General features: G+C 70.6%; 48 protein-coding genes, 2 tRNA genes and 1 pseudogene (1 of these 51 cut by a window edge). 27 read left to right on the top strand and 24 right to left on the bottom strand.

Features of this window, described 5'->3' with window-relative positions; genetic code table 11:
• Positions 1-111 precede the first annotated feature (111 nt).
• A tRNA-Pro gene (locus tag R0146_RS15050) sits at positions 112-184 on the top strand.
• Between the two features lie 93 nt (positions 185-277).
• Here the strand turns inward: R0146_RS15050 and R0146_RS15055 are convergent.
• From R0146_RS15055 to R0146_RS15065, 3 genes are all read right to left on the bottom strand, one after another.
• Positions 278-655, bottom strand: a complete 378-nt coding sequence (locus tag R0146_RS15055; protein WP_317690668.1) for a hypothetical protein — start codon at positions 653-655, stop codon at positions 278-280.
• A 118-nt stretch (positions 656-773) separates the two neighbouring features.
• On the bottom strand, positions 774-1532 hold the full coding sequence (locus R0146_RS15060; RefSeq protein WP_317690669.1) for an MOSC domain-containing protein: 759 nt from the start codon (positions 1530-1532) through the stop codon (positions 774-776).
• A gap of 44 nt (positions 1533-1576) precedes the next feature.
• Positions 1577-2437, bottom strand: a complete 861-nt coding sequence (locus tag R0146_RS15065) for a MurR/RpiR family transcriptional regulator (RefSeq protein WP_317690670.1) — start codon at positions 2435-2437, stop codon at positions 1577-1579.
• Positions 2438-2600: 163 nt separating this feature from the next.
• Between R0146_RS15065 and murQ the strand changes: the two genes are divergently transcribed.
• The 7 genes from murQ (at position 2601) to R0146_RS15100 (ending at position 10599) form a co-directional block, all read left to right on the top strand.
• Entirely contained in the window at positions 2601-3524 is a 924-nt protein-coding gene (murQ, locus tag R0146_RS15070; protein ID WP_317692433.1) for an N-acetylmuramic acid 6-phosphate etherase, read from the top strand.
• Positions 3517-5115 carry a PTS transporter subunit EIIC gene (locus R0146_RS15075; RefSeq protein WP_317690671.1) on the top strand — a complete coding sequence of 533 codons (1599 nt, stop codon included), beginning with the start codon at positions 3517-3519 and terminating at the stop codon, positions 5113-5115. The genes murQ and R0146_RS15075 overlap by 8 nt, the downstream gene beginning before the upstream one ends.
• 361 nt (positions 5116-5476) lie before the next feature.
• Complete coding sequence (locus R0146_RS15080; protein ID WP_317690672.1) at positions 5477-7864, top strand: ATP-binding cassette domain-containing protein; 2388 nt, start codon at positions 5477-5479, stop codon at positions 7862-7864.
• A 142-nt stretch (positions 7865-8006) separates the two neighbouring features.
• Positions 8007-8080: transfer RNA gene (locus R0146_RS15085), tRNA-Gly, on the top strand.
• A gap of 458 nt (positions 8081-8538) precedes the next feature.
• Positions 8539-8985 (top strand): MarR family winged helix-turn-helix transcriptional regulator, encoded by a 447-nt coding sequence (locus R0146_RS15090; protein WP_317690673.1) that lies wholly within the window; start codon positions 8539-8541, stop codon positions 8983-8985.
• Positions 8982-10223 carry an MFS transporter gene (locus tag R0146_RS15095; RefSeq protein ID WP_317690674.1) on the top strand — a complete coding sequence of 414 codons (1242 nt, stop codon included), beginning with the start codon at positions 8982-8984 and terminating at the stop codon, positions 10221-10223. Before R0146_RS15090 ends, R0146_RS15095 begins: the two co-directional genes overlap by 4 nt.
• A 181-nt stretch (positions 10224-10404) precedes the next feature.
• On the top strand, positions 10405-10599 hold the full coding sequence (locus R0146_RS15100) for a hypothetical protein (protein WP_317690676.1): 195 nt from the start codon (positions 10405-10407) through the stop codon (positions 10597-10599).
• Between the two features lie 125 nt (positions 10600-10724).
• On the opposite strand, the gene R0146_RS15105 is transcribed toward R0146_RS15100, so the two are convergent.
• Genes R0146_RS15105 through R0146_RS15120 form a run of 4 tightly spaced genes read right to left on the bottom strand, consistent with a single transcriptional unit; the run spans position 10725 to position 16051 of the window.
• A complete protein-coding gene (locus R0146_RS15105; protein ID WP_317690677.1) occupies positions 10725-13289 on the bottom strand; it encodes an ABC transporter permease in 2565 nt (854 codons plus the stop codon).
• Complete coding sequence (locus tag R0146_RS15110) at positions 13286-14134, bottom strand: ABC transporter ATP-binding protein (RefSeq protein WP_317690678.1); 849 nt, start codon at positions 14132-14134, stop codon at positions 13286-13288. Before R0146_RS15110 ends, R0146_RS15105 begins: the two co-directional genes overlap by 4 nt.
• 22 nt (positions 14135-14156) lie before the next feature.
• A complete protein-coding gene (locus tag R0146_RS15115; protein WP_317690679.1) occupies positions 14157-15323 on the bottom strand; it encodes an efflux RND transporter periplasmic adaptor subunit in 1167 nt (388 codons plus the stop codon).
• Between the two features lie 8 nt (positions 15324-15331).
• Positions 15332-16051 carry a TetR/AcrR family transcriptional regulator gene (locus R0146_RS15120; RefSeq protein WP_317690680.1) on the bottom strand — a complete coding sequence of 240 codons (720 nt, stop codon included), beginning with the start codon at positions 16049-16051 and terminating at the stop codon, positions 15332-15334.
• A gap of 142 nt (positions 16052-16193) precedes the next feature.
• Between R0146_RS15120 and R0146_RS15125 the strand changes: the two genes are divergently transcribed.
• Complete coding sequence (locus tag R0146_RS15125) at positions 16194-17594, top strand: MBL fold metallo-hydrolase RNA specificity domain-containing protein (protein ID WP_317690681.1); 1401 nt, start codon at positions 16194-16196, stop codon at positions 17592-17594.
• A gap of 53 nt (positions 17595-17647) precedes the next feature.
• Positions 17648-18418, top strand: a complete 771-nt coding sequence (locus tag R0146_RS15130) for a VOC family protein (protein WP_317690682.1) — start codon at positions 17648-17650, stop codon at positions 18416-18418.
• Positions 18419-18437: 19 nt separating this feature from the next.
• Here the strand turns inward: R0146_RS15130 and R0146_RS15135 are convergent, their stop codons facing one another.
• Entirely contained in the window at positions 18438-19379 is a 942-nt protein-coding gene (locus R0146_RS15135; RefSeq protein WP_317690683.1) for a sugar-binding transcriptional regulator, read from the bottom strand.
• A 208-nt stretch (positions 19380-19587) separates the two neighbouring features.
• On the opposite strand from R0146_RS15135, the gene R0146_RS15140 reads away from it, so the two are divergent.
• From R0146_RS15140 to glpK, 3 genes are all read left to right on the top strand, one after another.
• Positions 19588-21324 carry a glycerol-3-phosphate dehydrogenase/oxidase gene (locus R0146_RS15140; protein WP_317690684.1) on the top strand — a complete coding sequence of 579 codons (1737 nt, stop codon included), beginning with the start codon at positions 19588-19590 and terminating at the stop codon, positions 21322-21324.
• A gap of 232 nt (positions 21325-21556) precedes the next feature.
• Entirely contained in the window at positions 21557-22288 is a 732-nt protein-coding gene (locus tag R0146_RS15145; protein ID WP_317690685.1) for an MIP/aquaporin family protein, read from the top strand.
• A gap of 29 nt (positions 22289-22317) precedes the next feature.
• Positions 22318-23844, top strand: coding sequence for a glycerol kinase GlpK (gene glpK, locus R0146_RS15150; protein ID WP_317690686.1), 1527 nt, complete (start codon positions 22318-22320; stop codon positions 23842-23844).
• Here glpK and R0146_RS15155 read toward each other — a convergent pair whose 3' ends face one another.
• The 7 genes from R0146_RS15155 to R0146_RS15185 all read right to left on the bottom strand — a co-directional run bounded on the left by R0146_RS15155 (position 23845) and on the right by R0146_RS15185 (position 31299).
• Positions 23845-24750, bottom strand: coding sequence for an ABC transporter substrate-binding protein (locus R0146_RS15155; RefSeq protein WP_317690687.1), 906 nt, complete (start codon positions 24748-24750; stop codon positions 23845-23847). It abuts the gene before it with no gap.
• 41 nt (positions 24751-24791) lie between these two features.
• On the bottom strand, positions 24792-25709 hold the full coding sequence (locus R0146_RS15160) for an ABC transporter substrate-binding protein (protein WP_317690688.1): 918 nt from the start codon (positions 25707-25709) through the stop codon (positions 24792-24794).
• A 322-nt stretch (positions 25710-26031) separates the two neighbouring features.
• Positions 26032-26832 (bottom strand): amino acid ABC transporter ATP-binding protein, encoded by an 801-nt coding sequence (locus R0146_RS15165; protein ID WP_317690689.1) that lies wholly within the window; start codon positions 26830-26832, stop codon positions 26032-26034.
• Positions 26829-27770 (bottom strand): amino acid ABC transporter permease, encoded by a 942-nt coding sequence (locus R0146_RS15170; RefSeq protein ID WP_317690690.1) that lies wholly within the window; start codon positions 27768-27770, stop codon positions 26829-26831. Before R0146_RS15170 ends, R0146_RS15165 begins: the two co-directional genes overlap by 4 nt.
• A gap of 1 nt (position 27771) precedes the next feature.
• Positions 27772-28689, bottom strand: coding sequence for an ABC transporter substrate-binding protein (locus tag R0146_RS15175; protein WP_317690691.1), 918 nt, complete (start codon positions 28687-28689; stop codon positions 27772-27774).
• A 140-nt stretch (positions 28690-28829) separates the two neighbouring features.
• On the bottom strand, positions 28830-30491 hold the full coding sequence (locus R0146_RS15180) for a hypothetical protein (RefSeq protein ID WP_317690692.1): 1662 nt from the start codon (positions 30489-30491) through the stop codon (positions 28830-28832).
• Between the two features lies 1 nt (position 30492).
• Positions 30493-31299 (bottom strand): Fpg/Nei family DNA glycosylase, encoded by an 807-nt coding sequence (locus R0146_RS15185; protein ID WP_317690693.1) that lies wholly within the window; start codon positions 31297-31299, stop codon positions 30493-30495.
• Positions 31300-31351: 52 nt separating this feature from the next.
• Between R0146_RS15185 and R0146_RS15190 the strand changes: the two genes are divergently transcribed.
• The gene (locus tag R0146_RS15190) at positions 31352-31711 is read left to right on the top strand and encodes a hypothetical protein (protein ID WP_317690694.1); all 360 of its coding nucleotides are present in this window, start codon (positions 31352-31354) and stop codon (positions 31709-31711) included.
• A gap of 124 nt (positions 31712-31835) precedes the next feature.
• On the opposite strand, the gene R0146_RS15195 is transcribed toward R0146_RS15190, so the two are convergent.
• Positions 31836-32285: a ribose-5-phosphate isomerase gene (locus R0146_RS15195; RefSeq protein ID WP_317690696.1), complete on the bottom strand. Its 450-nt coding sequence runs from the start codon at positions 32283-32285 to the stop codon at positions 31836-31838.
• A gap of 208 nt (positions 32286-32493) precedes the next feature.
• Here R0146_RS15195 and R0146_RS15200 point away from each other — a divergent pair, with 208 nt between their 5' ends.
• Positions 32494-33327, top strand: coding sequence for a hypothetical protein (locus R0146_RS15200; protein WP_317690697.1), 834 nt, complete (start codon positions 32494-32496; stop codon positions 33325-33327).
• A 293-nt stretch (positions 33328-33620) separates the two neighbouring features.
• On the opposite strand, the gene R0146_RS15205 is transcribed toward R0146_RS15200, so the two are convergent.
• Positions 33621-34256, bottom strand: coding sequence for a mycothiol-dependent nitroreductase Rv2466c family protein (locus tag R0146_RS15205; protein ID WP_317692434.1), 636 nt, complete (start codon positions 34254-34256; stop codon positions 33621-33623).
• Positions 34257-34547: 291 nt separating this feature from the next.
• Here R0146_RS15205 and pepN point away from each other — a divergent pair.
• A pseudogene (gene pepN, locus R0146_RS15210) lies at positions 34548-37169 on the top strand (aminopeptidase N); the annotation flags it as partial.
• Between the two features lie 497 nt (positions 37170-37666).
• Complete coding sequence (locus tag R0146_RS15215; RefSeq protein WP_317692435.1) at positions 37667-38806, top strand: Nif3-like dinuclear metal center hexameric protein; 1140 nt, start codon at positions 37667-37669, stop codon at positions 38804-38806.
• 90 nt (positions 38807-38896) lie between these two features.
• Here R0146_RS15215 and R0146_RS15220 read toward each other — a convergent pair whose 3' ends face one another.
• Positions 38897-39301, bottom strand: a complete 405-nt coding sequence (locus R0146_RS15220) for a DUF5130 family protein (protein WP_317690698.1) — start codon at positions 39299-39301, stop codon at positions 38897-38899.
• On the bottom strand, positions 39288-39566 hold the full coding sequence (locus tag R0146_RS15225; RefSeq protein WP_317690699.1) for a hypothetical protein: 279 nt from the start codon (positions 39564-39566) through the stop codon (positions 39288-39290). Before R0146_RS15225 ends, R0146_RS15220 begins: the two co-directional genes overlap by 14 nt.
• A 138-nt stretch (positions 39567-39704) precedes the next feature.
• Here R0146_RS15225 and pyrR point away from each other — a divergent pair, with 138 nt between their 5' ends.
• From pyrR to R0146_RS15250, 5 genes are read left to right on the top strand one after another with little or no spacing between them, the layout of a single operon-like run.
• Positions 39705-40271, top strand: a complete 567-nt coding sequence (gene pyrR / locus R0146_RS15230; protein WP_317690700.1) for a bifunctional pyr operon transcriptional regulator/uracil phosphoribosyltransferase PyrR — start codon at positions 39705-39707, stop codon at positions 40269-40271.
• Positions 40271-41263, top strand: coding sequence for an aspartate carbamoyltransferase catalytic subunit (locus R0146_RS15235; RefSeq protein ID WP_317692436.1), 993 nt, complete (start codon positions 40271-40273; stop codon positions 41261-41263). Before pyrR ends, R0146_RS15235 begins: the two co-directional genes overlap by 1 nt.
• Positions 41260-42558: a dihydroorotase gene (locus tag R0146_RS15240; protein ID WP_317690701.1), complete on the top strand. Its 1299-nt coding sequence runs from the start codon at positions 41260-41262 to the stop codon at positions 42556-42558. The genes R0146_RS15235 and R0146_RS15240 overlap by 4 nt, the downstream gene beginning before the upstream one ends.
• Before the next feature lie 48 nt (positions 42559-42606).
• Positions 42607-43143 (top strand): globin, encoded by a 537-nt coding sequence (locus R0146_RS15245; protein ID WP_317690702.1) that lies wholly within the window; start codon positions 42607-42609, stop codon positions 43141-43143.
• A gap of 52 nt (positions 43144-43195) precedes the next feature.
• Positions 43196-44944: a glycoside hydrolase family 13 protein gene (locus R0146_RS15250; protein WP_411567212.1), complete on the top strand. Its 1749-nt coding sequence runs from the start codon at positions 43196-43198 to the stop codon at positions 44942-44944.
• A 22-nt stretch (positions 44945-44966) separates the two neighbouring features.
• Here the strand turns inward: R0146_RS15250 and R0146_RS15255 are convergent, their stop codons facing one another.
• The 4 genes from R0146_RS15255 to R0146_RS15270 form a co-directional block, all read right to left on the bottom strand.
• Positions 44967-45848, bottom strand: a complete 882-nt coding sequence (locus tag R0146_RS15255) for an acyl-CoA thioesterase (protein ID WP_317690704.1) — start codon at positions 45846-45848, stop codon at positions 44967-44969.
• Between the two features lie 40 nt (positions 45849-45888).
• Complete coding sequence (locus tag R0146_RS15260) at positions 45889-46818, bottom strand: acyl-CoA thioesterase (protein WP_317690705.1); 930 nt, start codon at positions 46816-46818, stop codon at positions 45889-45891.
• Position 46819: 1 nt separating this feature from the next.
• Positions 46820-48691, bottom strand: a complete 1872-nt coding sequence (locus R0146_RS15265) for an AMP-dependent synthetase/ligase (RefSeq protein WP_317690706.1) — start codon at positions 48689-48691, stop codon at positions 46820-46822.
• Positions 48692-48908: 217 nt separating this feature from the next.
• Entirely contained in the window at positions 48909-49448 is a 540-nt protein-coding gene (locus R0146_RS15270; RefSeq protein WP_317690707.1) for a YceI family protein, read from the bottom strand.
• 213 nt (positions 49449-49661) lie between these two features.
• Here R0146_RS15270 and R0146_RS15275 point away from each other — a divergent pair, with 213 nt between their 5' ends.
• From R0146_RS15275 to R0146_RS15295, 5 genes are all read left to right on the top strand, one after another.
• Entirely contained in the window at positions 49662-50159 is a 498-nt protein-coding gene (locus R0146_RS15275; RefSeq protein WP_317690708.1) for a MarR family winged helix-turn-helix transcriptional regulator, read from the top strand.
• A 141-nt stretch (positions 50160-50300) separates the two neighbouring features.
• The gene (locus R0146_RS15280) at positions 50301-53219 is read left to right on the top strand and encodes an FAD-binding and (Fe-S)-binding domain-containing protein (protein WP_317690709.1); all 2919 of its coding nucleotides are present in this window, start codon (positions 50301-50303) and stop codon (positions 53217-53219) included.
• A gap of 519 nt (positions 53220-53738) precedes the next feature.
• Positions 53739-54680: an acetaldehyde dehydrogenase (acetylating) gene (locus R0146_RS15285; protein WP_317690711.1), complete on the top strand. Its 942-nt coding sequence runs from the start codon at positions 53739-53741 to the stop codon at positions 54678-54680.
• Positions 54677-55729 carry a 4-hydroxy-2-oxovalerate aldolase gene (dmpG, locus tag R0146_RS15290; RefSeq protein WP_317690712.1) on the top strand — a complete coding sequence of 351 codons (1053 nt, stop codon included), beginning with the start codon at positions 54677-54679 and terminating at the stop codon, positions 55727-55729. Before R0146_RS15285 ends, dmpG begins: the two co-directional genes overlap by 4 nt.
• A 514-nt stretch (positions 55730-56243) precedes the next feature.
• Positions 56244-57044 carry an IclR family transcriptional regulator gene (locus tag R0146_RS15295; RefSeq protein ID WP_317690713.1) on the top strand — a complete coding sequence of 267 codons (801 nt, stop codon included), beginning with the start codon at positions 56244-56246 and terminating at the stop codon, positions 57042-57044.
• A gap of 94 nt (positions 57045-57138) precedes the next feature.
• Here the strand turns inward: R0146_RS15295 and ettA are convergent, their stop codons facing one another.
• Positions 57139-57671 carry the final stretch of an energy-dependent translational throttle protein EttA gene (gene ettA, locus R0146_RS15300; RefSeq protein WP_317690714.1) on the bottom strand. Its footprint extends 1150 nt past the window's final position, so only the last 533 of its 1683 coding nucleotides appear in the window; its start codon lies beyond the right edge, outside the window — the gene reads right to left on this strand; the stop codon is at positions 57139-57141.

A 57671-nucleotide genomic window follows, 5' to 3' on the forward strand; every position in this document is an offset into this window, starting at 1 on the left:
TACACTCCAACAGTTGCGAGCGGCGGACGGATGACCGCCCGACCCGTACGATCATGGTGCGTACGGCGGTCGTCGTACGTCGCAACATCACCGTACGGTCCGTCCGTACAACCGGACGTAGCGTAGTGGCTAGCGCGCCTGCTTTGGGAGCAGGAGACCGCAGGTTCGAGTCCTGTCGTCCGGACTCTCGAAATTCCGCTCTGATCCCGCGTCATGACGCGGCGCGAGGCCGCATCACGCCCAGGCTCACACCCCGACCGGTCGAGCCCGCCTCGGGTCAGGCGGTCGGCCGCTCGCGGTCTGCTTCCGCGAGTTGCTCGTAGAACCTCTGGTGCACCCAGTGCCGCTCACCGAGCAGGTCGATCTCCGTCCAGTGCCCGGACGTCGGGCCGAGTCGGGTGCTCCGCGGCACCGTACCGACCAGCGACCGAGGGTCCGCTCCCCCGGACAGCTTGGTGCTCTCCAGGACGTAGAGGGCGTCGTCGGTCACCGCGACGCACCGGTACTTGTTGCGGAACATCGTCAGCCCGGTCAGGTACGTGATGATGAAGTACCCGAAGTTCGGTGCCGACTGGGCGATGAACGCCTGGCGGATCACGCTCCCGGGCGGCAGGAGCGGGGTTGCTCGTTCGACGAGGTCTGCGCGAGGTGCCACGGGCGACATCATCGCCTCCACCCACCGGGCGAGCAACGCGACGCGCGGCCGTCCACCCACCTACCCCCTCGTCGAGGTACGCCCGACCGGGGCCGGCGAACCGATCGATCCCCCAGTGTCAGCGCCCCACCGGGGCGATCGGCACGACAGCACCGCCCACGTCGACCCGACCCGGTCTCGTCACCACCGCATCCACCCCGAAGACCACCTCGTTGCCCTGTCGGCGATAGGCCGCCAGTGCCCGCAGGGCGTCGGTGCGTCGGATCCCAGTGGCGGGGTCGAGGTCGATCACCTGGCAGCGTGGAATGGCGCCCCGCACCTCGATCTCGGCCTCGCCGAGGGCGAAGCGCCGGCCGATCCAGCCGTCCTCGCAGTGCGGTGTGTCGGTGTGCACGGTGAACGTCGCGCGCAGCTGGGCGTCGTGCACGGACGCACCGACCCGGCGGGAGAGCTCGTCGAGCGAGCCGGTGGTGACCAGACTGACGCACGCACCGTAGACGACCTCGCCCCTGGAGGACCGGGCGAGCACCACCTCGTGACCCAGGTGCGCGGAGAATGCCGCCGCCCACGGCCCGTCGAGGATCTGGAGCGAAACACGCCGACCCCAGTAGTCCAGCACACGGGTCTCGCCGGTGGGTGTCGGCACACCGGCAGCGGTCCCCCCGGGCAGCGTCACGGACAGCACGCCGTTCTGCCAGGTGGCGTCGGCCTGCATGAGGGTCGGGTTCTCGACCGTACGGAGCACCCGATCCCGCGCCGGATCGACGAGACAGAACACCCGGTCGCCGACCGGCCCATCCGGAGCGAGGTCGACAGACGACCGGCTCCGGTGGCGAGTCCCCTTCAGCGAGGTGAATCCGATCCGAGAGACGTACACACCGCCACTGTCACACGCCGCCGGTGACGGGCGGGCCGTGGGCCTCACGCCGGGTCGGGCCGAACCGCCGCCCGGGTCGCCTCCAGCGCCACCGCCAGATTGTCGAAGCGCTGCTGGGCCACCCGGACGAAGAGGAAGTCGACGACCGCCAGCTGGGCCATCCGGCTGGCCATCGCCGCCGCCCGGAACTGCGCCTCGCGCACGGAGGTGGTCAGCACCACGTCCGCCGCGCGAGCGACCGGCGAGTCGGGCACGTTGGTGAGGGCGACGGTCAACGCCCCCGATCCGCGCGCCACCCGCAGCCCCCGAACGACCTCGTCGGTGGCCCCCCGGAAGGACGCCCCGACAGCCACCCCGCCCGGCCCGGCGAGCGCCGCGTTGGCGAGTTGCACGTGGGTGTCGGCGGAGAACAGGAACGGACAGCCGATGCGCTGCAGCTTCTGGGAGAGGTCCTCGATCACCAGGCCACTGGCCCCCACCCCGAACCCCACCAGCCGGTCGGCGCGCGCCATCGCCACCGCGGCCCGGTCCAGCGCCTCGAGATCCAGCGCGAGCGCGGTGTGCTCGATCGCCCGGGCCTCGTGGAAGGCCAGCTTGGTCACCACGTCGAGCGCGCTGTCGGCGTCGTTGATCTCCCCCTCGGCGATGTTCGACTGCTCCAGTTCGAGCGCCCGCCGGGACAGGTCGCCGGTGAGTCGACTGCGCAGCTCCGGCAGTCCCGCGAACCCCAGCGCCTGGCTGAACCGTACGACGCTGGCCTGCGACACCTCGGCCCGGTCGGCCAACTCCGAGATGGAGGCCACCGCGGCAGCCTCCGGATCGGCCAGCACGACCGCCGCCACCCGGGCCTCCGCCGGCCGCAGCCGTGACCTCGCCGCCCGGATCTCCTCCACGACGTCGACCATGGCGCCCCTCCCTTCACTGTCCCGCCGGACAAGTCTGACACGTCCGCAGGCACCTCTGAAAGAGACTTTCACATGTCGCTTAAGATGTGTATCTTACTTACACAGTCAGTGCCGACCCACCCGAAGGAGCGCCGTGACCGGATCCCCATCCCCGGACCTGCACATGTCGACCACCGAGGCCCACAACCCCCGGACCCGAGAGCTCGACACGATGAGCATCCACGAGTTCCTCACTGTGATGAACGACGAGGACCACCGCGTACCGGACGCCGTCAGGGCCGCCATCCCGGCGATCGAACGGGCCGTCCGGGAGATCTCCGGACGCCTCCGGGCCGGCGGTCGGCTGATCTACCTCGGCGCCGGCACCAGCGGGCGGCTCGGCGTCCTGGACGCCGCGGAATGTCCGCCCACCTTCGGCACGGACCCCCGACTGGTGATCGGTCTGATCGCCGGGGGCACGCCCGCCCTGACGACCGCGATCGAGGGCGCCGAGGACTCCGCACAGCTGGCGGCGGACGATCTGACCGCGATCGACCTGTCGGCGGCCGATGCCGTGGTCGGCATCGCAGCATCCGGCCGTACGCCGTACGTCATCGGTGGCTTGGACCACGCCCGCTCGCTGGGGGCGGCGACCGTCTCGATCGCCTGCAATCCGGGCGCCGCGGTCAGCCGGCACGCCGAGGTGGCGATCGAGGTCGACAACGGCCCCGAGGTGCTCACCGGCTCGACCCGGCTCAAGGCGGGCACCAGCCAGAAGCTGGTGCTCAACATGATCTCGACCGCCACCATGGTGCAGCTCGGCAAGGTCTACGGAAACCTGATGGTCGACGTACGTCCCACCAACGAGAAGTTGCTCGACCGTGCCCTGCGGATCATCGTCGACGCCACCGGTTGCGACCGCGCCACCGCGCAGGCCGCCTTCCAGGAGGCCGACGGCCACGCCAAGACCGCCATCGTGGCGATCCTCACCGGGGTCGACGCTCCCACCGCCCACGCCCGCCTCACCGCCGCACGGGGGTTCGTGCGCCACGCCGTCACCCCCGACCCCCTGCCGTCATCGTTCACGCAAAGGAGCACTGATGACTGACCGGTACACCGACATCGCCGACGCCCTGATCCCCCTGCTCGGAGGGGCGGACAACATCGACGACATCAACAACTGCATGACCCGGCTGCGGGTCAGCGTCGTGGATCCGGAGCTGATCCAGGGCGACGCCGTGCGCGCGGTCCCCGGCGTGCTGGGAGTGGTGGAGGACGAGACCTACCAGATCGTCCTCGGCCCCGGCGCCGTCACCAGGGTCGCCGAGGAGTTCCGCCGGTCGGTCACCGCGCAACGTACGTCTCCTGCTGGTGCCGCGGCCGACACGACCTCCGACGCCGAGCGGCTGGCCCAGAAGGGCGCCGCGATGAAGGCGGCCCAGAAGGCGCGCAACAACACCCCGATGAAGAACGCGATCCGCAAGATCGCCAACATCTTCGTGCCGCTGATCCCCGCCCTGATCGGCGCCGGCATCATCCTGGCGATCCGCGGCCTGCTCGCCAACTGGCAGACCGCCGGTGGAGCACCCGACTGGCTGGGCGCCCTGCTGCCCGCGCTCAACGTGATCGGCTCCGCGTTCCTCGGCTACCTGGCCGTCTTCGCCGGGATCAACGCCGCCAAGGAGTTCGGCGGCACCCCGGCACTGGGCGGCGCGGTCGCCGCGATCATCGTCGTTCCCGCAGTGGCGAACATCCAGTACACCCTGCCGCTGGTCGGTCAGGTGCACCTGAGCCCCGGGCAGGGCGGCGTGATCGGCGCCATCTTCGCCGCCGGGCTGTGTGCCTGGCTGGAACGGTTGCTGCGTGGCCGGATCCCTGACGCGATCGACATCCTCGTCACGCCGACGGTGGCGCTGCTGGTCTCCGGTCTGGCGACCATCTACGTCTTCATATTCGTCGCCGGTGTCATCGCCTCGGCGATCGGCGCCGGGGCGGTCTGGCTGCTGGCGCACTCCGGGGTGTTGGCCGGCTTCGTCCTCGGCGGCACCTTCCTGCCCCTGGTGATGCTGGGCCTGCACCAGGCCCTGGTGCCGATCCACGCCACCCTGATCGAACAGCTCGGCTTCACCCCGCTGTTGACCATCCTCTCGATGGCGGGCGCCGGCCAGGTGGGGGCCGCGGTCGTGGTCTGGCTGAAGCTGAAGCGGAACCGTTCGCTGCGCCGTACGATCAAGGGCGCGCTGCCGGTCGGCGTACTGGGCGTCGGCGAACCGCTGATCTACGGCGTCTCCCTGCCGCTGGGCCGCCCGTTCATCACCGCCTGCATCGGTGGTGCGTTCGGCGGTGCGGTGGTCGGCGCCTTCAACCAGTTCGTCGCCCCGTTCGGAGCCACCGCGATCGGTCCCTCCGGGCTCGCCCTGCTGCCGTTGCTGCAGAGCGACCGGGGTCAGGGATACGCCATCCTCGCGTACGTCACCGGTCTGCTCGTCGGCTACCTGGCAGGGTTCGTCGCCACCTGGTTCTGGGGAATGCCGCCACAGTTGATCGCCGAGCACAACCGCACCGACGAGGAGGCGGCCACCCCGCAGCCCGCCCGCGCCCTCACCGGGGCGAACGCCACCCGGGACCTCCCGGCACCGGCCTCCCCCACCCAGATCTCCGCGACCCCGGAGTCCTCGACGGCCACCCGCGCCCGCTGACCGGTCGAGCGTCCGACTCGGCGACGGGACCCTTCCCTTGGGGGATTGGTCCCGTCGCCGTGTCAGTGCCTGCGCCGTGTCAGTGCCTGCGCCGTGTCAGTGCCTGCGCCGTGTCAGTGCCTGCGCCGACATCAGACACCGGTGTGCCGGGCACGGGCCGCGTCCGTGTCGTCCGACAGGGTCGCGAGGAGTCTTCTGTCGAGTCGGCCCGGGCTTGCCTCGTACGGCCCCCGGCGACCACGATGGGCGACGTGGCACCACGGTGCCACCACCGGACGCGTCGCCACCGGACATGCCGCCACCGGACATGCCACCAGACCGTGTCACCGCAGGACCGCCGGGCAACGAGAGGGAGACCACCATGGCCAAGGATGCCGGGACCGACGTACGGTCGGCTGAACAGCACATCGCGGACAGCCATGACCTGATCCGTGTCCGCGGCGCCCGGGAGAACAACCTCAAGGACATCGATGTCGACCTGCCCAAGCGCAGGTTGACGGTGTTCACCGGGGTGTCCGGGTCGGGCAAGAGTTCGCTGGTGTTCAGCACGATCGCCGCCGAGTCGCAGCGGCTGATCAACGAGACCTACAGCGCGTTCGTCCAGGGCTTCATGCCGACGCTGGCCCGTCCCGACGTCGACGTGCTCGAGGGGCTGACCACCGCGATCATCGTCGACCAGGAACGGCTGGGGGCCAACATCCGCTCCACCGTCGGCACGGTGACCGACGCCAACGCGATGCTGCGGATCCTCTTCAGCCGACTGGGCCGACCGCACATCGGGTCCTCGCAGGCGTTCTCGTTCAACATTGCCTCGGCCCACGGCGCCGGAGCGCTGACCGTCGACAAGGCCAACGCCCGCGCGGAGCGCAAGGAGTTCGCCATCGTCGGCGGGATGTGCCCGCGCTGCGAGGGCACCGGCTCGGTCACCGACTTCGACCTGACCGCCCTCTACGATGCCGACAAGTCGCTCAACGACGGCGCGCTGACCATCCCCGGCTACAGCATGGACGGCTGGTGGGGCCGGATCTTCCGCAGCAGTGGCCTGTTCGACCCGGACAAGCCGATCGGGAAATACACCACGAAGGAACTGCACGACCTGCTCCACAAGGAGCCGACCAAGATCAAGGTCGAAGGCATCAACCTGACGTACGAGGGCCTGATCCCGCGGATCCAGAAGTCGTACCTGTCCAAGGACGTCGACGCCATGCAGCCGCACATCCGCGCCTTCGTGGAGCGGGCGGTGACCTTCCAGACCTGCCCCGAGTGCGACGGCACCCGGCTGAACGCACTGGCCCGGTCGTCGACGATCGGCTCGATGAGCATCGCCGACGCCTGCGCGATGCAGATCAGCGACCTCGCCGAGTGGGTCCGTGGGCTCGACGAGCCGACCGTGGCGCCACTGCTGACCGGTCTGCGGGAGTCACTCGACTCGTTCGTACGGATCGGGCTGGGCTACCTCAGCCTGGACCGGCCGTCGGGCACGCTGTCCGGCGGCGAGGCCCAGCGGGTGAAGATGATCCGCCATCTCGGGTCCTCGCTCACCGATGTCACGTACGTTTTCGACGAGCCGAGCATCGGTCTGCACCCGCACGACATCCAGCGGATGAACGAGTTGCTGCTCCAGCTGCGCGACAAGGGCAACACCGTCCTCGTCGTGGAACACAAGCCGGAGATGATCGCGATCGCCGACCACGTCGTCGACCTCGGTCCGAAGGCCGGCTCGGCCGGCGGCACCATCTGTTTCGAGGGCACTGTCGAGGATCTGCGCGGCGCCGACACCCTCACCGGACGCCACCTCGACGACCGGGCGCGACTCAAGGAGACCGTACGGTCCGCGAAGGGTGCCCTGGAGATCCGCGGCGCCTCGGAGCACAACCTGCGCGACGTCGATGTCGACGTGCCCACCGGCGTGCTGGTGGTGGTGACCGGCGTCGCCGGATCCGGCAAGAGTTCCCTGATCCACGGCTCGCTCGCCAAGCGGGACGGCGTGGTGGTGATCGACCAAGGCGCGATCAAGGGCTCGCGGCGCAGCAATCCGGCCACCTACACCGGTCTGCTCGACCCGATCCGCAAGGCCTTTGCCAAGGCCAACGGGGTCAAGCCGTCGCTGTTCAGCCCCAACTCCGACGGCGCCTGCCCGGCCTGCAACGGCGCCGGGGTGATCTACACCGACCTGGCGATGATGGCCGGCGTCGCGATCCCCTGCGAGGAGTGTGGCGGCAAGCGCTTCCAGGCCTCGGTGCTGGAGTATCGGCTGGGCGGCAAGGACATCAGCGAGGTGCTGGCAATGTCGGTCGAGCGGGCCGAGGAGTTCTTCGCCGCGGGCGAGGCGCGGATCCCGGCCGCACACACCATCCTGAAGCGGCTGGTCGACGTCGGGCTGGGCTATCTCACCATCGGCCAACCGCTCACCACCCTGTCCGGTGGCGAGCGACAGCGACTCAAGTTGGCGACCCACCTCGGCGAGAAGGGCGGCGTCTACGTCCTCGACGAGCCCACCGTCGGCCTGCACCTCGCCGATGTGGAGCAGCTGCTCGGCCTGCTCGACCGGTTGGTGGATGCCGGCAAGTCGGTGATCGTGATCGAGCACCACCAAGCCGTGATGGCCCACGCCGACTGGATCATCGACCTCGGCCCCGGCGCCGGCCACGACGGCGGCCGGATCGTCTTCGAGGGCACTCCGGCCGCACTGGTCGAGGCGCGGTCCACCCTCACCGGGAAGCATCTGGCGGCGTACGTGGGCGCGTGACCAGAGGCTGCCGTCGTCCCGAGGAGGAGAGACCGCCGGAACCTCGGCGCCGCCGTACCGGCCCCGACCCGGCCCGCCGGGCGCATTGGCCGACCGATACGTCGCCCGCTATAGTGGGGCACTGCGTCGCTGGTCGGCGCTCGCGGATGTAGCTCAATGGTAGAGCCCCAGTCTTCCAAACTGGCTACGCGGGTTCGATTCCCGTCATCCGCTCCACGCAAATGGCCTAGTCAGAGCCACATCACGGGACCCGGGCTCTCCAGCCAGTCCGGGACCAGCAGCTCCAGGCGGCCTGACAACCGCTGCGCGCGACCCGGGCACGGTCCCCTGGGAGTCCTTGCCCGGGCGTGCAGCGGACAGGAATCCTCCGCCGGTGGCCGGACCGGAGCCCTCGCCTGCCAGACCGTACTCGTGGTATGCATACCCTCCCGGTCGCCCGAGCGCGAATGAACACGAAGCGTACGGTCTGATACGCAGCGTACGGTCTGCGTCGCGGGACGGGGCACCGCAGGGCGACCCAGACCTGGACGAGCGCGCGGTGCGCCCGCCGAACGAGCGCTGCCGAGAACCTCCATCACCGGAAAGCCACGCCCCCTCCTGCCGACAAACCCCACCACGGGTACACACCGAACGGCGATGAGGCGAATTAGTACGCATTGCGTACGATCACTTCTGTGACCGCGCCCACACCCCAGTCCGGGTTCGACGCCGCCCAGATCGACACCCTGCGGCTCTCCGTGATCCGCATCGAGCGCAAGCTGCGCAAGAGCATGGGCACGGGCGGCATCACGCCGTCGCAACACTCGGCACTGTTCGCGCTGGACCGGCACGGACCGTTCCGCCTCGGCGAACTCGCCGACCGCGAACAGATCGGCAAATCCACTGTCACCCGGCTCGTCGCCGCCCTGGAAGCCAAGGGACTGGCCGTACGCACCGCCGACCCGCACGATGCCCGCGGCAGCATCATCACGATCACCCCCGCCGGGCACGCCCTGCTCACCGGCCTCGCGGAAGGGTCCAACGACTATCTCCGACAGCGCCTGGACGCCCTCGACGCCGCCGATCGGGACCGCCTGCTCGACGCCCTCCCGGTCCTCGCACGGCTGGCGGAGCGACCATGAGGGCGTACGTCGCAGCGACCTTCCGCTCCCTGCGACACCGGGCCTATCGGCTCTACTTCACCGGCCAACTCATCTCGACCATCGGCACCTGGGCGCAGAAGGTGGCCCAAGCGTGGCTCGTCCTCCACCTCACCGGCTCCGGCACCCTGCTGGGGATCACCACCGGACTCCAGCAGTTGCCCACCCTCCTGCTGACATCCTGGGGAGGAAGCCTCGCCGACCGCTTCAACCGGCGGACCGTGCTGCTGTGGACCAACACCTGCGCAGTGCTGCCGGCCGCCATCCTGGGCATCCTGGCCCATCTCGACCGGGCCACCGTGCCGGTGATCATGGTGCTGGCGGTGGCCAGCGGCATCGCCGACGCCTTCGACAAGCCGGCACGCCACACGCTGGCGGCGGACATCGTGCCGACCGAGGACATCACCAACGCCGTGGCTCTGAACTCCACCATGTTCAACGCGGGCAAGGTGGTCGGCCCGGCCGCCGCCGGCCTGGTGATCGGGGTGGCCGGCGTGCCGATGACCTTCCTGCTCAACGCGTTGTCGTTCGTCGTCATGATCGTCGCCCTGCTGCGGATCCGTCCCGACGACATCCGTGCCCGCGACGTCGCACCGAAGCAGACCGGCGCCCTGCTCGCCGGGCTCGACCACGCGCGCCGGACCCCGATCATCGCCGCCGTCCTCGCCGTGATGACGATCACCGGGCTGGTCGCGTACGACTGGAACACCGTCATCCCCCTGCTGGCACGGGACTTCTCCACCGACGCCAGCACGATCGGATTCCTCTTCGCCGCAATGGGGACCGGCGCCATCGTCGGCAGCCTCTCCCTGGCGGGCGTCCTGGTCGCGGCACCCCGCACCTTCCTCGCCGCGGGGATGGCCTTCGCCGTGGTGCTCGGTCTGGTCGCCGCCTCGCCGACGATGATCGTCACCCTGCTGGCGATGTTCGCGCTCGGCGCGGTCTCGACGACCTTCCGAGCCCTGGCCACCTCGCTGATCCAACTCACCTCCGAGCCGGCACTACGGGGACGTACGGTGTCCCTGCTGATCATCGCCATCAACGGCACCTCGACGATCAGCGGGCCACTCATCGGAGCGACCGCCGAGCAGCTCGGCGCGCGGACGACCGTCGCCCTCGGGGCGGCCATCTCGCTGCTCGCCGGATGGGGCGCCTGGCGCTACCTGGCACGGGTCGCTCCGACGGCCGTCCGGCGGATCACCGATCGCGATCTCGCCTGACGGCGGGCCTCACCGCCGGCGACGCCTCTGGAGGCTCGCAGGGTGATCCCACCCGACGATGAAAAGACCCCTTCCCAACCGCCCCCTCAGTCGTTAATGTGGCGAAGCTCACGCCCAGAATGAAGCTTCAACCTCCGTCTCCTTGGTTTAATGGACTTACCGATCAACCGAGGAGAGCATCATGAACGACACCGCGTACTGCGCCGCCGATGGCGTCGACCCACTCCTTCTCCCCACCGGCACGGCGCGTCTGGTCCGTGGCGAGGCCTGGGACCTGCAGGCCGGCGGCGTTCGCATCGCCCGGTTGATGGAGGCCCTGCGCAGCCCGTTCGCCCACGTGCCGCACCGTCACCTCATCCACCAGCCGGCGCACTGATCACCTGCGGGGCCGGTCACGGCCTCGCTCCTGGCATCCCACGACAGCCCTTCGTCACCCGGAGGGCTGTCGCGTTTCTGGTGATGCGGTGCTACTCGTGATGCGGCACTACTCGTGATGCAGTGCTACTCGTGATGCAGTGCCGCCACCACGTCCAGGCGGGCCGCCGACCGCGCCGGGATCAGCGCCGCCAGGACGCCGAAGACGACGCCCACCACGATCGTCAGCAGCACCCCGCCGTACGGGAAGGCGTACGGCATCGGCCAGCCGACGTTCTTCATCGCCTGGACCAGCGCGTAGCCCAGCCACACCCCCGAGATCACGCCGAACATCGTGCCGATCACCGACAGCAACAGCGACTCCGCGACGACCATCCGGCGCACCTGGCGCCGCGTCGAGCCGACGGCCCGGAGCATGCCGATCTCCCGGGTCCGGGCCAGCACCGACATCGCCAGGGTGTTCAGCAGGGCGAGCAGGGACGGCACCGCGAGCGCGGCGATCAGACCGTTGAAGATCCCGAGGGTGGCGTTGAACGTACGTTCCTGTTCGGCGCGCCACTCGGACGCCTCGTAGAGGCGGAATCCCGGGTAGTCCTGGACGATCCGGTCCAGCGCGGTCTTCGTCGCAGCCGGATCCGCACCGGGCAGCCGGTTCGCCATGATCAGCATGTCGGAGGTGACGTTGAAGTCGCGTGCGAGCATGTCCTGGCTGACGTAGATCGTCGACACCTTGGCGTTCAGGTAGTCGTTGCCGATGCCGGCGACGTGGTACGTCCGCGGGCCGTTGGGGGTCTCCAGGGTCACCGCCTCGCCGGGGATGAGCCCCTCCTGGCTGGAGAAGATGCCGTTGCCGATCAGCCAGCGCCCGGCACCGAGCTGGCCCACCGCGGCATCCGAGGAGCCGGGGTTCCAGTCCAGCGCAGCGACGCTGAGGTAGGCGGCAGGGTCGATGCCGATCACCTGGACGTCGCGCCCGTTGAGCTGACCGCGGGCGATGCGCAGGCTGGAGACCGGCCCGATGCCCGGGGTGTGCCGGATCTCTCGGCTCAGGGCGGGTCCGGCCGCGACGTTGCCCTGGCTCAGCACGATCGACTGCGGGATGACCATGTAGTCGGCGCTGAGCGACTTGTCGATGTAGCCGAGGAACCCGGCGAAGATCGACTGGATGACGGTCACCATCGCCACGATGGAGGCGAGCCCGAGCATCACCGCCGTCACCGTGACGGCCGATCGCCCGGGGTTGCGTTCCAGGTTCGACCGGGCCAGCGCGCCCTCCCGGGAGAAGACGATGTCGACCAGGTTGCCGAACGCCCGGGCCAGCGGGTTGACCACCGCCGGGGTGACCAGAGCGATGCCGACCAGGAAGAGCACCGCCCCCAACCCGATCATCGCCGGCATCCCGGTGACGAGGCAGAACACGGAGGCGATCAGCACCCCGACACCGATCCAGGCACGGACGCCGGCGGACGCGCGATAGGCCGCCTCGCTCACCGGGCGCAGCGCCTCCATCGGGGTGATCCGGCCGGCGGCCCGGGCGGGGATCAGCGCGGCCAGCAGGGTGACCCCCATGCCCAGACCGATCGCCTGGGCGTACGCCGACGGCTCGAAGACCACCGGTCCCAGGTCCAGGTGGACGATGGTGGCGAACACCGGCCGCATCGCCGCGAACAGCGTGGCCGCCATCAGGTAGCCGAGCACCATGCCCATCAGCGTCCCCAGCGCGCCCTGCACCAGGGCTTCCGCGAGGAACATCATCGTGACCGTACGTCGCCCGGCCCCGATCGCCCGCAGCATGCCGATGTCGCGGCGGCGTTCGGCGACCATCGTGCGGAAGCTGTTGAGGATGATGAACCCGGCGGTGACCACGGCGAAGACGCCGAACAGGGTGAAGGCGAACTGGCTGGTCTGCAGGGACGCAACGAGGGTCCCCGCCGTGGACAGTCCGCCCACGGTGTAGTCGCCGCCGGCGGCCCGGCGCACCGCGTCCTCCGCCTGGCCACGGTCGGCGCCGGGCGCCAGCGTGGCCTGCACCACTGTCACCTTGTCCCCCAGACCGAACAGCTGCTGCGCCGCCGTCAGCGGCACGTAGACCCGCTCCTGTCCGCCCACCGACGGGGTGGACAGCAGGCCGACGACGGTGAACTTCGTCGTCCCGACCTGCGAGGGGAGGGCGAGTTCGGCGCCGATCCGCAGCCCGAGCCGGTCGGCCAGGTCCGCGGCGAGCACCACCGACGTGGTGTCGGTGGTGGACAGCAGCCGGCCCTCGACGATCGGATAGTCGCGGATCCGTCCGGTGACCGCCGGATCGACGCCGACCACCGTCACGGCGCTGACCTGGTCGGTCACCGGCACGTCCCGGCGGACCGGCAGCGGCGCCTGCTGCTCCACCTCACCGGTCGCCAGCGCGACGCCGCCGACGCGGGAGATCCGGTCCAGGACGGCCGTCGAGAACGGCTGGGCCAGCGTGCTGGTCACGGAGAGGTCGATCTGACCCGAGGTCGACAGGATCGAGCGGTTGAAGGTCTGCATGATCGTCGGCAGGATGCCGTTCAGGCCGAAGACGAGCATCACGCCGAGAGCCACCGCCAGGCTGGTCAGCAACGAGCGCAGGCCGCGGCCACGCAGGTAGCGCCAGGCCAGCCCCATGCTGGCCCGGCTCGCGCCCCCGGCGCGACGGACCTGCCCGTTCACAGCAACCCCGCTCGCTCCATCGCCCGGACCGGCCCCTCCCGCGACCCGTCGAGCAGCAGGTCGTCGACCACCCGGCCGTCGTTCATCAGGATCAGTCGCTGGGCGTACGACGCGATCCGCGGGTCGTGGGTGACCATCAGCACCGAACGGTGCCATTCCGCGGCGACCTGGCGGAGCAGTTCGGCGATCTCGGTCGCCGATTTCGAGTCGAGGTTGCCGGTGGGCTCGTCGGCCAGCACGAGAGCGGGATCGGTGGACAGTGCGCGGGCGACGGCGACCCGCTGCTGCTGGCCTCCGGAGAGCTCGTCCGGGCGGTTGTGCAGGCGCTCGGCGAGCCCCACCCGGACCAGCCAGCGGGTGGCCCGCTCGTCGGCGTCGGCCGCCCCGTCGAGGGTCAGCGGCAGGGCGGCGTTCTCCACCGCGTCCAGGACCGGGATCAGGTTGAACGACTGGAAGACGAATCCGATCCGCCGCCGACGCAGCTCGGTGAGCCGGTCGTCGGGCAGCGTGGTCAGGTCGCTCCCGTCCACCAGCACCCGGCCCGCGGTGGGGGTGTCGAGACCGCCGAGCATGTTGAGCAGGGTGGACTTGCCGCACCCCGACGGCCCCATCACGGTGACGAACTCCCCCGGTGACACCGCGATGTCGACCCCGTCCAGGGCCCGGACCTCGCCGTCGCCCGCGCCGTAGACCTTGGTGAGGCCCTCGGTCCGGACGATCGTACGGTCGCTGTCCGGGTCGACCGGTGCTGCCGCCGGCCCCGCGGCCGGAGCGGTCACCGCGATGGTCGGCTCGCCGGCGACCACCGGATCCACGACGTCCGCGGGATCCGGCGACACGGTCATCTCCGGCGCCGCTGCCGGCTTCCTATCCCGCCACATGGACCGATGCCCCGTCCGTGAGGGACCCCAGCTGGGTGGTCGCGACGACGTCGTCCGCAGCGAGTCCGGCGGTGATCTGGGCGAGGGTGTCGGTGGAGGCGCCCACCTCGACCCGGGTGCGGTGCGCCGTGCCGTCGGTGATCGTGTAGACGTACTTGGCGGCCCCGTCGCTCTGCACCGCCTGGACCGGAACCACCAGCGCACCGGGGACGGACTCGGTCGCGATCGTGACATTGCCGCTCATCCCGAGCCGCAGGGAGACATCGCCCGGAGTCAGCGGCACCCTGACGACGAAGGCGGTGCCGCCGGTCTTCGTGCTCATCGAGGTGGTCGCGATCTGCGACACGGTGCCGTCGAACGGGTGTCCGGGGAAGGCGTCGAGGGTGACCGAGGCCTTCTGGTCGGGCGTCACCCCCGCGATGTCGGCCTCGTCGACCTGGGCGGCGAAGTCCACCGCGGAGAGGTCGACGATGCTGAAGACCGGTGCCGCGGTGGTGACGGCGGCACCCGCGGCCGCCTTCGGCCCGGAACCGTCGAGGGACAGCACGGTCAGCACGGGGAACGACACCACGCCGCCGGTCGGCGCGGTGATCGTCGCGTTCCGCGCGTTGTTCTGGGCGTTCGTCCGTACGACGACAGCGGCTGAGCGGGCCGCCGACGCGGCGCTCGAGGCGGCGTCGGCCGACTTCTCGGCCGCGTCGGCCGCGGAGAGCGCGGCGGAGCGGGCGGAGGTCTGGTCACTGGTGGCGTGTGGCATCGCGAGCGCCGCGGCACGTTGCGCCCGGGCGGTCGCGAGCTGTGCCTTCGCCGCCTGGCCCTGGGCGTCGGCCTGGGCGACCTGCGCGTCGGCCTGGGCAACGGCGGCCCGCATCGACGCCTGGTCCAGGGTGGCGAGGACGTCGCCGGCCTTGACGGTCTGGCCGTCGCTCACCCGGACGTCGTCCAAGGTGCCGGCGACCGGCGAGTAGACGGCCGTTCGTGAGGTCGCGTCCACGGTGCCGGGCGCCGAGACGCTGACGGAGAGATCCTGCACGGAGGCCCGTGCGGTGTTCACCGTCGGCTTGCCGGCCTGGCTCGAGAACGCGTACCCACCGCCGAGGGCGGCGAGGACGGCCAGCGTGGCGACACCGGCGATGATGCGCCCCTTCTTCATCTGCACTCCTACGCTCGCTGGTCGGACGGCCCGTCCAGGGCCGCCAGGAAGGGGGCGCGGGACGCCCCGAGGAAGGCACCGTCCACGGGCACCTGGAACGATCCGGGTGCGGCGCCGAGGATGCGCTCGACCGCCGAGGTCAAGGAGGCGATCCCGCGCAGCAGGGTGTCCACCCAGGCCTCCTCGGTCGTCGTGGCCAGAGCCCGGTCGAACATCCGTCCGCCGGCCTCGATCCAGATCGACAGCACCAGATCGGTGGTCGCCTCCGGGTCGTCGACCGCGAGCGAACCGTCGGCCGTGCCTCGCTCGACCAGGGGGAGGAAGACCTCCCGCATCCGCCCGGCCCATTCGTCGAAGAGCTGGTAACGCAGCGGAAGATTCTCCCGCTTGTACAACAACGGGACGAAGGCGTACGCGTCGGTCACGTGACCGGTCTTCCAGGTCGTCGCGCCCAGCATCAGCGCACGGAAGCGCTCCAGTCCGCTGCCCGTCAGCCGACTCGCAGTGGCCTCCAGCTCGACGAACAGCGCATCGACGTAGCGCCCGACCAGAGCGAGGAGCAGATCCTGCTTGGAGGCGAAGTAGTAGTAGAAGGTCCCCTTGGCGACCGACGCCTCGCGGGTCAACTGCTCGATCGAGAGCGCCTCGAACCCCACCTCGGCACACAGCCCCAGGGCGACGTCGAGCAGCTGCTCGCGCCGTTCCTCCGGTGCCTTGGAAACCCTCACCACGAGGAAAAGAATAGAGCTGACTGACCGTCAGTCAAGTAGGTCCTGACGACTTCTTCACACGGTCGTACGTCCCGTTCCTCACACCACCGGTCACCCCGAATCGACCCCGCCGACGCGCCGGGTGGGTCACTGTGGATCCATGGCTCCCGCAACACTGACCTTCCTCGGCGCGGCCGGCACGGTCACCGGCTCCAAATTCCTGCTCACCCTCGACGGACGGCGCATCCTCGTCGACGCCGGCATGTACCAAGGGGAGAAGCACTGGCGCTCGATGAACTGGGCGCCGTTCCCGGTGGATCCGGCCGACATCGACGACGTGGTGCTCACCCACGCCCACATGGACCACTGCGGCTACCTGCCGCGCCTGGTCAAGGAGGGGTTCACCGGAGACGTCTGGGCCACCGAGGGCACCGCAGCGCTGGCCGAGATCGTGCTGCGGGACGCGGCCTACCTCCAGGAGCGCGATGCCGAGCACGCCGCCCGGTACGGCTACTCCAAGCACCGGCCCGCCCTGCCGCTCTACACCGAGGACGACGTCCGCGAGACGCTCACCCACCTGCGGCAGGTGGCGTACGACACCGACGTCGATCTGGGCCACGGCGTCCGGTGCCGGTGGACCCGGGCCGGGCACATCCTCGGTTCGGCGAGCGTCCGGGTGTCGACCGACCGTACGGCGGTCCTCTTCTCCGGCGACATCGGGCGCCATGACCACCCGGTGCTGCGGGCCCGCGACATCCCGCCGGGCGCCCCGTTCGTGGTCGTCGAGTCGACGTACGGCGACCGGGAGCACCCCGAGCCCGACCGGCCGCACGAGGAGTTCGCGGCCGCGATCCGCGACACCGTCGCCCGGGGTGGGAAGGTGTTGATCCCGGCCTTCGCGGTGGATCGTACGGAGGTGGTGCTGAAGACCATCGGGGAGATGCAGCAGGACGGACGGATCCCGACGGTGCCGCTCTACGTCAACAGCCCGATGGCGCTCAACGCCCTGCGGGTCTACCGCTCCCCCGTCCATCGCGCCGAGCTGCGCCCGGATCTGGACGTCGAGGAGTTCCTCGGGCTGCCGAACGTCCACGAGACGCCCGATGCGGACAGTTCGAGGGAGCTCAGTGAGCTGCGCGGCCCGGCGATCATCATCTCCTCGTCGGGGATGGCCACCGGCGGCCGAGTGCTGCACCACCTGGAGGACATGCTCCCCGACCCGCGCAACACGGTGATCCTCACCGGCTACCAGGCCACCGGCACCCGTGGCCGCAGCCTGGAGGAGGGCGCCCGGGAGCTGAAGCTGCACGGGCGCTACATCCCGGTGCGGGCCCAGATCGTGCGGGATGCCGAGTTCTCCGTGCACGCCGACGCCACCGACCTGGTCGACTGGCTGCGCGACCTCGACCGGGTGCCGGAGACGGTGTTCGTCGTGCACGGTGAGCCGGACGCGGCCGCGGCGCTGCACGGACGGATCGCCGACGAACTCGGCTGGACCTCCGCGGTGGCCCGGTACGGCGAAGTGGTGATCGTCGAGCCGCGCACCGGCCGGGACCGCTGAGCGGACGCTCAGCGGGTCTGGCCAGTGTCATGGGCCACTGCAAGGATGGCCCCATGAGCGAGAACACGATTCCACCGGGTCGCCCCATCTGGATCGACCTCACCACCACCGACATCGACAAGGCCCGCGCGTTCTACGGGGACGTCTTCGGCTGGACCTTCGAGGACCAGGGCGCCGACTTCGGCAACTACAACATGATCAAGTCCGGGGATGCCTTCATCGGCGGCATGATGGGCCGGGTGCCCGACATGCCGGCCGGGCCGGACGTCTGGACGGTCTACCTGCACACCCCCGACGCGCAGGCCACCTGTGACAAGGCCACCGCCCACGGCGGCAGCGTGATGGTCCCGCCGATGCAGGTCGGCGGCTCCGGCACGATGGGCGTCATCGTCGACTCGGCGCAGTGCGCCACCGGATTCTGGCAGCCCGGCGACTTCGGCGGCACCGAACGGATGGCCGTGGCCGGTGCGCCGTGCTGGTTCGAGATCTTCACCCCGGCGTACGCCACCAGCCTCGACTTCTACCGCGACGTCTTCGCCTGGACCATCGCCCCGATGAGCGACACCGACGACTTCCGCTACGCCACCGACGGCGCGGACGATGCCGCTGCGGCCGGGATCATGGAGGCGACCTTCCTCGGCGACGGCCCCGGCTTCTGGCGGACCTACCTCGGTGCCGTCGACGTCGACGCCACCGCCGCCAGCATCGTCGCGGCCGGCGGCACGGTGGTCGAGGCACCGCAGGACTCGCCGTACGGCCGCTTCGCCGTCGTCACCGACGACCAGGGCGCCGGCTTCCTGATCGTCCAGGCCCCGGCGGCCTGACCGTCCGGACCAGCGACTGTCACCCGGCCCGGAGCACCGCCACGGTGTTCCGGGCCGTCGCGTCGTCGACCACCAGATCGGTCACCACCCCGGCGCGCAGCGCCCCGACCAGGGCCCGACTCTTCCCCGGAGAACCGACGACGCACAGCCGATGCGGCACGACCGCCAGCTCCTCGGGCGTCATGCCGGACGCCCGACGGTTGATCGGGATCTCCGCCCACGAACCGTCCTGACGCAGCATCACCGTGCACACGTCGCCCACCACGCCGTCGGCCGCGAGGCCGGCGATCTCCTCACCCGACAGGTAGCCGCCGGCATAGACGTGCGAGGCGACCTGCCCGGAGAGCGAGCCCACGCTGAAGACGGCGAGGTCCATCCGGCGGCGCAGGTCGAGCATCCGGCGGACGAACCGTTCCCGCCACAGCACCTCGCGGGTTTCCGCCTCGTCGAAGAACGCCGGCACGGGGAACTGCACCACGCGCTCCCCCAGCGCTCGTCCGGCATCCTGCAGGATCATCCCGGCGTACGGGATGCCGGAGGTGGACGGATTGGCCGCGCCGTTGATCTGGACGATCGTCGCGCACGCCTGCGGGACCGGCTCGAGCTGGTGGACCACCTGCTCCAGCGTCGTGCCCCAGGCGATCCCGATCACCGGATCGACCGCCTCCGCCGCGTACGCCGCCAGACGTTGCGCGGCCGCGCTGGCCACCAGCCGCAGGCGCTCGACGTCCCCGACGAGGTCGGGCACCGGGATGACGTGCACCTCGATCCCGAACATCCCGGCCAGCACGTCGCCGGCCGCGGTGTGCTGCTCGGGGCGGACCAGACTGATCCGTACGACCCCCGTCTCCCGGGCATCCTTCAGCAGCCGCGACACGGTCGAGCGTGACGTCCGCAGCTGGCGCGCGACACTGTCCATCGTGGCGCCCTGCTCGTAGTAGAGCTCGGCCGCTCGGTACATCTCACTGACGCGATCTCCCACGGGACCACCCCCTCCTGCACATCCTTCCATCAAGGTTGCACGTCCGTCCACCCCGACGAACGATGGTGTCACCGCGGCACCGACGCACCGGAACCACCCGAGCGGCGACCGCGGTCCCAGGCGGACCGAACCACCGCGCCCGAGGGCACGGTCTCGCCGCATCAGTGTGGATGTCCAAGGAGCAGACATGGCCAGTAACCGGTTGACCCGCGAGTCGCGTCAGGCCGCCCTGGAGGCGATGGCGGACGGCGAAGGACTCGACGTCCTGGTGATCGGCGGCGGCGTCACCGGCGCCGGGATCGCCCTCGATGCCACCACCCGCGGCCTGCGCACCGGCATCGTCGAGGCGCGCGACTGGAGCCAGGGCACCTCGAGCCGATCCAGCAAACTCGTCCACGGCGGACTGCGCTACCTCTACCAGCTCGACTTCAAGCTGGTCGCCGAGGCACTCAAGGAGCGCGGTCTGCTGCTCACCACCATCGCCCCGCACCTGGTGAAGGCCCAGCCCTTCCTGTGGCCGCTGCGGACCCCGGTGATCGAGCGCGCCTACAGCGCGGTCGGCGTCGGCATGTACGACGCTCTCGCCGTGATCGGCGCCCACGGTCGTACGGTCCCGCTGCAGAAGCACTACTCCCGCAAGGGCGCCAAGCGGCTGTTCCCCGGCATCCGCGAGGACGCGCTGTGCGGGGCGATCCGCTTCTACGACGCCCGGGTCGACGACTCCCGGCTGGTCATCGACCTGGTCCGGACGGCCGCCGGCAACGGCGCACTCGCCGCCTCGCGCACCGAGCTCACCGAGCTCGTCAAGGACGCGGCCGGCCGGGTCGTGGGCGCCGTCCTCACCGACCTGGAGACCGGGACGACCCACACCGTCAAGACCCGCCAGGTGATCAACGCGACCGGTGTCTGGACCCAGCAGACCCAGCGCCTCGGTGGCAAGGGCGGCCTCAAGGTGCTCGCCTCCAAAGGCATCCACATCCTGGTCCCGCGGGACCGGATCGACGCCACCACCGGCATCTTCCTGCGCACCGAGAAGTCGGTGCTCTTCATCATCCCGTGGCAGCGCTACTGGGTGATCGGCACCACCGACACCGCCTGGCACGAAGACCTCGCCCACCCGGTCGCCACCAGCGCCGACATCGACTACATCCTCGCGCACGCCAACTCGGTGCTGGCCGAGCCGCTGACCCGTGACGACATCATCGGCACCTTCGCCGGCCTGCGGCCCCTGCTGCAGCCGGGCACGATGGACGAGTCGCAGTCGACGAAGATCTCCCGCGAGCACACCGTCACCCAGGTCGCCCCAGGCCTGGTGTCCATCGCCGGCGGCAAGCTGACCACCTACCGCGTGATGGCCGAGGACGCGGTCGACTTCGTCCTCGGCAAGGAGCGTGCCCGGCGGATGCCGTCGCGGACCACCACCACGCCGCTGGTCGGCGCGGAGGGTCTGGCCGACGTGGAGGCGCAGGCCGGCCGGATCGCCCAGGAGCACGGCTGGACCGCCGACCGCGTCGAACACCTGCTCGGCCGCTACGGCGCCGAGCTGCCGACCCTGCTGGCGATGATCGCCGACGATCCCTCGCTCGCCCGGCCACTGCCCGAGGCCGACGCCTACCTCGCGGCCGAAGTCGCCTTCGCCGTCACGCACGAGGGCGCGCTGCATCTGGAGGACATCGTCAACCATCGCGTACGCCTCGCGATGGAGACCCCGGACCGTGGGATCAGCGCCCTGCCGGCCATCGCGGCCGTCGCGGCCGACCAGCTCGGCTGGGACGACGCGACCCGCGAGCTGGAGATCGCCTCCTACGAACGCCAGGCCCGGGCCGAGCTGGAGGCCGAGCGCCGGGCGACCGACACCGATGCCGTCGCGGCCCGTCTCGAGGCGGACGACCTGCGTCCGGTCCGGCCCCTCGGGGTCGCCTGACCTCCGGACCCGAGGCTCACCGACTCTGACTCGGTCCGGTCCCGCGTGCCGATCAGTCCGGCCCGCTGACGGATCAGTCCGACCCGCTGACGGATCGGCCCGGTCTTGCATGCGGACCGGGCCGATCCCCCAGTCTTCGGATCCAGCGATCCGCCGACTCCCCGACCATTCCCCCGATGCCCCCACTCCGACCGGGCGCCCGGTCACCCCCCTCACTGCTCCAGGAGAAGCAATGCCGCTCTCTTCGATCTTCCTGTCCGAACTCGTCGGCACCGCCGCCCTCACCCTGTTGGGCTGCGGCGTCGTCGCCTCCCACGCACTGCCACACTCCAAAGGAAATGGCGGAGGGTGGGTGCTGATCACCTTCGGCTGGGGGCTCGCCGTGTTCGTCGGCGTGTACGCCGCCTTCGCCAGCGGCGGCCACCTCAATCCGGCGGTCACCCTCGGCCTGGCGATCGCCGGACGTGACCTCGCGCCCGGGGTCCCACCCACCGCAGCCGCCGTCGCCACCTACCTCGCCGCTCAGTTGACCGGCGCCTTCCTCGGCGCCGTCGCCTGCTGGCTCGTCTACCACGAGCACTTCAAGGAGGAGGCGCCCGCCGCGGACAAACTCGGCGTCTTCGCCACCGGTCCGGCGATCCGCCGCTACGGCTGGAACTTCGTCTCCGAGTTCATCGGCACCTTCGTCCTGGTCGGCTGGGTGCTGGTCTCGGGCAAGACTCCGGCGGAGCTCGGACCGCTGGCGGTCGCCTCGGTGGTGACCGTGATCGGCATGTCCCTCGGTGGGCCGACCGGCTACGCCATCAACCCCGTCCGTGACCTGGGTCCCCGACTCGCCCACGCGATCCTGCCGATCCCGGGCAAGGGTTCCAGCGACTGGGCCTACGCCTGGGTCCCGATCCTGGCACCCTTGGCAGGTGGCGCCGTCGCCGCGCTGACCATGCCCCTCATCCCCTCCCTCTGATATCCCCCACACCACCGGAAAGCACAGACATGAGCAACGACGCCCAGTACGTGATGGCCATCGACCAGGGAACCACGAGCTCCCGGGCGATCATCTTCGACCATGCCGGAGACATCGTCTCGGTCGGTCAGCTGGAGCACGAGCAGATCTTCCCCCGGCCGGGCTGGGTCGAGCACGACGCCCAGGAGATCTGGGCGAACGTCAACGAGGCGATCGGGCAGGCCCTCGCCAAGGCACAGGTCAACCGCCACCAGCTCGCCGCTGTCGGCATCACCAACCAGCGCGAGACCACGGTCGTCTGGGACCGGCACACCGGCGAGCCCGTCCACCACGCCATCGTCTGGCAGGACACCCGCACCCAGGAGATCTGCGACCGGCTCGCCGCCGATGGCGGGATCGAGCGCTACCGCTCCCGCACCGGCCTGCCGCTGTCGAGCTACTTCGCCGGCCCCAAGGTGACCTGGATCCTGGAGAACGTCCCCGGCGCCCGCGCACGCGCCGAGGCCGGCGACCTGTTGATGGGCACCATGGACACCTGGGTGCTGTGGAACCTGACCGGCGGCGTCGACGGCGGCGTCCACCTGACCGATGTCACCAACGCCTCCCGTACGCTCCTGATGGATCTGCGTACGCTGCAGTGGGACCCGCAGATCTGCGCCGACCTGGGCATCCCGATGTCGATGCTGCCGCAGATCCGGTCCTCCTCCGAGATCTACGGCGAGGGCCGTCCCAACGGCCTGCTGATCGACACCCCGATCGCCGGCATCCTCGGCGACCAGCAGGCGGCCACCTTCGGACAGGCCTGCTTCGAGAAGGGCAGTGCCAAGAACACGTACGGCACGGGGTGTTTCCTGTTGATGAACACCGGCACCGAGCCGGTCTTCAGCGACAACGGGCTGCTCACCACGGTCGGCTACAAGATCGGCGACCAGCCGACCCACTACGCACTCGAGGGGTCGATCGCGGTGGCCGGGTCGTTGGTCCAGTGGCTGCGCGACAACCTGCGGATGTTCGACAGCTCCGCCGAGGTGGAGAAGCTCGCCCTCGAGGTGGCGGACAACGGCGGCGCCTACATCGTGCCGGCCTTCTCCGGACTGTTCGCCCCGTACTGGCGGCCGGAGGCCCGCGGCGCGCTGGTCGGTCTGACCCGCTTCGTCAACCGCGGCCACATCGCCCGGGCGGTGCTGGAGTCGACGGCCTACCAGACCCGCGACGTGGTGCAGGCGATGTTCGCCGACTCCGGCGTGGAACTGACCTCGCTGAAGGTCGACGGCGGCATGGTCGCCAACGAGACGCTGATGCAGTTCCAGGCCGACATCCTCGGCGCCCCGGTGGTGCGGCCCCAGGTGGCCGAGACGACGGCCCTCGGCGCGGCGTACGCCGCCGGCATCGCGGTGGGCTACTGGGCCGGGGAGGACGACGTGGTCGCCAACTGGCAGCAGGGCTCCTGCTGGACCCCGTCGATGGATCCGGCCGAACGGGAGCGCCTCTACCGCTGCTGGCAGAAGGCGGTCACCCGCACCTTCGACTGGATCGACGAGGACACCCGGCAATGATCAGCCCGCGTTGATCGTGGCTTCCTTCACCGCGCTCTGCGGGGTCTGGTACTTGTCGATCAGCTTCTGGTAAGAACCGTCGGCGATCGCCGCCTGCAGGGCCTTCTGCACCGCGTCGCGCAGCTGGGTGTCGTCCTTGGGGACGGCGACGCCCAGCGGGCCGGCGATCACCTGCTGGCCGACGACCTCGAACTTCCCCTTGGACTGCTGGGTGTTGTAGACGGCGACCGGGTACTCCTGGATGCCGGCGACCGCCCGGCCCTGTTCGATCTGCAGCATGGCCTCCGACTCCCGGTCGAAGGCCATCACGGTGACCTTGCCCTTGCCCGCCTGCTCACACTTCGGCGACAACTCGGAGGTGACGTACTCCTCCTGGGTCGTGCCGCGCTGCAGCGAGATGGTCTTGCCACACAGGTCGTCGACCGAGGTCAGCCCGTTCGGGTTGCCGGCCTTGACGAACATGATCGATCCGGACAGGTAGTAGTCGACGAAGTCGACCTCCTTCTGGCGCGCCTTCGTGTCGCTCATCGACGAGATGGCGGCATCGAAGCGGCCCGACTGCAGCTGGGTGATCAGCCCGTCGAAGGTCGAGTTGTTGAAGACCACCGGCACGCCCAGCTTGGCGCCCAGCAGATCACCGATCTCCTTGTCGAAGCCGATCACGGTGGTGCCGTCGGTGTCGTAGTACTCCATCGGGGCGTACGCGATGTCGCTGCCGACCTGGATCGAGCCCTTGTCCTTGATCGCCTGCGGCAGCGACGCGTAGAGCGGTGCCGAGGTGTCGACCCCGCCCGCCCCGGCCGCCGGGGTGGCCGCGGCGCCCCCGGACCCGCCGCCGCACGCCGTCAGGGACGCCGCCGCGACGAGCGCGACGACCGGGGCCAGGAGGTGCCTGGAGATCTTCATGGAGGACCCTTCCGGGGGGACCGGGCGCAACCGCTACCCGATCACTTCCCGCTGTTGATGGCGGCTTCCGTCACCGCGGACTGCGGCGTGCCGTACGTGTCGAGAAGCTTCGCATACGACCCGTCCGTGATCACGGCCTGCAGGGCCTCCTTGAACGCGTCGCGCAGCTCGGGGTTGTCCTTGGAGACCGCGATGCCGAGCGGTGCGGCGGTCACCTGGTCGCCGACGGTCTCGTACTTGCCGCCCGACTGCTTGGCGCTGTAGACGGCCACCGGGTAGTCCTGTAGACCGGCGACGGCGCGGTCCTGCTGGATCTGCAACATCGCCTCGGACTCGTGGTCGAAGGCGAGCACGTTGACCTTGCCCTTGCCGGCCTGCTCGCACTTCGGCGTGAGCTCGTCGGTGACGTACGCGTCCTGGACCGTGCCGCGCTGCAGGGCGATGGTCTGCCCGCACAGGTCGTCGACGGACTTCAGCGCGTGCGGGTTGCCCGCCTTGACGATCATCACCGACCCGGACATGTAGTAGTCGACGAAGTCGACCTCCTTCTGGCGGTCCGGGGTGTCACTCATCGCGGTGATGGCGGTGTCGAAACGCTTCGAGTTGACCTGGGTGACCAGGCCGTCGAACGTCGAGTTGTTGTAGACGAACGGCACGCCCAGCTGCTTGGCGAGCAGGTCGCCGAGGTCCTTGTCGAAGCCGATCACCGTCTTGCCGTCGGCGTCGAAGTACTCCATCGGCGCGTACGCCGCGTCGGTGCCGACCTGGATCGACCCCTTGTCCTTCACCGACTGGGGAAGCTTCGCGTACAGCGGGGCCGACGTGTTCACCGTCGTCGGCGCCGAGGCAGCCGCCGGTGAGCCCGAGCCGGCGGCGGCGCCGTTGCCGCCACAGGCCGCCAGGCCACCGGCCAGGACGACCGCGGTCAGCGGCGCCAGTACGCGGGTGATCATCTTCATCGAGCAGGTCCTTTCGCAATCACGGGCCCCGCCGGACCCAGTACCCGGCGAATACTACAACTCACGTGCTTCGGGCCCCTCACCGGAGAGGGCCGGAGGTTGAGCCGAATCTGGCGGCTCAGCTCCGCTTGCCGCGGCCGACCCACGCAACGACGCCACGTGCGCCCGGCCGGGACTGCCGAGGGGTCAGATTCGGCTCACGCCCGAACGCCGACCGGGCCCGGAGCGCCGTGGATCCGTCCCCCGCCCACCCGGTGAATGAACAAGCGCCGGCGGACCCAGCCCTGCGGCGCTCGCCCCTGCCGCGCGACAGAGCTACTTATCACAGCACCTTCGACAGGAACGCCTGGGTCCGGGGCTCGCGCGGGTTGCCCAGCACGTCGGCGGGTCGTCCCTCCTCGACGATGACCCCGCCGTCCATGAAGGCCAAGTAGTCGCCGACCTCGCGGGCGAAGCCCATCTCGTGGGTGACGACGACCATCGTCATGCCGTCCTCGGCGAGCTGCTTCATCACACCGAGGACATCACCGACCAGCTCGGGGTCGAGCGCCGAGGTCGGCTCGTCGAAGAGCATCAGCTCCGGCTTCATCGCCAGCGCACGGGCGATCGCGACCCGCTGCTGCTGCCCGCCGGACAGCTTGCCCGGGTAGGCGTTCGCCTTGTCCGGCAGGCCGACCCGTTCCAGCAACTCCACCGCGGTGGCCCGGGCGGTGGCCGCCGGGACTCCCGCGACGTGGATCGGGGCCTCGCAGATGTTCTCCAGCACGGTCATGTGCGGGAACAGGTTGAACCGCTGGAAGACCATGCCGATGCCCTGGCGCTGTTCGGCGATCTCCTTGTCGCGCAACTCGTGGAGCTTCCCCTCCCGCTCCTTGTATCCGACCAGGTGGCCGCGCACCCGCAGGCTGCCGCCGTTGATCCGCTCCAGGTGGTTGATGCAGCGCAGGAAGGTCGACTTGCCCGACCCGGAGGGGCCGATCAGGACGGCCACCTCGCCGCGGGTCACCTTCATGTCGATGCCCTTGAGCACCTCCAGGGAGCCGAAGCGCTTCCGGACCCCGCGGGCCTCGACGATGATGTCCTGGCCGGCGGCGGTGCCGCCTGCTGCGTTGTGCTCGCTCATTCCTGCCTGCCGAACTTGAGGTTGCGCTTCACGGTGGCCAGCGGGCCGCCGTCCTGGCCGGACTCCTGGTCGGAGCGGTTGAAGTACCTCTCCAGGTAGTGCTGGGCGATCGAGAAGACGGTGGTGAGGATCAGGTACCAGGCCGAGACGGTGATCAGCATCTCGATCACCTGCAGGGTGTTGGAGTAGATCCGCACAGCTGCCTGCAGCAGTTCGAGGTACTGGATCGAGTAGGCCAGCGACGAGGTCTTCAGCATGTTGATGAACTCGTTGCCGGTCGGCGGGATGATCACCCGCATCGCCTGCGGCAGCACGATCCGCCGCATGGTGTGCGTACGTGACATGCCCAGGGCGCTGGCCGCTTCCATCTGGCCCTTGTCGACCGACTGGATGCCCGAGCGGACGATCTCGGCCATGTAGGCACCCTCGTTGATGCCCAGGCCCAGCAGCGCCGCCACGAACGGCGTCATCACGGCGTTCGTCTGGATCGACGTCCCCGGGATGTACTGGAAGACCAGCGAGAGGTTGTACCAGATCATCAGCTGGACCAGCACCGGAGTGCCACGGAACAGCCAGATGTAGAACTCCGCGACACCGCGGGTGACCCAGTTGTCCGACTGGCGCATCACCGCGACCAGGATGCCGAGCACGACACCGATGACCTGGGCGAGCACGCTGATCAGCAGCGTGTTGCCCATGCCCTTGAGCACCTGGCTCTGCAGGAAGTACTTGGGCGGCACGGTCCAGTCGATGCTGGCCTGGGAGAAGGCCCAGACGAGCAGGCCGAGCAGGACCAGGACCACGCCGGCGCCGACCCACCGCCACGGATGGCGGACCGGGACCGCGACGATGTCCCCGTTCACCGGGGGGCGGGTGCCCTCGGTGTTCACAGAGGTGCCAGCGTCGTCACCGGCACCCGGAGCAGTGGAGCCGGCCATGTCACTTGCCCGCGTTGATGGTGGCCTTGTCGATGGCGCCCTGCGGGGTGTCGTACTTCGCGATCAGCTGCTGGTACGACCCGTCGTCCATCACCTGCTGCACCGCCTGCTGCAGCACGTCGCGCAGCTCGGTGTCGGACTTGCGCACCGCGATGCCCAGCGGGTTGGCGATGACCTGCTCGCCGGCGGTCTCGTACGCCCCGTTGCCCTGCTTCACGTTGTACGCCGCGACCGGGTAGTCCTGCATGCCCGAGTCGGCGCGACCCTGCTTGACCTGCAGCATCGCCTGGGACTCGGTGTCGAAGGCCAGCAGGTTGATCTGCGGCTTGCCCGCGGCCTTGCACTGGTCCTGCAGGGTGGTCTGGATGTACTGGTCCTGGCTGGTGCCGCGCTGCACGGCGACCGTCTTGCCGCACAGATCCTCAACGGTCGCGATGGCCTTCGGATTGCCCTTCTGGACGAGCATCACCATGCCGGCGCGGTAGTAGTCGACGAAGTCGACCTCCTTCTGCCGCTCCGGGTTGTCGGTCATCGCGGAGATGATGGTGTCGAGCCGGTTCGAGGTGAGCTGGGTGATCAACCCGTCGAAGGTGGTGCCGTTCCAGACGAAGGGCACGCCGAGCTTCTGGGAGAGCAGGTCGCTGAGCTCCTTGTCGAAGCCGATCACCGTCTTGCCGTCGGTGTCGTAGTACTCCATCGGGGCGTACTCGATCGAGGCGCCGACCTGGATGGAGCCCTTGTCCTTGATCGCCTGGGGAAGCTTCGCGTAGAGCGGGGCGCTGGTGTTGACGGTGGTCGGTGCCGCCGCGGCAGGACTCCCGCTCGCCGCGGGGGTGCTCGAGCCACCGCCGCACGCGGCCAGCGTGCCGGCCACCGCCAGCGCGGCCGCCGCGGCGAACAGTCGTGCCATCTTCTTCATCGACTTTCCTTCCGTGGAACCATGCGTGAGCCCCCGCGGGTCTCCTCGCTCGGGACATGCTAGTGGACGCGTGTCACGATCCTGTTGCCCGCCGATCGAGGAACGGACGTCGTACGGTCACACCCGACTGCCCCCCGCGATCACCAGGACTGGGCAAGCACCAGCGGCAGCACCACCTGAGCCCCGAAAGTGACCGGGTCATCGGGCAGCAGGTCGGCGATCACCCCCGCGGGGAACCGATCCGCGGCATCGGTGAGGTCGGCGAGCAACCGCCGGGTGGTCCGCTCGGCCAGCTCGGCCGGTCCGACCAACCACTCGTTCTCCAACTCGTACGCCGCCCGCTCGTCGAGCATCCGCAGCATCAGCACCTCACGCGCCATCGTCCGTGGATCGCCTCCGCCGGGCGGTTGCCCGGGCAGTCCGCCGCCGAGGCGACGCCCGAGCCAGCGCGCGGCGTCCCGCAGGCCGGCGTCCCACCGGCCGGCGCCGAGCACCAAGGCATACTCCGCACGCACGTCACGCGGGATCGGCTGACCCTCCGCGTCGAAGCCCCCGGCGCAGTGGGCGGCGACCCTGGCCAGCGCCCGGGCGGGGACCGACGGGTCGCGGCCGGCCGTCGCGAGAGTGGTGACCAGGTTCATCGCCGCGACGGCGCCGAGCGGGACCGGCCCCAGCTCCCCGACCAGGTCGGCGGCCCGGTCGAGCCAGCCGGTGTCCCCGGTCGCCGTGTGCAGGCCGAGACAGGCCAACACCGCTTCCGGGTCGGTCCGCGCACGCAACGGTCCGGTCACCGACGCCTCGACCACGTCGAGAGCGCGCAGCGGGTCGACCAGGCCCGGCCCGGCCAACGCGGCCAGCACCAGCGCCGCAGCGGTCGTCGTGCCGAGCACTCCGGTCAGTCCGTGGCCGAGGCCCGGATCGTACGCACCGGTCAGGTCGTACGGGTCGGTCAGGTCGTACGGGTCGGCGTGGTCGTACGGGTTGGTCTCCGACACGCCGGCCCGATCCAGCAGCCGGCCGGCCCAGGTGGCCGCGACCTGGTCGAGCGCCGGCGCCCACCGGGCCTCGACCAGCGTGGTCCCGCGCGCCGAGTTGAGACGTACGGTCACCCGGTGCCGTCCGGCGGCGGGCAGGATCTCCACGGTGTCCCCGACGAGGTCGACCTCGAGATCCTCCCCCTCGTCGTCCACCGCCTGGTCGAGATCGGCGATGACCAGCGGCACCGTGTCGGGCAGGTCGACCGGATCCGGCCACCATCCGGGCAGCACCACCGCGGCAGCCCGCAGGTCCGGCAGCCAGCTCGCCTGCCAGTGCCACAGCCGGCGTTCCCCCACGTCCCAGTGCGACGACGGTCCGAGTTCGAAGGCGTCGGTCGCCTCGGTGGCGCCCTGCCGCTGCCGCACCACCAGCAGTGGGCCGTCACCACGAGGGGCGACGATCCAGGCCGCCTCGGCGCCGGCGCTCCAGGTCCAGGCCTCGCAGCCCCGGGCCGGCACCGGGCGCAACCGCACTCCTGCGGCGCGCGGTGCACCGGAGGTGTTCACGGCGACGATCCGCTGGTCCCAACCGGCCAACACGCTGTGGCGGATGTCGAGGTGGACGGGACCGTCGCGATGGACCTCCACCTCATCCTCCGCCCGGGCGACCAGTGGCGCGGTGGTGTCGCTGCCGGCGAGTCGGATGTCGAGGCCGTCGAGGTACGGGCCCCACTGGTCGTGGACCAGCGACACCAGTTCCCCGTCCTCGTCGAAGGCGAGCACGGCCTCACACCACCGCAGCTGCGTGGCGGCGCGTCCGACCATCTCACTCACCCCGCTGACAGGTCGGGCACCAGAACAGGTTGCGACCGGCCAGGTCACGCTGCCGGATCGGGGTGCCGCAGACCAGGCACGGCTGCTCGGTGCGGCGGTAGACGTACACCTCGCCACCGTGGTCGTCCACCCGGGGTGGACGACCCATCGCCTCGGGGGTGTGGTCGGGGCGTACGGTGTCGATCCGGCCGAGCCGCTTGCCCTCCGCCATCAGGTCGACCAGGTCCTCCCAGAGCCGGCACCACAGGGCTGGGCTGACAGTGTTGGCCGGCAGCAGTGGATCCACCCCGTGCCGGAAGAGCACCTCGGCCCGGTAGACGTTGCCGACGCCGGCCAGCACCGACTGGTCGAGCAGGACCGTGGCGAGCGGACGGTGGGAACGCCGAAGCCGGTCGTACGCCCGCCCCGGATCGGCCTGCGGATCAAGCGGGTCCGGTCCGAGTCGGGCGATCATCGCGGCCTCGGTCGGCGGATCGGTCAGCCGACAGCCCTGCGGGCCGCGCAGGTCGGCGACCCGCCCGTCGGCGGCGATCCGCAGCCGTACCTGCCCGACCACCGGATGCGTCGGTGCGACGGTCATCCGGCCGATCAGACCCAGATGGATGTGCACGACCCGCTCGTCGTCGAACTCGACGAACAGGTGCTTGCCGACCGCTCGGGCCGCGGTCAGCGTCCGGCCGTCGAGCAGCAGTGCCTCGGCGGCGAAACGTCCCTGGGGGCTGCTCACCGTCACCGGGTGCCCGGCGAACGCTTCGTCGAGGTCGTCGGCGAGCCGATGCAGGACGTGACCCTCAGGCACCCGGCACCTCCTGTCCGTGCCACTGGGCGTGGCGCCTGTCTAGGCTAGTCGCATGACATCAGGAGCGGGCCAACGCGACCGCGGCACGTCCGCCGAGCGCGGCACGAGCACGTCCGCCGAGCGCGGCGAGACCTCACGTCCCGGACCGCGGATCCCCGGCGCGCGGCGGCGGCGCAACGGCGCCGACCAGGACCGTACGGCGTCCCGCAGACCGGCGCAGGAGGAGCGCGAGGGCCAGGCGGAGCGCGACACCCCGTTCCCCCACGACTTCGGCCGCGACGGCACGTCCGGCCTGGTCACCCACGACCGTGCGCTCCGCGCCCGGGAGGTGTCCCGGCCCACGCCCGAGGACGAGGCGGAGGCCGTCGCGGGCGCCGAGGCGATGCTGCGCAGACTCGGCCGGCACCACTGACCTACGCGCAGTGTCGAGCCCGTACGACTCCGGCCGGGTCGGGGCTGGCTGACATCGACCTACGCCGGGGGATCGACCGGTGCCGCCGACGTACGCCGGCCGGGCTGCCGGGACGCGGCCGACGTCAGCGGGACGCGTCGTACGCGCTGAGCTTGTCGATCCGGCGCTGGTGGCGTGCATCCTGCGAGTACGGCGTGGCGAGGAAGGCGCGGACCATCTCCAGGGCGAACTCCGGCTCGTGCTGGCGGGCGCCGACGGCGACCACGTTGGCATCGTTGTGCTCACGGCCCAGTTCGGCGATCGCGACGTTCCAGGCCAGGATCGACCGGATCCCCGGGACCTTGTTCGCCGCGATGTTCTCGCCGTTGCCCGACCCGCCGATGACGATCCCCAGCGACCCCGGATCGGCGGCCACGGCCTGGGCGCCCGGGATGCAGGTGTCCGGGTAGTCGTCCTGGGCGTCGTACTCGAGGGCGCCGTGGTCGACCACGTCGTGGCCGTCCTCGGTGAGGGCCTGGACGAGGTAGTTCTTCAGCTCGTACCCGGCATGGTCGGTGGCAATGTGAACGCGCATGCGGTCACTATCTCACGCCCCTACGTCGGGCTCCGGCGGCGTCACCACTGCCCGAACGGCCTGGCCGACGCCCTCCCGGTGGCTGTCACGGAGCCCACCTCCCCCACGGTCGCGCGCCTCACCGGCACCCCTCGGGGGTATCCCGCGTCCTCCCCCGGTCCTTCCGCCGACTCCTGGCGCCCGACCGGCACCCGCCTAGCCTTGACGCATGTCCGCCCCGTCCCACCCGCCCGGTCCCCGCGCCGAGCGCAGGGTCTCCCGACGCGTGGTGATGACGGGTCTGGGGGCCGCCGTGGTCGGCCCGGCCCTGGCTGCCTGCGGCGTCGGCTCCAGCGGGCCGGTCCGCGTCCCGCTCGAGCGCGCCTCCTGTGTCCCGGTCTCCGACACCGAGACGTACGCCCGGTTGGGCGAGGCCCGGCTGCGCTACGAGGTGAACGACAAGCCGATCACGCTGCGGATGGCACCAGGATTCGCCGGGCAGCTCGAGACGTGGTTCCGCGACTGGCGCGACCTCACCGGCACCGCCCCGGACCTGGTCGGGACGTACGGCTCCTGGCTGCCGGACGACGGCCGGTGCGACTCCTGGCACTACGCCGGGCGGGCCTTCGACCTCTCCCGGTTGGCGATCGGCGGGACCGACCTGGTCTCCTGCCGCTACGACACGTGGGGGTCGGGGGCCACCACGGGCAGGCTGGCCGGCTACTGGGCGCTGGCGGCGAGCCTGCACCTGCACTTCGCGTACGTGTTGACCTATCTCTACGACGACGCCCATCACAACCACATCCACGTCGACAACGGGGTGTCCGGTGCGGGCATGTCGACCTTCACCGGACGGTCCCGTGTGCAGAACCAGGCCGTCCAGGCGATCTGCCGCTACCTGTGGGACCGGCCGGTGCCGCTCACCGGCGCCTGGGACGCCGCCACCCGCAGCGGTGTCGCCGACATCCTGTCCGGGCTCGACCTGACCGGCGGCCTCACCCACCAGGAGACCTGGCAAGGCCTGCTCCGTGCCACGGTCCGCCGCTGGGCGGCGGGCCGCTGATCACCCGGCCCGACCACACCCCGATCCGACCACACCTGGCCCGACAGCGCCCCGGCCCGACGACGCCCCGGCCCGACGGCGCCCCGGTCTTCCTCTGGCGTTCCATAGGGCAAACCTATGGAACGCCAGAGGACATGAGCGGCCCGGCCCGGCCCGACCCGCCCCACGGTGAACGAACAAGCGCCGCCGTACACCCAGCCTGGCGGCGCTTGACCCTGCCCCGTGACTGACCCTGCCCCGTGACTGACCCTGCCTCGTGACTGACCCTGCCCCGTGACAGAAACACTTACATATCAGTCGAAGATCGGTCCCCGGGTGCGCGAGCGCTTCAGTTCGTAGAAGCCGTCGTACTCGGTCACCAGCGACACGCCGTCGAACAGTCGACCGGCCTGCTCCCCCGTCGGCGCCGGCGAGATCACCGGGCCGAACAGCGAGTGCCCGTTGATCCGGAGCACCGGGGTGCCCACCTCGTTGCCCACCGGGTCCATCCCCTCGTGGTGCGAGCGGCGCAGCGCCTCGTCGTTGGCGTCGGTCTCGGCCGCGTCGGCGAGTTCGGCGGGCAGGCCCACCTCGACCAGCGCAGCCTCCAGCGTCGCCCGGTCGCGTACGGCGGCCTGCGGGTGGAACCGGGTGCCGATCGCGGTGTAGAACTCCCGCAGCTTCTGCGAGCCGTACCGCTCCTCCACCGCCAGGGCGACCCGCGCCGAGCCCCAAGCACCGGCCAGGAACCGCTTGTAGTCCTCGGGCAGTTCGTCGCGGCCTTCGTTGAGCACCGACAGACTCATCACGTGGAAGACCGTCCGCACCGGACGGACCTTCTCCACCTCGAGCATCCAACGGGAAGTCATCCAGGCCCACGGACATTGCGGGTCGAACCAGAAATCCACCTGCTGGAGGGCCTTCTGCGCCACTGGCTGGGTCTCGGTCATGGTGTCGGTCACATCCGCAGCCTACTGCCCCCGTCAGCTCGTCCGCCCGGACCGGCCGACCGCCGCCCCCGCCCCGCCCCGCCCAGCCCCGCCCCGACCCGACCGAGCCGATCGGTCACCGAGTGCCCATCGGTGCCGGCTCTTTCGGCCGCCGATCGCCAGCTGAGGCGGGGGATTCCGCCGGAACACGCCGAAGGGACGCTAGTCTGACGACTGTCCCCGCAAGTGAGGTAGCACTCACTGCCCCCGGACAGCCTGCCCGCAGGCTCCCGACGACCCGAAGGGAAAGCCTTGTACTCCGAGAACATCACGCGCGAGGAGGCCCGGATCCGGGCCGGCCTGGTGACCACCGATGCCTACCGCGTCCTCGTCGACCTCACCGGGCGGGCGCCGTCCGGCGCTGCGCTGGCGGACCCGGACGGGACCTTCGTGTCCCGCTCGACGGTCGAGTTCTCCAGCCGTGCCGGAGTCACCTGGATCGACCTGATCGCGGACGCGGTCCTCGAGGCGTCCTTGGACGGGGAGCCGCTCGATGTGTCGGCGTACGACGGCGCCCGGCTGCCGCTCACCCTGACCGAGGGCGCGCACGAGCTCACCGTCGTCGGGTTGTGCCGCTACTCCCGCACCGGTGAGGGCCTGCACCGCTTCGTCGATCCGGCCGACCGGCGGGTCTACCTCTACACCCAGTTCGAGGTGGCCGACGCCCGGCGGATGTATGCCAACTTCGAGCAGCCGAGCCTCAAGGCGACGTACGAGCTGTCGGTCGTCGCTCCGCAGAACTGGGTCGTCATCTCCAACGCCGCGTCGGTCGACCCGGTGGTGATCGAGGAGCCCGATCCGCTGCACGGCTGGGACATCTGGGGCCTGCCGTACGCCCGCTGGGACTTCGCCCCGACGGTACGGATCTCGACCTATCTGACCGCGCTGATCGCCGGCAACTACCACCGGGTGCACGACACGTACACCGGCCCGCACGGCGACATCCCGCTGTCCCTGCTGTGCCGGGAGTCGATGGTGGAGCACCTCGACGCCGACCGCCTGTTCGCCACGACGAAGCAGGGCTTCGAGGTCTTCGAGGCCGCCTTCGGCACCCCGTACCCGTTCGGGACGTACGACCAGTCGTTCGTGCCGGAGTTCAATGCCGGCGCAATGGAGAACGCCGGCTGCGTCACCCACCGCGACGACTACCTCTTCCGCTCCCGGGAGACCGCCGCAGCGTACGAGAACCGCGACAACACGATCCTGCACGAGATGGCCCACATGTGGTTCGGCGACCTCGTCACGATGTCGTGGTGGGACGATCTGTGGCTCAACGAGTCGTTCGCCGAGTGGGCCTCGCACTTCGCGATGGCCGAGTACCACGAGCACCCCGAGCAGCCGTGGGTGACCTTCGCCAACCAGCGCAAGACCTGGGCCTACCGCCAGGACCAGCTGCCGACGACCCACCCGATCGCGGCCGACATGGTCGACCTGCTGGCGGTGGAGTCCAACTTCGACGGCATCACGTACGCCAAGGGTGCCTCCGCGCTGCGCCAGCTGGTGGCGTACGTGGGCCGGGACAACTTCCTCACCGGCGTCCGCCAGTACTTCGCCGACCACGCGTACGGCAACACCACCCTGCAGGACCTGTTCGACGCGCTGCAGACCGCCTCGGGCCGTGATCTGTCCGGCTGGGCCGCCCAGTGGCTCCAGGTGCCCGGGGTGAGCACCCTGGTCGCCGACTTCGACGTCGACGCCGACGGCCGGTTCAGCCGCTTCGCCGTACGCCAGTACCTGCCGGCGGCCTTCCCGGTGGCGCGGACCCACCGGATGGCGATCGGCCTCTACAACCGGGTCGACGAGCACACCATCACCCGCACCGCCCGGGTCGAGATCGACGTCGAGGGCGAGGTGGTCGACGTCGTGGACCTGGTCGGCGTCCCGCGCCCCGACCTGATCCTGCTCAACGACGACGACCTGACGTACGCCAAGGTCCGCCTCGACGCGCAGTCGCAGGCCACCGTGGTCGAGCACCTGGCCGACATCGACTCCGCGCTCGCCCGCGCCGTCTGCTGGGGCGCCGCCTGGGACATGACCCGGGACGGGGAGATGCTCGCCGCGGACTACATCGCCATGGTGCTCGGCGCGGTCGGCCGGGAGACCGACCCGACCGCCGTACAGCGGACGCTGGGCCAGGCGCTGACCGCGGCGACCTTCTACGCCCCCGACGAGCAGCGCGGCCAGCTCGACCACGCCCTCGAGATCGGTCTCGCCCATCTGGTCGCCGGGGCCGAGCGCGGATCGGACGCCCAGCTCACCTTCGTCCGGACCCTCGCCTCGGCCGCCGTCAGCGGCACCGCCGGGGAGGTCCTGCTGGCCTGGCTCGCGGGCGAGGAGAAGGTCTCCGGTCTGGAGATCGACACCGATCTGCGCTGGCACCTGCTCACCCAGTTGGCCCGTCTCGGGCTGGCCGACAGCACCCGGATCGACGCCGAGCTGGACCGCGACCGCACCATCAGCGGCGAGCAGCACGCCGCCGCCGCCCGTGCCGCGCTGCCCGACCCGACCGACAAGGCGGAGGCCTGGCGGCTCGCGACGGCCGCCGCGGATGTGGCGAACGAGACCCAGCGCAGCATCTGCCTGTCGTTCTGGCGGCGTGGCCAGGAGGATCTGCTACGGCCGTACGCGGACCGCTTCCTCGACGTCGTCGACGTGATGGGGGCGGGGGCGAACGGCTGGGACAAGAAGGGCATCGCGCTGCGGGAGAACGTGCTGCGGCATCTCTTCCCATCGCTGGTCGCCGACGAGGCATTCCTGGCCCGACTCGACGCCTTCCTCGCCGAGCACGAGCTGACCACCCCGATCCGTCGGTCCCTGGCGGAGTCGCGTGACGACGCGCTGCGCGCCCTGCACGCGCAGACGGTGGCCCGGGCCCGCCTGACGGTCCCGGTGCCCAGCGAGGAACCGTCCCAGTTGGCGGTCGGCGAGGAGCCGGCGGAGAGCCCGGTCGCCGCTGTCGAGGACCTGCCCGCCATCGGTGAGGAGGCCGCCGACGAGCAGGCCGCCGACGAGCAGGCGGTGATCGACAAGGAGGCCGTGATCGACGAGGGGGCGGTCGACGACGACCCGACGGCACACAGCCTGCAGCCGGTCACCGACCCGGTGCTCACCGACGACGAGGACGTGCATCCGATCGGCCTGACCTCACCGACCGCGGTCTTCGGCCCGGCCCCGGAGACCTCGCCCACCGCGGTGTTCGCGCCCGAGTCAGAGACCTCACCGACCGCGGCGTTCTCTCCCGCATCCTCGACCTCGCCCTCGGCCGCGGTCCCCCCGGAGTCTGCCGAGTCCCCGTTCTCCCCGGAGTCCCCGTTCTCCCCGGAGTCCGCCGGGTCCCCGGAGTCTCCGGTCTCCCCCACCGAGCGGTGACGATGCGTACGGTCGGCGGGATCGTCGCGCTGCTGGAGTCGTGGTTCCCGCCGGCGACGGCCGAGTCGTGGGACCGGGTCGGGCTGGTGGTCGGCGACCGCAGCCGTCCGGTGTCGCGCATCCTGTGCACCGTCGACGTCACGCTCGCCGTGGTGGAGCAGGCGATCGTGATGGGCGCCGACCTGGTGGTAGCCCACCACCCGCTGTTGCTGCGTGGCGTCCACGCGGTCGACGCCGCCGACCCCAAGGGCGCCATGGTGCTGCGGCTGGCCGAGTACCGGATCGCCCTGTGGGCCGGTCACACCAACGCCGACATCGCCACCGGCGGCGTCGGCGAGGCGCTCGCCGACGCGATCGGGCTGGTCGACCAGCGGCCGATGGTGCCCCGCCCGGCACCCGGCCTCGACAACCTCGTCACCTTTGTGCCGCCCGACCATCTCGACACCCTCGTCGGAGCGCTCTCCGCGGCCGGCGCCGGACGGGTCGGGGCGTACGACTCCTGCCACTTCGCGGCGCCGGGCACCGGCTCCTTCCGTCCGCTGGAGGGCGCCACGCCGTACGTCGGGACGATCGGTGAGGTCGAACACGTCGCCGAGGTGCGGGTGGAGATGGTGCTGCCCCGGTCACGACGGGAGGCGGTGGTCGCCGCCCTCTTGGACAGCCACCCGTACGAGACGCCGGCCTGGCACATCGTCGAGACCGCTCCCGGGCCGGCCGAAGCCGGTCTGGGCCGGGTCGGCCGTCTGGACCCGGGACTGACCCTGGCCGAGTTCGGCCAGCGGATCGCCGACGCGATCCCGGCCACCGCCGGGGGCGTACGGATCGGCGGGGATCCGCAGCGGGCCGTCCACCGGGTCGCCGTGCTGGCCGGCGCCGGCGACTCGCTGCTGGAGCAGGCTCGTGCGCTGGGTGTCGACTGCTACGTGACGTCCGACCTGCGCCACCATCCGGCCGGGGAGTTCCTGGAGCGTACGCAGCTCAATCCGGCACACCCCGCCCTGGTCGACATCAGCCACTGGGCCGCGGAATGGACCTGGCTGCCGGTGCTGGCCGACCGGCTGACCACCGACCTGGACGACGTGGTGGTGGAGATCAGCACGCTGGTCACCGACCCGTGGACCGGGACCTTCCACCGACGCTGATCGACTGTCGCCCCGCCGGTGCCACGGCAGCGGCCGGCCTGCTTCACGACGGTCGGGATCAGCAGCGGTCCGCTGCGCCGACGACCGGGCTCAGCGGTCGGCGGCGGGCCGCCGATGCTCGATGATGAACGTGTGGGCGGCCTCGCCGAGCTGCAGGACGCCGGCGACCAGCCCGCCGGCGAGATCACCGGCCGCGAAGCTCGTCACCATCGTGGCGGTGGCCAGGGTGCAGGACGCGTCGGAGAGGGTGCGGGCCGCGCGGGCGCCGGTCACCACGACGACCTCACGATGGCGTGGATCGACGTAGACGAGGACGGCCGTGTCGCGGTCCGCCAGCGTCGCGTGCAGGGCGTGGGCCCGGTCGTCGACCGTCCCCTCGTGGTCGTCCTGCGCGACGTACGCGGTGAAGCGGAAGCCACAGCGGGCCTCGGCCTGCTCGGTCGCCCAGGCGACCCGCTTCACATCGGTCGGGGAGAGCCCGTCACCAACGAGCATGGGAGCCGCCCGTGCCGTCCTCGCGGTCCGAGCCGCTCGTCACGGCCGGGGCTTCGGGGCCGGAGCCGCCGACCATCAACGGCTCGGTCGGCGGGTGCAGCGAGCGATCCTCCTTGCCGATCATCCTGGCGAGCTGGATGACGGCGATGACGAGGAAGGCGGCGACAGGCAGGAACAGGATCCAGACCAGTTCGTGCATCACGGGAACGGCAGGGGCCACCGGCCAGCCGGGCAGGTTGTCCAGGGGAAGGAGTCCGGCCGTCATGGGTGTGATCACAGTCAGCAACTCACTCACGTAATCTAACGTACTGCAGTCGGCGTCCCGCGGGGAGGGGATGCGCGCCCGCCCGCGGGGGCTGCACAGGTCGAGGACACCCGAGGACGGGTGGGGACGGAGGAGCCGGTGGCTGCGGAGGAACGGACGGAGACCGCCCCACGGGTGGTGATGGACGCTGACGAGATCTCCCGGGCCGTCATCCGGATGGCCCACCAGGTGCTGGAGGGCGACCACGACGCCCGGCGCCTGATGGTGGTCGGGATCCCCACCCGCGGCGTACCGCTGGCGCAGCGGCTGGCCGCGGCGATGGAGGAGATCGAGGGGCACCTGGTGCCGGTCGGCGAACTCGACGTCACCTTCTATCGCGACGACCTGCGCCAGCAGCCCACCCGGGCGGTCGGTCCGACCCGGATGCCCGGGCCGATCGACGACGCCGTGGTGGTCCTGGTGGACGACGTCCTCTATTCCGGCCGTACGGCCTCCGCCGCACTGGAGGCCCTGAAGGACATCGGCCGACCGCGGGCCGTACGCCTCGCGGTGCTGGTCGATCGCGGTCACCGCGACCTGCCGATCCGCGCCGACGTGGTCGGCCGCGAGCTGCCCACCGCCACCGCCGAACGGGTCCGCGTCCAGCTGGAGGAGACCGACGGGGTCTCCCGGGTCACCATCTCCCGCACCGGGAGTGAGGCGTGATGCACGATCTGCTGTCCGCCGCCGACCTCAGCCGCCAGGAGGCCGTCTCGATCATCGACCTGGCCGAGGAGATGAGCGAGGTCCAGACCCGCGATGTGAAGAAGCTGCCGGTGCTGCGCGGCCGCACGGTGGTGAACCTCTTCTTCGAGGACTCCACCCGCACCCGCTCCTCGTTCGAGATCGCCGGCAAGTGGCTGTCCGCCGACGTCATCAACGTCTCCGCGAAGGGCTCGTCGGTCTCCAAGGGCGAGTCGCTGCGCGACACGGTGCAGACCCTGTCCGCGATGGGCGTCGACGCCCTGGTGATCCGCCACATGGCCTCCGGCGCGCCCGCCCAGGCCGCCCAATGGACCCACGCCTCGGTGGTCAACGCCGGCGACGGCACCCATGAGCATCCCACCCAGGCACTGCTCGACGCGTTCACCATGCGCCGCCACTTCCGCGCGGTCACCGGCGACCCCGGGGCCGACTGGTCGGGCCGGACCGTGGCGATCGTCGGCGACGTGACCCACTCCCGGGTGGCCCGCTCCAACGTGCTGCTGCTGCGTACGCTCGGCGCCCGGGTGGTGCTCGTCGCGCCGCCGACCCTGATGCCGTCGGCGGTCGACAGCTGGCCGTGCGAGGCGACCAACGACCTCGACGCCGCGCTGGCCGAGGCCGACATCGTGATGATGCTGCGGGTCCAGAAGGAACGCATGCACGGCGGCTACTTCCCCACCGCCCGGGAGTACACCATCGGCTACGGCCTCACCCGCGACCGGCTCGCCGCCCTGCGCCCGGAAGCCGCGATCTTCCATCCCGGCCCGATGAACCGCGGCCTGGAGATCTCGCCCGACGCGGCCGACGCCGCCGCCTCCCGTGTGCTCGACCAGGTGGCCGCCGGTGTGGCCGTACGGATGAGTGTGCTCTACCACCTGCTCGGCGGCTCCACTCCCCCCCTCGACACCCCGACCCCGTCGACACCGGCCGACGCGAAAGGACCCACGGCATGACCGTCACCCCGCTCAGCGCCGGCATCCCGACCCGGCTGCTGGTCACCGGCGTCACCCTTCCCGACGGCACGACCGGTGACGTGTACGTGGACGGTCCGGTCTTCGGCGATCCCGCCACCGCGCCCGCCGATGTCGAGCGTCTCGACGGCACCGGGCTGGTCGCGCTGCCCGGCCTGGTCGACCCGCACGTCCACCTGCGCGAGCCGGGCCGGGAGGACGCCGAGACGATCCGCACCGGCACCGCGGCCGCGGCCCGCGGCGGCTTCACCGCCGTCCAGGCGATGGCCAACACCACCCCGGTCACCGACACCGCCGAGATCGCCCGCGAGGTCGCGGCGATCGCCGCCGCGCAGGGTGCCTGCGTCGTCATCCCCTGTGGGGCGATCACCAAGGGGCTGGCCGGTGAGCAGCTGGCCGAACTGGGTCTGATCCACCGGGCGACCGGCACCCGCTGCTTCTCCGACGACGGCGCCTGCGTCGCCGACGGCCAGGTGATGCGCCGGGCGTTCGAGTACGTCCGTGCCTTCGACGGGGTGCTGGCCCAGCACGCCCAGGACCCGCGGCTGGCCGGCCCGGACGCCTGCTGCCACGAGGGCGAGCTCTCCGGCAAACTCGGTCTGGGCGGCTGGCCGCCGGCTGCCGAGTCGACGATCGTCGCCCGCGACGTGGAGCTCGCCGCCCTCACCGGTGCCCGCTACCACGTCTGCCACGTGTCGGCGAAGGAGTCGCTGGACATCATCCGGGCGGCCAAGGCCCGTGGCGTACGGGTCACCGCCGAGGCGACCCCGCACCACCTGCTGCTGACCACCGATCTGCTGACCGACTACGACACCACGTTCAAGGTCAACCCGCCGCTGCGCACCGCCGAGCACGTCGAGGCGCTGCGGGCGGCGGTCGCCGACGGCACGGTCGACGTGATCGGCACCGACCATGCCCCGCACGCCTTGCAGGACAAGGACCATGCGTTCGTCGACGCCCGGCCGGGCATGGTCGGGCTGGAACAGTCCCTCGCGGTGGTGATCGACACGCTGGTGCGTCCCGGGCTGCTCGACTGGGCCGGGGTCGCCGACCGGATGTCGTACGCCCCGGCGGCACTGCTCGGACTGACCGACCAGGGCCGTCCGGTCGCCCCCGGCGAGCCGGCGAACCTCTGCCTGGTCGATCCCAAGGCGCGTCACCGGGTGGATCCGGCTGACACCGCCTCGCTGGCACGCAACAATCCCTACGCCGGTCGGGATCTGCCCGATCCGGTGCGCCTGACGGTGTGCCGTGGCCACGTGACCTACCGTCGCTGACCCACCGGCCCACCCCGACAGGCAGGTCCCCGAGAAGACAAGGACGTCATGACCGACAACCCGACCGACGCCGCCGGCACCCCCGCACCCGGCACCCCGGCTCCCGATGCCGCCGCCCCCCAAGCCGCCGCACCCCAGGCCGCCGGGCCCGACGCCGCCCAGCCGACCGACGAGCGGAGCCCGTACGAGCGGATGGGCGGTGCGGAGACGTTCCGCGCCATCGTGCACCGCTTCTACGAGAACGTCCGGACGACCCCGGATCTGCACGCGCTCTACCCGGAGGAGGACCTCGGCCCGGCCGAGGACCGGCTGCGGTTGTTCCTGGAGCAGTACTGGGGCGGGCCGACGACCTACTCCGAGCAGCGGGGCCACCCGCGGCTGCGGATGCGCCACGCCCCGTTCAAGGTGACCCCGGCCCAGCGGGACAATTGGCTGGCCTGCATGCACGACGCGGTCGGGTCGGTCGAGATGGACAAGGCGGCCCGCGACGAACTGTGGAACTACCTGTCCCGCGCCGCCGACGCGATGATCAACGCCTTCGAGGGAGAGGACATGACCCCGACCCACCGGCGCAACCTGCTCTGAGCAGACCGCGCTGGCCTAGGCTCGGGACGTGACTTCCGACGCGCCCGGCACCGTGAACGCCACCGATTCCTCCGCGGACTGGTGGCGGTCGGCGGTCGTCTACCAGATCTACCCCCGCTCGTACGCCGACGGGAACGGGGACGGCGAGGGGGACCTGGCGGGAATCCTCGCCCACCTCGACCACCTGGTCGCCCTCGGCGTGGACGCCGTGTGGATCTCCCCGTGGTATCCGTCGCCCCTCCACGACGGCGGCTACGACGTCGCGGACTACTGCGCCATCGACCCGCGCTACGGGACGCTGGCCGAGGCCGACGAGGTGGTCGCCCGGGCCCACGCGCAAGGCCTGCGGATCATTATCGATCTGGTCCCCAACCACTGCTCGATCGAGCATCCGTTGTTCCGGGCCGCGCTGGCCGCCGGCCCCGGCTCGCCGGAGCGGGACCTGTTCCTCTTCCGCGACGGCCGCGGCCCCGGTGGCGACCAGCCACCGAACAACTGGCCCGCCCACTTCGGTGGACCGGCCTGGGAACGGGTGATCGGGCCCGACGGCGTCCCCGAACAGTGGTACCTCCATCTCTTCACCCCCGAGCAGCCCGACTGGAACTGGAGCCACCCGGCCGTCCCGGCCCTGTTCGACGAGGTGTTGCGGTTCTGGTTCGACCGCGGCGTCGACGGTTTCCGGATCGACGTCGCCGACTCCTGCGCCAAGGACATGACGCTGCCCGACCTTCCGCCGGGCGCCGGCAACGGTGGCTACGGCGAGGGCAAGTATCCCGGTCACCCCTACTTCGACCGTCCCGAACTCGCCGCCATCCATCGCCGCTGGCGGGCGGTCGCCGACGAATACGCCGACACCCCGCAGGGGCCGCGGGTCCTCATCTCCGAGGCCTACCTCGGGCCGACCCACCGGCTCGCCGCGTACACCAGCAACGGTCGCCTGCACCTGACGTTCAACTTCGACGCACTGCTGACGGAGTGGTCGTACGCCTCGCAGCGGGCGATGATCGAAGCGACCCTCGCCGGCTACGACGCGGTCGGCGCACCGTCCACCTGGGTGCTGGGCAACCACGACCAGCCACGGCTGGTGTCGCGCTACGGTCGGGCGGTGACCGGGGCGACGTTCACCGCCGACGGGGGCCTCGGCAGCCGGGCGGCGAAGGGGCCCGCGGCCGGGGAGGACCTCGTGCTGGGCCGTCGCCGCGCCCGGGCGGCCGCCCTGTTGGAGCTGGCCCTGCCCGGCGGAGCGTACGTCTATCAGGGCGATGAGCTCGGGCTGGCGGAGGTCGACCTGCCGGTCGAGGTCCTGCAGGATCCGATCTGGACACGGTCCGGGCACACCGAGAAGGGCCGCGACGGCTGCCGGGTGCCACTGCCCTGGTCCGGGGATCGTCCGCCGTACGGGTTCAGCCCGGCCGACGCGACGGCCGCGCCGTGGCTGCCGCAGCCCGACTGGGCGGACCGTACGGTCGCCGCCGAGGCCGACGACCCGGACTCGTTCCTCACCCTCTACCGTCAGGCGCTGGCGATCCGGCACCAGCACCCGGCGCTCGGGGCGGGGACGCTGCGGTGGGCGGCCGACGCCCCGGCCGGGGTGCTCGCTTTCGATCGGGACCCCGGATTCTCCTGCTGGGTGAACTTCGGCGACGAGCCGGTGGTCCTGCCGGCCGGGGCGCGCGTGCTGCTGGCCTCGGCGCCCCGCCGGCCATCCTCGGACGACCCGGGACGCGTCGCCGAGGGACCCCACTCCGGCTCCGACGCTGACCTGCTCGGCACCGACGAGGCGGTCTGGTTCACCCGCTGAGCGGGATCGCCCCCGAGCCTCGTCAATGCTGGTGCGGGCCCGTTCCGACCGGCTGCACGGTGATCGGGCGCAGCGCCTCACGGACCCGGGCGGGGATCGGCCGGGGACGGCTCTGCGGGTCGGCGCTGACCAGCACCACCCGGCCGACGGCGTGCAACACGTCCGCCCGAGGATCGCGGATGCGCACCTCCAGGCTCATCGACGTCGACCCCACGTGCAGCACCACCAGTTCGGCGACGTACGGCGCGATCCGGTAGCTCATCGGGGCGCGGTACTCCACCTCCTGGGCGGCGACCAGCCAGCTGACGTCGGCGCCGGCCCGGCCCCAGTCCTCACTCGCTCCCGCCACCTCCAGCGCGGCGATCCGCGCCTCCTGCAGGAAGGTGAGGAAGGCGACGTTGTTGATGTGGCCGAACGGGTCGAGTTCCGACCACCGCACCCGCACCGGGTACTCGTAGCCGAAGCCGGTGGGCCAGTCGGCGTGCGGCAGTGCCCGCAGGTGCAGCTCCGGGCCCGACCAGTCCTCCAGCCAGGCGCGTTCGCCGGCGGTCAGCCGGCGCACCGTGCCGGTGTGTACGTCGAACGGCGCACAGTCGGTGGTGGCGCGGGCGACCATGGTGTCGCCCTGGCACAGTTCGTACGCCACGGTGAAGCGCGCCCCGCCGACCCGCGCCACCCACAACCGGATGACGATCCCCTCACCGCCGAAGTGTGCCGGGGCGAGGTACTCGACGTGTTGGGCGGCCACCGCGATGCCGTGGTCCAGCAGCTCGGGGTGCGGGCCGTCGAGGATCCAGTCGACCCTGGCCTCCTGGAGGTAGTCCAGGTGGACCACGTTGTTCACGTGGTTGTGCGGATCCTGGTCGGCCCAGCGGACCCGGGCCTGGTAGATGTACTGCGTCACCGCGGCACCTCCGATCAGGTCAGTTCAGGTCGGTTCAGATTCAGGTCAGGGTGAGGGGATGCAGCCGGTCGCGGAGGATCTGCGGCAGCGGCACCGGGGTCCCGTGCGGGTCGGCATGCACCAGCACCAGATGGCCGACGGCGTACGTCACGTCGACGTGCGGGTCATGGATCCGCATCTCGAAGGTGACAGAGGTCGACCCGACGCGCAGGATGACCACCTCGGCCAGGTACGGCTCGATCTGGTAGGTCATCGGCACCTGGTACGTCATGTCCTGCGCCGCCACCACCCAGGTGCGCGGATCGCCGGGATGGCCCCAGGGCAGGTCACGGCGCGGCTCCTCCATCATCGCGATGGTGGCTTCCTGCAGGTAGGTCAGGTAGCTGACGTTGTTGACGTGGTCGTACGGATCGAGCTCCGACCACCGCACCCGCAACGGGTGCTCGTAGCCGAAACCGGACACCCACTCCACCGCCGGACGCGGCAGCGGCCGGAAGTCCATCGGCTCACCGAGGTAGCCCCGCAGCCACTCCCGCTCCTCGGGCGCCATCCGGCGCAGCCGGCCACCGTCGACGTCGTACGTCGCCAGGATCGTCTTCGCCCGGGCCACATGGGTGTCGCCCTGGTAGATGTCGTACGCCACCCCGAACCGTGCCCCGCCCAGATCGGTCACCCACAGCCGGATGATGATCGGGTCGGGACAGAACATCGACTGCGCCAGGTACTCGATGTGGTGGGAGACCACCAGCACGCCGTCGCTGAGCATCCGCGCGTACGGACCGTTGAGGATCCAGTCGACGCGTGCCTCCTGCATGTAGTCGAGGTAGGCCACGTTGTTGACGTGTCCCTGGGGGTCCTGGTCGGCCCAGCGCACCCGTGCCCGATAGACGTACGGGGTCGTCCCGGTCGTCGGGGTCGTGTCGGTCGTCGGGGTCGTGTCGGTCCTCGCTGCCGTTCCGGTCGGGCCCACGTCAGTCCTCGGGGTCGTAGAGCTTGTCGAGCTTGTCGGCGAAGGCCGTCGCGACGGCGGAGCGCCGGACCTTCAGGCTCGGGGTCACCTCCCCGTCGGCGACCGACAGCTCCCGGTCCAGGATCTCGTAGCGCTTCACGGTCTCCCACCGTTCCAGGCGGGCGTTGGCCTTCTCCATGTAGTGGTCGATCATGCCGCGGACCTCGGCGTTCTGGGTGAGCTCGGCGTACGACAACCCCTCGAGGTTGTGTCGACCCGCCCACGTCATGATCGCGGCCTCGTCGAGGGTGATCAGCGCGGAGATGTATTTGCGGCCCTCGCCCTGGACGAACACCTGGGAGACGTACGGGTTGTTGTTGACGATCGCGCCTTCGACCTTCTGCGGCGCGACGTACTTGCCGCCGGAGGTCTTGATCAGGTCCTTCTTGCGATCGGTGATCCGCAGCCGACCGCGCCGGTCGAGCTCGCCGATGTCACCGGTGGCGAACCAGCCGTCGGCCGTGTACGCCGCTGCGGTCTCCTCGGGCAGGTTGTGGTAGCCGACGGCCAGCGCAGGGCTCTTGACGAGGATCTCGCCGTCCTCGGCGATCCGCACCTCGTTGCCCGGGATCGGCCCGCCGACGGTGCCGAGGTCGGGATCGTTGGGGATGTCGAGGAAGGTGATCGCGGCGGTCTCGGTCATCCCGTAGCCCTCGATCAGCGGGATCCCGGCGGCCCAGAACCAGTTCTGCACCTGGGGGTTGAGCTTCGCCGACCCGGACACGAACCAGCGCACCCGTCCGCCCATCGTCGCGTGCAGCTTGGAGAACACCAGCTGGTGGGCGATGGCGTAGCGGATCGCCAACCCGCGCGGCAGCCGCCGCCGGGTGGTCAGGTACGGCAGTGCCCGCTGCCCGACCGAGAACGCCCAGCGCGGGATCCGGGAGATGACACCACGGTTCTTCAGGATCACCGCATTGCGGACCTTCTCGAAGATCCGCGGGGCGCCGGCCATGATGGTCGGCCGCACCTCGCCGAGACCCTCGACGATGCGCGAGATGTCCCCCTCCACGGCGTGCACCAACCCGCTGCCGAGCTGGATCGAGATCAGGCACTTGCCGAAGACGTGCGACAGCGGCAGCCACAGGAAGTGGATCTCGTCCGGCCGGAGGATCCCCATGTCCTGGCCGACCCGGTAGCCCTCGTGGGTCCACGAGCGGTGCGACAGGCGGACGCCCTTCGGACGGCCGGTGGTCCCGGACGTGTAGATCAGGGTCGACAGGGTGTCGGCATTCGTCGCGGCGATGGCCGCGTCGACGCAGCCGGGATGGTCGGTCAGCCAGGCTTCCCCGAGCGTACGGAACGCCGACCAGGAGATCACCTTGCCGCCGTCGTCGACGTGGTCGACACCCTCGGGATCGAGGACGACCACCTTCACGATCGCGTCCAGCGTGTCGCGGTGGAGTCGGATCTTGTCGACCTGGTCGGCATTCTCCGCGAAGACGATCCGCGAGCCGGAGTCGCCGAGGATGTGCGCGACGTCGTGGTCGTGCGTGTTGGGATAGACGGTCGTGGTCGCCCCGCCGGCGCACATGATCGCCAGGTCGATCAGGATCCACTCGATCCGGGTGCTGGAGGCGATGGCGACCCGATCCTCGAGCTGCAGTCCGAGGGCGAGCAGGCCGGCGGCGAGGTCGAACACCCGGTGGTGGGTCTCGGTCCAGCTCATCGTGGTCCACGCGTCATCAGCGCCGCGGTAGAGATACGCCGGGCGGGCCCCGAACTCCTCGACCGCCGCCAGGAACATCTTGCCCACCGAATCCTCACGGCGGGCCAGGAACGTTGCGGACGGCGGAGCCAGCTGCTCCAGCACAGAGTCGGCCAGATCAGGCATCTCTTCTCCTTGACGACGGATGGGACGGGGCCGCAGGACAGCGCGGACCGGCCCGGGCAGCACTGACCGGACAGGTCTTCTCAGCCTATCGTCCGTGTCGTACGCCCGGGCCGACGTGCCCCGGTCCGCCGAGCGGTCACCCCACTGATTTGTGGAAGTGCCACAAGTCGACCGTGGTTCGTTTGGAGAGTCCGGGGCCGTGGGGCCCGGTGACGGCTCAGCGGTCGAGGGTGGCCTCGAGGGTCACGCTGATGGTGACCTTGTCGCCGAGCATGACGGCGTCACCCTGCAGCGGGATGTTGAACTCGACGCCGAAGTCCTTCTTGTTGATCACGGTGGTGCCCTCGGCACCCATCCGGAACAGCCCGAATGCATCGGGGTCGATCGCACCGTTGAAGGTGGCGTCGAAGGTGACCGGCCGGGTGACGTCCTTGATGGTCAGGTCGCCGTGGATCTTGTAGTCCTCACCGTCGCCCTCCACGGAGGTCGAGGTGAAGGCGAAGGTCGGGAACTGTGCGGCACCGAGGATGTCGGAGGCGCGGATGTGCTCGTCACGCTGGGCCTGGTTGGTGTTGATCGAGGCGACGGCGACCTCGGCACGGACGGTGGCGTCCTTCGGGTCGGCGGACCCGGTGACGATCTGTCCGCTGACGTCGCCGAAGTTGCCGCGCACCTTGCTCATCATGTGCCGGATGGTGAAGGCCACTTCGGAGTGGGCGGGGTCGATGGTCCAGGTGCCGGGGACGAGTTCGGTCATGGGAATCCTTCGCGGTGAGAGCCTGGTGACTACCGTTGCCGGTCCAGCGTTGAACCTCCAACGCCCCGGACGCTAGGTCGGCACAATTGAAGTGTCAATGGCGTACGACTGTGGCGCGCATCACACCCACCGTGAGCACTCTTACATTCAGCACGGCCTCCCCCGGCGGGGTGGCAACTATTGAAACATCAACGTACCGCGTAACATGGGTCCATGACCGCAGTGCCCACGACCGAGTGTCCGCCCCGATGGCTGGACGATGAACAGCAACAGATCTGGCGTACGTATCTACGCGGTGTCCACCACCTCAACGAATACCTCGATCGCGCCCTGCGTCCGTTCGACCTCTCCCTCGCCGAGTACGAGATCCTCGTCTCGCTCTCCGAGGCCGACGAGCACCGGCTCCGGATGTCGGATCTCGCCGATGCCGTCCACCAGTCCCGTTCCCGCCTCACCCACACGGTCGGCCGGATGGAGAAGTCCGGCCTGATCGAGCGGGTGGCCTGCCCGAGCGACCGGCGCGGCGTCTGGGCCCAGCTCACCCCGGCCGGCTACGACCTGCTGGTGACGGCCGCTCCGTGTCATGTCGAATCCGTGCGCACGGCGCTGGTCGACGCCGCCACCCCGGAGGATTTCCAGGCGCTCGGCCGGGTGTTCGCGGAGGTGCTCGCCGTCCCCGACGTCAGCAACGGTCGATCCGGCCAGATCTGATCCAGATCTGCGTCGTACGCCGCCCTGCTGCCGGCACGAGCGGCCGGCCCCCGCAGCCGATCGCCGGTCGCCGGATCGCCGGCGCTGCTCCCCGCGCGAGCGGCCGACCGGCCCGGCGGGCCCGTACGGCAAGATGAACCCATGCGCCTGCCGTCCGTGCTGTCCCGTCCCCGCCCCACCGAACGCCCTGCGACCTCCGGCCACTCCCCGGCCGACCGTTTCGCCGAGGGACTGGAGCGGGCGCGGATCGCGGACCGCTACGACACCAGCACGCTGACCCGCGGGCTCTACTCCTCCGACAGCTCGATCTACCGGCTGGTACCGACGGGCGTCGTACGCCCCCACGACACCGAGGAACTGCGGCAGGTGCTCGCCGCCGCCCGGAGCGCCGGCATCACCGTGACCGCCCGCGGCGCCGGCACCTCCTGCGCCGGCAACGCGGTGGGTGAGGGGATCGTTGTCGACACGCTCAAGCACCTGACCCGGATCGTCGAGGTCGACCCGACCACCCGCACCGCCGTGGTGGAGCCCGGCGTGGTCCAGGACCGGCTGCAGAAGGCCGCCGCGCCGCACGGCCTGCGGTTCGGGCCGGATCCGTCCACCAGCACCCGCTGCACGATCGGCGGCATGATCGGCAACAACGCCTGCGGCCCCCGGGCGCTGGGGTACGGGCGGACCGCCGACAACATCGTCTCCCTGGAGGTGGTGACCGGCACCGGGGAGACCCTGGTGCTCGGCCCGGCCGACGACCCGGCCACCACGCCGGTGGCCGACTCCCCCGCCCTGACCGCCCTGCAGAAGCTCGTCGCGGCCAACCTGGCGACGATCCGCACCGAGTTCGGCCACTTCTCCCGCCAGGTCTCCGGCTACTCATTGGAACACCTGCTGCCGGAGAACGGTTTCGACGTGGCGTCGTTCTTCGCCGGCACCGAGGGCACCCTCGGGATGGTGACCCGCGCCCGCGTGCGCCTCGTCAGCGACGCCCCGCACAAGGTGACCGTCGCCCTCGGCTACCCGTCGATGCCGGAAGCCGCCGACGCCACCCCGCTGCTGCTGGAGCACCATCCGGTCGCGATCGAGGGCCTCGACCGGCGGATCGTCAACGTGGTCGCCGAGCGCCAGGGACCGGCAGCGGTGCCGGAACTGCCCGGGGGCGACGGCTGGGTGTTCATCGAGATGGTCGGCGATGACGCCGACGAGGTGCGCCGCCGCGCCCAGGCGATGGCCGAGGCGGCGCTGGCCGCGAACCCGGCCGCCCGCGGCGGCATCGTCGACGACCTGCAGCTCGCCGCCCGGCTGTGGAAGATCCGAGCCGACGGGGCCGGGCTGGCCGGAGTCGCGTTCGACAAGCCCGCCTACCCCGGCTGGGAGGACTCCGCCGTCCCGCCGGCCCAGCTGGGCGCCTACCTGCGCGACCTGGACGACCTGCTCCAGCGCCACGGCCTGCGCGGACTGCCGTACGGCCACTTCGGCGACGGGTGCGTACACTGCCGGATCGACTGGCCGCTCACCGAGCCGGACGGTGCGGCGCACTACAAGCGATTCATCGAGGAGGCCGCTGACCTCGTCGGTCGATACGGCGGCTCGATGTCGGGCGAGCACGGCGACGGTCGGGCCCGCTCCGCGCTGCTGCCGAAGATGTATTCCCGTACAGCCATCGCACTGTTCGGCGAGGTGAAGCGGATCTTCGACCCGGAGAACCTGCTCAACCCGGGCGTGCTCGTCGACCCGGCACCGGTCGAGGCGGACATCCGCGCGGTCGCCGCCGGCACGAGCCCGCTCCGGCGCGAGCACCTGCACTTCTCCGACGAGGCACACCGGTGCACCGGCGTCGGCAAGTGCATCGCCGACAACACGTCCGGTGGCGGCGTGATGTGCCCGTCCTACCAGGCGACCCGCAACGAGAAGGACTCCACCCGCGGCCGCTCCCGCGCGCTGCAGGAGATGGTCAACGGCGGCCTTTTCGTCGACGGCTGGCGCTCGGTGGAGGTGCTGGAGGCCCTCGACCTGTGCCTGTCCTGCAAGGGCTGCCGCCGGGACTGCCCGACCGGGATCGACATGGCCGCCTACAAGGCGGAGTTCCTCGATCACTACTACGCCGGACGGCTCCGGCCCCGCGACCACTACTTCATCGGCCTGTTGCCGATGTGGGGCAGGCTGGTGACCAGCATCCCGGGGCTGCACCGGGTCGCGAACGCCGCGCTCGGGCTGAAGCCGCTGGCCGCGCTGGCGAAGTGGGCCGCCGGGGCCGACCAGCGCCGCACCATCCCGACCTTCGCCGCCGGCCGGTCCACCCGGGCGGCCGGGCGGCTGCTGCACCTCGAGCAGGTCCAGCGGCCCCGGAAGGCCTGGCACGGCGAAGTGGTGATCTGGACCGACTCGTTCACCGACGTGTTCGCCGGCGGCGCTCTGCCCTCGGTGATCAAGGTGCTGCTGGACGCCGGCTACGCGCCGCGGCTGCTGGGCCGGGAGGCCTGCTGCGGCCTGTCGTGGATCTCCACCGGCCAGCTCGACGGCGCCCGCTCGCGGATGCGCCGGGCGATGGACGTCATCCACCCGATCCTGGCCACCGGCACCCCGGTGATCGGCATCGAGCCGTCCTGCACCTCGGTGTGGCGCAGCGACGTCCGCGACCTTCTGCCGGACGATCCGCGCACGCCCGCGATGGCCGGCGTGCTCACCCTGGCCGAACTGCTCGCCCGCACCCCCGACTACCAGGTGCCCGACCTGACCGGCACCACGATCGTCGCCCAGCCGCACTGCCACCAGTCGTCGGTGATCGGCTACGGCGCCGACGCTGAGTTGCTGAAGCGCACCGGGGCCGAGATCCGTACGCTCGGCGGCTGCTGCGGCCTGGCGGGCAACTTCGGGTCGGTGACCGGGCACTACGAGGTGTCGGTGCAGGTCGCCGGACACGACCTGCTGCCGGCGATCGACGCCGCCGGGCCCGATGCGGTGATCCTCGCCGACGGCTTCTCCTGTCGTACGCAGGTGGCCGACCTCGCCGACCGGACGGCCCTCACCCTCGCCGAACTGCTGGCGCGGGGCCCCCAGCACTGACCCGGTCCTCCCGGCACACGGCGTGCCGGGAGCCGGCACCCACTGCCGTCCTGTTCGCCGGTCGGGAACGGCTCGACGGTCGTCCTCCGTGCCTCCCGTGCCGTCGCCGCCGACCCCGCACCCAGGCCACCTCCCGGACCCCGCCGCCGACCGCGCGACCGGCCGCACAGAGCGATCGCCAGTCTTTCCGAGCGGTCTGACCAAGATTCACGGGCCAGACATTCCCCTGGCATTGCCCAGGACTTTGGTCAGACCCTGGGTCCGGCGTCGTTGCGCCGATCGGACAGACCAATGTGACGCGGTTCACGCTCCGGCACGCCTCGCCCGCCGGCCTGTCACGGTCGCCCTAACGTGGAGGAACCGCACGCGTCACCGGCCGCACGGACAGCTCCCGAGGCCAACCTCCGACGCCGCGCGGGAGCGTACGTCGAGGTGCGGACGCTGCCGCGTACGCCATCACGTCAGGTGTCAGGAGGACGGACGAGGGCGCGACTGTCCCCTGACCCGAAGGACCATCTCGTGTCGAAGAAGTACACCGCAGCGATTGTCGGTTCCGGCAACATCGGTACGGACCTGATGTTCAAGCTGCTCCGCAAGAGTGAGCACATCCAGCCGACCCACATGATCGGCATCGATCCGGAGTCCGACGGCCTCAAGCGCGCCGCCCGCGTCGGCCTGAAGACCTCCGCCGAGGGCGCCAAGTGGCTGCTCGCCCAGGACGACAGGCCCGACTTCGTCTTCGAGGCGACCAGCGCCAAGGCCCACGCGGCCTGGGCCCCGGCCTACAAGGAAGCCGGCATCCACGCGATCGACCTCACCCCGGCCGCCGTCGGCCCGTTCCTCTGCCCGCCGGTCAACCTCGACTCACTGACCGACGTGATGAACGTCAACATGATCACCTGTGGCGGCCAGGCGACCACTCCGATGGTCGCCGCCGTGTCGCGTGTCGTGCCGGTCGACTACGCCGAGATCGTCGCCTCGATCGCCTCGAAGTCCGCCGGCCCCGGCACCCGGGCCAACATCGACGAGTTCACCGAGACCACCTCGGCAGCTCTCGAGGCCGTCGGCGGCGCCAAGAAGGGCAAGGCGATCATCATCCTCAACCCGGTCGAGCCGCCGATGATGATGCGCAACACGGTGTACTGCTCGCTGCCGGCCGAGGCCGCCGAGCCGGGCGTCACCCAGGACGCCGTCAAGGAGTCCATCGCCCGGATGGTCGAGACCGTCCAGTCGTACGTTCCCGGCTACAAGCTCGTCGCCGAGCCGCAGTTCGATCACGCGCGTCCGGAGTGGAAGGACTGGGGCCGGGTCACCTGCCTGGTGCAGGTCCGCGGCGCCGCCGACTACCTGCCGGAGTACGCCGGCAACCTCGACATCATCACCTCCGCCGCCACGCGCACGGGCGACCTGCTCGTCGACCGCATCGAGGCCGGCAAGACCCAGGAAGGGGTGCGGGCATGAGCTCCGCCAAGCACACGCTGGATCCCAACACGACGTACGCCGCGCGGATCATCGACACCACGCTGCGCGACGGCTCCCACGCGGTCCGCCACCAGTTCACCATCGAGCAGGTCAAGGACGTCACCCGCGCCCTCGACGCCGCCGGTGTCGACATCATCGAGGTCACCCACGGCGACGGTCTGGCCGGCTCGTCCTTCAACTACGGCTTCTCCAAGGTCAACGAGATGGACCTGATCGAGGCCGCCAAGGGCGAGGCGAAGCACGCCAAGATCGCCGCGCTGATGCTACCGGGGCTGGGCACCCTGCACGAGCTGCGCGAGGCCAAGGAACGTGGCATCGACGTGATCCGGATCGCCACCCACTGCACCGAGGCCGACGTCTCGATCCAGCACTTCCAGGAGGCCCGCACCATGGGCCTGGAGACCGCCGGCTTCCTCATGCTGTCCCACATGATCGAGCCCGACCAGCTGGCCAAGCAGGCCCGGATCATGGCCGACGCCGGCTGCCAGTGCGTGTACGTCGTCGACTCCGCCGGCGCGATGATCCTCGACCAGGTCGGCGAGCGGGTCCGCGCGCTGAAGGACGAGCTCGGCGACGACGCCGAGGTCGGCTTCCACGGCCACCAGAACATGAGCTTCGGCGTCGCCAACTCGGTCTACGCGGTCGCCGAGGGCGCCACCTGGATCGACGGATCGCTCCGCGGCCTGGGTGCCGGCGCCGGCAACTCCCCCACCGAGGTGCTGGCCGCGGCCTTCGAGCGTCTCGGCATCAAGAACAACGTGGACACCATCAAGATCCTGGCCGCGGCCGAGGACGTCGCCGCCCCGATCATCCCCCGCCAGCCGATGATGGACCGGGCGTCGATCATCCAGGGGAAGGTCGGCGTCTACAACTCGTTCCTCTTCCACGCCGAGCGCGCCGCCGACCGGTACGGCGTCCCGGTCCAGGACATCCTGGAGGAGGCCGGCCGTCGTGGCTACGTCGGTGGCCAGGAGGACATGCTGATCGACGTGGCCGTCTCGCTGGCGTCCGGCGGCAGCGCGGCCTGATCGTCACTGCCTGACCACCGGCTGGCCACCGCGGCCCGATCGCCTCGCTGATCACGACGGTCCGATCGCCTCGCGATCATGCGCACCATCCAGGGGCGCCCGGGTCTCACCCGGGCGCCCCTTGTCGCTGTGTCCCCGGACCTGAGCCCCCGGACCTGAGCCCTCGGCCACTCCGGGTCTCAGCGTCCCTGCGGCAGCCGAGCGCATATCTCGGCAAGCGTGCGTCCCGCCCCCCGGGACCTCACTCCGCCCGACAACCCCCCGGTGTGCGTAGTACGACGTATCGCGTAGCCTGTTGTCCAACCGTCGGACACAATGTGGCGCACGTCTCATTCCCCACAATGGCGCGGATTGGCGCGCCTTTCGAACCTCCAAGGAGCCGCTGGGGAGCTCCGGCGACCGCCGATGGCATCGGACCTCGGTCTCGACAGGTATTGTGTGACCCACGGTGCCACCCTGCGGCACTGTTTCCTGTTCAGTGCACCATCGACGGTGCATCGCCGGAGGTGAATGGATGACAACGGGCCAGCGCGACAGCCGGACTGCCGTCGACAAAGCATTGGCGCTGCTTCGAGCCTTTGGGGACGAAGTGACGACCGGGGTCGGGGTGAGTGAACTGGCGCGTCGCACTGAGCTCAGCAAGTCGACCGCCTTCCGCCTGCTGGGAATCCTGGAGCGCAACGGGGCCGTCGAGCGTGCCGGCAGCAACTACCGGCTGGGCCCGATGATCCACGACCTCCCGACGCCCGAGTCCGCGCCCGAGATCGACATGCTGCGCGACGTGCTCACGCCCTTCCTGTCGATCCTCTACGAGCAGTCCCGACAGACGGTGCACCTCGCCGTCCTGCAGGGCACGGACGTGGTGTACCTGAACAAGCTGCACGGCTTCCACCGGGTGCCCTCTCCCTCGCGGATCGGTGGGCGGGTGCCGGCCTACTGCACCGGCATCGGCAAGGCGATGCTGGCGTACGACCCGGTCCTGATCGACCAGGTGTGCAGCTCCGAACTGCCGGCGATCACCCCGCACACCATCACCGACCCCGACAAGCTGCGCCGGCAGCTGGCCCGGGTCAAGGAGCAGGGCATCGCCTTCGACTTCGAAGAGGTGCGCCGCGGGCTCAACTGCGTGGCCGCGCCGGTGATGTCGCCCACCCACACTCCGGTGGCCGGGCTGAGCATCTCCGGGCCGGTCGGCAAGTTCGATCCGCGCCGTTGGGCGACTCCGCTGCGCCAGATCTCCTTCGAGGCCTCCAAGGTCTACGCCGCCCAGCTGCGGGCCCGCCGCCAGCGGGCCGCGACGGTGAAGTCGGCCTGAGGCAGACGAGGGGGGCTCCGCACCGAACCGGTGCGGAGCCCCCCTCGTGCGTCGATCGCCGACCTGCGGCGATCAGTGACCTCCGGGCCCGGGGTCAGCCACGGGTGAGCCGGCGATGCGTGGTGCGATGCGGCCGTGCGGCCTCGACGCCGAGGCGTTCGACCTTGTTCTTCTCGTAGTCCTCGAAGTTGCCCTGGAACCAGAACCACTGCGCCGGATCGTCCTCGGTGCCCTCCCAGGCGAGGATGTGGGTCGCGACCCGGTCGAGGAACCACCGGTCGTGGGAGATCACCACGGCGCAGCCGGGGAACTCCAGCAGCGCGTCTTCGAGCGACTGCAGCGTCTCGACGTCCAGGTCGTTGGTCGGCTCGTCGAGCAGCAGCAGGTTGCCGCCCATCTTCAGCGTGAGGGCCAGGTTGAGGCGGTTGCGCTCACCGCCCGACAGCATGCCGGACTTCTTCTGCTGGTCCGGGCCCTTGAAGCCGAAGGACGCCACGTACGCGCGGGACGGCATCTCGAAGTTGGCGACCTTGATGAAGTCCAGGCCGTCCGAGACGACCTCCCAGACGTTCTTCTCCGCGTCGATGCCGGCGCGGCTCTGGTCGACGTACGAGATGGAGACGGTCT

The organism is Raineyella sp. LH-20 (genome assembly GCF_033110965.1).
GTDB lineage: Bacteria > Actinomycetota > Actinomycetes > Propionibacteriales > Propionibacteriaceae > Raineyella.

Bases quoted from the DNA above. Each gene is read 5' to 3' on its own strand.
- R0146_RS15065 (WP_317690670.1), bottom strand. From the start codon at position 2,437: ATGGTCGACGTCGTGGAGGAGATCCGGGCGGCGAGGTCACGGCTGCGG.
- murQ (WP_317692433.1), top strand. From the start codon at position 2,601: ATGTCGACCACCGAGGCCCACAACCCCCGGACCCGAGAGCTCGACACG.
- R0146_RS15075 (WP_317690671.1), top strand. From the start codon at position 3,517: ATGACTGACCGGTACACCGACATCGCCGACGCCCTGATCCCCCTGCTC.
- R0146_RS15080 (WP_317690672.1), top strand. From the start codon at position 5,477: ATGGCCAAGGATGCCGGGACCGACGTACGGTCGGCTGAACAGCACATC.
- R0146_RS15095 (WP_317690674.1), top strand. From the start codon at position 8,982: ATGAGGGCGTACGTCGCAGCGACCTTCCGCTCCCTGCGACACCGGGCC.
- R0146_RS15100 (WP_317690676.1), top strand. From the start codon at position 10,405: ATGAACGACACCGCGTACTGCGCCGCCGATGGCGTCGACCCACTCCTT.
- R0146_RS15110 (WP_317690678.1), bottom strand. From the start codon at position 14,134: ATGACCGTGTCGCCGGATCCCGCGGACGTCGTGGATCCGGTGGTCGCC.
- R0146_RS15115 (WP_317690679.1), bottom strand. From the start codon at position 15,323: ATGAAGAAGGGGCGCATCATCGCCGGTGTCGCCACGCTGGCCGTCCTC.
- R0146_RS15125 (WP_317690681.1), top strand. From the start codon at position 16,194: ATGGCTCCCGCAACACTGACCTTCCTCGGCGCGGCCGGCACGGTCACC.
- R0146_RS15130 (WP_317690682.1), top strand. From the start codon at position 17,648: ATGAGCGAGAACACGATTCCACCGGGTCGCCCCATCTGGATCGACCTC.
- R0146_RS15135 (WP_317690683.1), bottom strand. From the start codon at position 19,379: ATGTACCGAGCGGCCGAGCTCTACTACGAGCAGGGCGCCACGATGGAC.
- R0146_RS15140 (WP_317690684.1), top strand. From the start codon at position 19,588: ATGGCCAGTAACCGGTTGACCCGCGAGTCGCGTCAGGCCGCCCTGGAG.
- R0146_RS15145 (WP_317690685.1), top strand. From the start codon at position 21,557: ATGCCGCTCTCTTCGATCTTCCTGTCCGAACTCGTCGGCACCGCCGCC.
- glpK (WP_317690686.1), top strand. From the start codon at position 22,318: ATGAGCAACGACGCCCAGTACGTGATGGCCATCGACCAGGGAACCACG.
- R0146_RS15155 (WP_317690687.1), bottom strand. From the start codon at position 24,750: ATGAAGATCTCCAGGCACCTCCTGGCCCCGGTCGTCGCGCTCGTCGCG.
- R0146_RS15160 (WP_317690688.1), bottom strand. From the start codon at position 25,709: ATGAAGATGATCACCCGCGTACTGGCGCCGCTGACCGCGGTCGTCCTG.
- R0146_RS15165 (WP_317690689.1), bottom strand. From the start codon at position 26,832: ATGAGCGAGCACAACGCAGCAGGCGGCACCGCCGCCGGCCAGGACATC.
- R0146_RS15170 (WP_317690690.1), bottom strand. From the start codon at position 27,770: ATGGCCGGCTCCACTGCTCCGGGTGCCGGTGACGACGCTGGCACCTCT.
- R0146_RS15175 (WP_317690691.1), bottom strand. From the start codon at position 28,689: ATGAAGAAGATGGCACGACTGTTCGCCGCGGCGGCCGCGCTGGCGGTG.
- R0146_RS15180 (WP_317690692.1), bottom strand. From the start codon at position 30,491: ATGGTCGGACGCGCCGCCACGCAGCTGCGGTGGTGTGAGGCCGTGCTC.
- R0146_RS15190 (WP_317690694.1), top strand. From the start codon at position 31,352: ATGACATCAGGAGCGGGCCAACGCGACCGCGGCACGTCCGCCGAGCGC.
- R0146_RS15195 (WP_317690696.1), bottom strand. From the start codon at position 32,285: ATGCGCGTTCACATTGCCACCGACCATGCCGGGTACGAGCTGAAGAAC.
- R0146_RS15200 (WP_317690697.1), top strand. From the start codon at position 32,494: ATGTCCGCCCCGTCCCACCCGCCCGGTCCCCGCGCCGAGCGCAGGGTC.
- R0146_RS15205 (WP_317692434.1), bottom strand. From the start codon at position 34,256: ATGACCGAGACCCAGCCAGTGGCGCAGAAGGCCCTCCAGCAGGTGGAT.
- R0146_RS15215 (WP_317692435.1), top strand. From the start codon at position 37,667: ATGCGTACGGTCGGCGGGATCGTCGCGCTGCTGGAGTCGTGGTTCCCG.
- R0146_RS15220 (WP_317690698.1), bottom strand. From the start codon at position 39,301: ATGCTCGTTGGTGACGGGCTCTCCCCGACCGATGTGAAGCGGGTCGCC.
- R0146_RS15225 (WP_317690699.1), bottom strand. From the start codon at position 39,566: ATGACGGCCGGACTCCTTCCCCTGGACAACCTGCCCGGCTGGCCGGTG.
- R0146_RS15235 (WP_317692436.1), top strand. From the start codon at position 40,271: ATGCACGATCTGCTGTCCGCCGCCGACCTCAGCCGCCAGGAGGCCGTC.
- R0146_RS15240 (WP_317690701.1), top strand. From the start codon at position 41,260: ATGACCGTCACCCCGCTCAGCGCCGGCATCCCGACCCGGCTGCTGGTC.
- R0146_RS15245 (WP_317690702.1), top strand. From the start codon at position 42,607: ATGACCGACAACCCGACCGACGCCGCCGGCACCCCCGCACCCGGCACC.
- R0146_RS15265 (WP_317690706.1), bottom strand. From the start codon at position 48,691: ATGCCTGATCTGGCCGACTCTGTGCTGGAGCAGCTGGCTCCGCCGTCC.
- R0146_RS15270 (WP_317690707.1), bottom strand. From the start codon at position 49,448: ATGACCGAACTCGTCCCCGGCACCTGGACCATCGACCCCGCCCACTCC.
- R0146_RS15275 (WP_317690708.1), top strand. From the start codon at position 49,662: ATGACCGCAGTGCCCACGACCGAGTGTCCGCCCCGATGGCTGGACGAT.
- R0146_RS15280 (WP_317690709.1), top strand. From the start codon at position 50,301: ATGCGCCTGCCGTCCGTGCTGTCCCGTCCCCGCCCCACCGAACGCCCT.
- dmpG (WP_317690712.1), top strand. From the start codon at position 54,677: ATGAGCTCCGCCAAGCACACGCTGGATCCCAACACGACGTACGCCGCG.
- R0146_RS15295 (WP_317690713.1), top strand. From the start codon at position 56,244: ATGACAACGGGCCAGCGCGACAGCCGGACTGCCGTCGACAAAGCATTG.